The sequence below is a fragment of the Paenibacillus apii genome, assembly GCF_011043685.1.
Taxonomy (GTDB): domain Bacteria; phylum Bacillota; class Bacilli; order Paenibacillales; family Paenibacillaceae; genus Paenibacillus_AQ; species Paenibacillus_AQ sabinae.
On sequence record NZ_JAAKGU010000006.1, the window covers coordinates 230,031 to 287,701 of the forward strand.

Here is a 57,671-nt window from a genome sequence, read left to right on the forward strand (position 1 = left end):
CGCGCGTTGCTGCCGCGCGGCTCCCCGTGACGCCCGTCGCCGGCGTCACGGCCCTGCCCGCGCCCGGCCGCGCCGCCCGCTTCCGGCGCGGCGTGCGGGCGAATGCCGGCGGTCCGCACCGCCGGCTGGCCGCTGCGCGGCTTGTCGCGGCGCGGGCCTGCGCCGCCGCGCATTTCTTCCGGCGGCAGAATTTGGCCGCCGTACAGCGCGCGTTCGCTTAGCGGGATGCCGAGCTCCCGTGCGAACTTGCGCATAATGAACGTCTGCTGCGGCGTGACGATCGACAGCGACAGGCCGCTGCGGCCCATCCGTCCCGTCCGTCCCGACCGGTGCACGTAGTGCTCCGCGTCGAACGCGGGATCGAAGCTGACGACAAGCGGCAGATTCTCGATGTCCAGCCCGCGCGCCGCCACGTCGCTCGCCACGAGCACGCGGAATTTCGCCTCCCGGAAGCGGCCCAGCACCGTGCTGCGCGTCACTTTGTCGGCGTCGCCGTAGAGCGCCGCCGCCGTCAGTCCGAGGTGATTCAGCTTCGCCTCCACCTCCGCAATCGTCTCGGGCGTATTGGCGAAGACGATCGCCCGGTCCGGGTTATAATAGCGCAGCACCCGCCGCAGCGTATCGACCTTGTCCCGCTCCTCCACGGCGATATACAGATGCTCCAGCCCGCGCGCCGCCTTGGTATCGGGATCGATGCCTACCTCGGCCGGATCGTTCATGGCCTTCGAAGCCAAGGCCCGCGTCTCCGGCCCGATGGTCGCCGACAGCATGACGAGCTGACGGCTGCGCAGCGCGCTCGCGATGATCTTCTCCAGCTCGCCCGCGCCCCCAAGCTGGAACATTTGGTCCGCCTCGTCAATGACGATGGTGGCGATCTCGTGCATCTTCAGCTTGCGCACTGCGATCAGCTCGCGTACGCGTCCCGGGGTGCCGACCACGAGCTGCGGATGCTCGCGCAGCTTCTCGATCTGGCGCCCGACCGCCGCTCCGCCGATCAGTCCGAGCGTGCGGATGCCGCGCCCCTCGCCGTAGCGCTCCGCTTCGCGTACAATCTGCATCGCAAGCTCCTGGGTCGGGGCCAGCACCAGCTTCTGAACCGCCCTGCGCTGCGGATCGATTCCTTGTAGAAGGGGCAGCAGGTAGGCCAGCGTTTTGCCTGTCCCGGTCTGGGAAGCGGCGATCACGTCCCGTCCTTCCAGCAGCAGCGGAATGGTCTCCGCCTGAACCGGAGAAGGGGAGGTTATGCCGAATTCCGACAATCGGGCTTCAAGATCTTCCTGGATGCCGATAGCCGCAAAAGAAGCTTTAGTCATAGGGAAATTCATCCTTTTCGCTTTATTGTATTCCTTCATTATATGCCAAAAAGGCCTATCCACCAAATGGAAGGCCCCTCTGCTTCTCACTATATTATTTCCGGTTGAGCATTTTGTATGTCAGCTTGTCCGCCAGCCGGGGGAACAGCCCGTACAAGCGAATGCCGGCAGCTGCCAGCCGCGGCAAATCCAGCTCTTCCTTGTCCTTCTCGATAAGCTTCACGATTCGTTCGGCGACATACTGGGGAGTCATCATGAAGCCGCCCACATTCTTGATGTAATCTCCGGAGGGATCGGCCAGCTTGAAAAATTCAGTCTCAATCGGCCCCGGATTGACCGCAGACACGGTGATGCCGCTGTAGCGCAGCTCCTGCCGCAAGGCGTTGGTGAAGCCGAGGACGGCATGCTTCGAGGCGGTATAGGCCGCCGACCTTGCGGTGCCGATCTTGCCGGCCATCGAGGCCACATTGACGATCTGCCCGCTTCCCCGCTCCAGCATATGCGGCAGAGCCGCCTTGGTGCAGCGGACAACGCCCATATAATTGACATTCATCATTTCGCCGAATTCCTCGACCGGCATTTCCGTGAAGTCCGCGAATCGGCCGAAGCCTGCATTATTGAGCAGAATATCGATTCTGCCGTATGCCGCTATAATCTTGGCGAACGTCTCTTCCACTTCGCCGGAATGGCTAACATCGCAGCGGTACAGTCCGTACTCGCCCGTTATACCTTCCGCCGCAGCCCTTAGTTTGTCCTCCGACCTGGCAAGCAGCACCGGAATGGCTCCGTGCTGTCCAAGCAGATGCGCCGTAAGGGCGCCGATGCCGCTGGAAGCGCCGGTGATGACCGCGATTTTACCCTTAAGTTCCATCGCCCGATCCTCAGCTCCTATCTTGCCTGATGGCAAATTCTCTCTTATAATTCTAAGAGATCATCACCTGAATATCCAGCTCGCCGATTCCGTCCATAACAAGCGGAATGCTCAGCGCTTTGCGGGGCAGGAAGGCTGTCAGATTTTCCGATTTCATAACCTGGGGAGGCGTGATGTCCACCACAACACCCTGGTTGGACAGAATCGTGCTCGCGTTGCCGCTGATCATATTGCCGAGCTCCGAAATGGCGCTTTGTCCCATTTCATCCATCTCCGCAATGGGATAGCCTCCCATCATGGCCGACACCATCCGCAGCGCCACATGCTCCGCAATCCCAAAGACGATATCACCGCTCATCTGTCCCGTCATCCCGACTTTGATCCATATATGGTTATCGATCAACTCAATATCTTTGATTCCAAGATTTCCGGTCGACGGCGACACTTGAATCACCTGTTCAATTACGACGCGCGCAGATTCTAAAAACGGATTAATCACTTCTGCCTTCATAATAGTGCTGTGTCCCCCTTTACCGGACTTAAGTCATATTCCGAAAGTCCCAACGATCTTGGTATAGTATATCTCATATATCGGCACAATTCACCAAAAATTAATGCTTTGCGCAAGGAAATAACTGCAGGGTGAGCGGTGTCATTGCCCTGCCCGGCAGAATCTCCTATAATTTAATTAAATGCCAACATTCGGCGTAAACTATGTACATAACCGATGAGTCAACAAATAGTTGGCAGGGGAGGTATTCCATGAACATCAGCCAACTGGAGACGCTTATCATGATCTCCAAAACGATGAGCTTCCGCAAGGCGGGAGAGCTGCTCAATCTGACCCAGCCGGCAGTTTCCGCACAGATCAAGAGCCTTGAGGAAGAGTTCAAAACCCAGCTGGTGGACCGGAACCAGCCCGTTACGCTGACGGACAAGGGACAGGTATTTCTAACGCATGCGGAGCAGATCGTCAATATCGTCGACGATTTGAAGCTGAGGCTTGCCGACCTGGATGAAACGCCGCAGGGCCATATCATACTGGGTACAACGACCTCCATCGCGATCCAGATTCTGCCGCGCATTCTATCGTATTTTCAGGACCAATTTCCTCATATCAAAACATCCATCCAATCCATGTCCTCCACGCAGATCTATCAGCATGTCGAGAACGGTCAGGTCGATGTCGGCATCGGTTACCTGATCGGAGACAGTCCCGGCATGACCACCTCGGTTCTCTATTATGACACTTTCGAACTCGTCGTGTCTCCGAGGCATCCGCTGGCTTCGAATCCCGGCAGCGCCCGCGTCGAAGTGCTTGGCCAAACACCGCTTATTCTGCTCTCGCCCGATACGGTTGGAAGGATGTTCGCGGAAGAGGTTTTTGCCAAGCATGGCATTCAGACCCATGTCATTATGGAGCTGACCAGCAGCGAAGAAGTAAAACGGATGGTGGAGCTGGATCTGGGAGCGGGCATCATTTCCAAGCAGTCGGTGGCGGAGGAGGTCCGCGCGGGGACCCTCAAGATCATTCCGATCATGGAGCTGGAGGTCACCCACCCCGTCGGGGTCATTACCAAATCGGGCAAATACGTCAACTCCGCGATGCGGCAGTTCCTCAGCGATCTGAAAGGGATGCCGGAGACGCAGTTCATCGGTTCGGAGTAGAACGTCATTATTTATCACACAAACTGGCCAAGGAGATGTTCTTTCAATGAAATTCGACCTGCATACCCATCATTTCCGCTGCGGCCACGCTGACGGAAACATCCGGAACTACATAGAGGCCGGCATCAAGGCCGGGCTGGAAGTTATAGGGATTTCGGATCACACCCCCTATTTCGGAGATCCGAGCGACCGTGCTTTTCCCCATATCGCCATGGCCAAATCGGAGTTCGCCAATTATGTGGAAGAAGTCCTCTCTCTGAAAAAAGAGTATGAAGGCGTCATCGACGTCCTGCTCGGCATCGAGTCCGACTATTTCCCGGAGCATGCGGAGACGTACCGAAAAATTCTGGACGCTTACCCTTTCGACTATGTAATCGGCTCCGTGCACAGCACGGGAGGCGTCAGCATTTTTAACAAAGGACGCTGGAAGGGCCTCGGAGACAAGGAGAAGATCGCAATCAAGACCGAGTATTATCGCCTGATCGCCGAGTCCGCCCGCAGCGGCATGTTCCAGATCCTCGGCCATATCGACGCCATGAAGGGCAACTATCCCGATTTCTCGAATATTCCCGCCCCAGGGCCGCTTGACGAGTGCCTGAAGATTATTGGCGAAAGCGGTGTGGCGATCGAGATCAACACCTCCGGGAAGACCAAGCTGAGCGGCGGGTGGTATCCTTCAGACGACATCCTGGAACGGGCGCTGCGCTATGGTGTGCCTGTAACGTTCGGCTCGGATGCGCACAAACCGTCAAGGGTGGGCGACGAGCATGAGGCGGTAGCGGCCCGGCTGAAGGAAATCGGCTTCACCTCCTGGGTCTATTACAAGCAGAAGCAGAAAATAGAGGTCCCGTTGTAATGGGACAGATTATCCGCAAGGACCGGCTTTAACAAGAAAACAGCGGCAGTTCGGGAAACTTTTACAGGTCCCGCGGCCGCTGTTTTTATTTCAACCCTGCGCCTTGTCCGCAAATTGCAATCCTTTGTCCATCATTGCCTGCCTCAGCTGCTCTATCGCTTTCGGACCCATTCCATGCAGCTTCAGAAGCTCCGCTTCACTGGCCTCCGCAAGCTGCTCCAGAGTCGAATAGCCTGCCCCTTGAAGCGCTCGTCTTGCAGGTTGGCTCAGTTTATCCGGGAAATCGCTCGTCCGACCGGCGATATCGTTCTCCTTCATCAGATCCCTCCTTCCCTGTATATCCATTATACCTATAATGAACGCGGGAGACACCGCTCGGTCCGGTCATTGGCAAGAGGTTCCGCCCAAGCCATGGACTCAAAGACAGTTTCGGACAAATCGCATTGACATGCCGGCAAAATCGACATAAAATTGGTAACAACTAAATGGTTATACCAATTTATCCGCCCTTTTATTAAACAAAAATTTGTCTACAACTCGATCAGGAGGGAGCGATCGCGCAATGCATTCGGAATCGGTCTGCCCCGGTTCTTGCCGGGAGAGGGGGGGCGCCTTGTGATTTCGCCAAAGCTCCGCAATACCGCTCTGCTTGTCGCCGGTTGTTATTTCATGGAGAACCTGGACAGCACCATTGTCACTACGGCGGTGCCTGCCATGAGCCGGGCGCTCCAAGTCTCTTCGGCGCAAATGGGACTTATTGTTACCGCATACATGGTCACGTTGGCCGTGTTCATTCCGATCAGCGGCTGGCTGGCCGAGAAGTTCGGAACCCGGCTTATCTTTCTGTCGGCCATTGCCATTTTCACACTTGCTTCGCTTGCCTGCGCCCTGTCGCCAAATCTCGGGACGCTGGTCGCGGCAAGGGTGCTGCAAGGATTCGGAGGCGCAATGATGGTTCCGGTCGGCCGGGTGGTCGTTATCAAGCATACGGAGAAGCGGGATCTGCTGAAAATCATGTCTTATCTCGTCTGGCCCGGGCTGATCTCGCCCGCTATCGCTCCGCTTGCCGGAGGACTTATCATCACCTACGCCTCGTGGGAATATCTGTTTCTGATCAACCTTCCGCTCGGCATCGCCGGATTTATCGCCGCCTGGAAGCTGATCGAAGACGAGACCGAACCGGCGCCTTCCAGACTGGACGTAACCGGAGTAGCGCTTACGGGCATCGGGGTAGGCGGTTTGACTTACGCGGCCCATGTGCTTGCGGACACCGGAGTTTCCTGGAGCAAGGGCTTGCTTCTGACAGCGGTCTTCCTGGCCGTCTCTATTTTCGCCGTCAGACATCTGCTGACGGTCTCAAACCCTATTGTCGAGCTGCGGATTTTAAGCATCCCGACCTTTCGCTCCTCCCAGCTCGGCAGCTCGCTGTACTGGATGATGGTCGGTTCGGCACCGTTCATGCTGACGCTGCTGTTTCAAAACGTCTTCGGCTGGAGCCCGACGCTTGCGGGCGGCATTGTGCTGTTTATTTTTATCGGCAACATCGGCATTAAGCCCGCCACCACCTTCCTGATCAACCGGTTTGGCTTCCGCCGCGTTCTGATTGTTTCCACGGCAATTGGCGCTCTAACCATGATTCTGAACGGACTGATTACGCCGGCTGTTCCGATCGTTCTGATCGCCCTGCTCACGCTGATCAGCGGTATTGTCCGCTCCACGGCGCTTACTGCGTATACCACGATTGCATACAGCGACATTTCGCCGGAGAACACGCGTCATGCCAATGCGCTTGCCTCGACCATGCAGAACCTTGCCGCCGCCTTCGGCATCGCCTCGGCAACGGTGGCGCTGCGCGCGGGAGAGCCGATCGCGAGATGGGCAACCGGATCTTCCGGCGGCTCGGGAGCTTATACGGTCTCCTTTTTCATTCTGGGCATCATCGCTTCACTCGCAACGCTGGAGGCGGTGCGGCTGGACCCGGCGGCCGGCAGCGTCCTGCGGCGGAAGCAGCCCGGCAAAAGTCTCAATAGCGCCAATTAAAACGGCTCAGTCCCGGCACCAAAAAAATGGACCCGATTTCTCGGGTCCCAACAAAATATATATTTTCAAAAGGGGGTCATGTATACAGTTTACCCCGGCACTGTTAGAGTTTGATAACGGTATTATTTCATTTGTGTAACAAGTTCTGACCGGCTGTGGCCGCTATCCTTCCGTCCGTCGGAGAGTGAACACCGTCAGCTCCGGCCGGCACATAAAGCGGAACGGCATGTACGTCTCGCCGAAGCCCCGATTGACGTACAGCTTCCTGTTCGGCTCCCCTACCGTGTAGAGGCCGCTGATATATTTGGTCGACCCGTCCGGCAGGAAAGGGGCCCCCACAAACGGGATGCGAATCTGTCCGCCGTGGCTGTGCCCGGACAGCTGAAGCTGAATGGAATAGTCCTGCACAAAATCCGCATAATCCGGCTCATGCATGAGCAGCACCGTGAACATGCCCGGCGGAATGCCGCCCATCGCCTTCTTCGGATCGGGGCCGGGGCTGTTGATCAGATAATCCTCCATTCCCGCGACGGCAATGGCCGCCCCCCCCTTTCGGATAAGGACGTGGTCATTTCGCAGCACCTTGAAACCAGCGGCCTCCAGCAGACCTACGAGCTGCTCGGCATGCTTGTAATCATGATTTCCGAGCACCGCGAATTTGCCCATCGGTGCAGTCAGACCGGCAAACAGAGGAACGGACTCCGTCAAATCCTCCGGGTAGCTGTCGACGATATCGCCGCTGAAGCAGATCAGGTCCGGCTCCGCCTCCCGGATATGGCGCACCAGCCGTTTGACATCGTCGGCATCCTTGTTGAAGCCCAGATGCACATCGCTGAAATGGACAAGCTTCATACCCGAGAACGCGGCAGGAAGATCCTTCCAGGACAGCGTCATGCGGGTAATATCGAGCCAGCGCGTCTCTCCCTGCCAGCTGTACCCGCCCGTCAGCAGACCCGCGCCGATTAACGTTGCCGCTCCGCGGGCCAGAAACTGCCGGCGCGTTATTTTTTTGCCGCCCGTTCCGGTTGAAGAAGAATCGGCCAAGTTGCCGGATCCGCCGATTGGGGCGGGAGCTGAAGACTTGTTATGCGCCGGTTCGTTCATTGGCCTTTCCTCCTTTCGTACCTTGTCTCTCTATCCCGCCGGATTAGGCTGCCGGACTTCCCATATGTCTTCCGCCATTCTATAAGAGCGGTTTAATTGCCGGGTTTTTAACGGGTTTCGCCGCCTTTCTCCGCTCTGTCTCCCGCGCCGGATTTCACTTCCTTCTTAACCTCTTCCTTCAATTCATCCCGGGCCCCGTATTCGATGTCCACTTCAATCTCCGCCTCAATTTCTTCCTCCGGCTCGTTCCCGAGTATTTTGCGGAAGAGTCCGAGCATCGCCAGCGCGTAGTACACGGTAATGAAACTGAAACCGATCTCCATAATGACCACAAGCCTTGAAGTGTTGTCGATCGGGGCGATGTCCCCGTAACCCACAGTCGTAAAGGTCGCGACGCTGAAATACAGGAACGAGACCAATTGCGTGATCAAATCATTCCCGATTCCTTCTCCCCGAAAGGAGGATTGGCCGAACAGCTTGTAAATCGAAGTGTACACGATGGTGAAAAACAGGATGCAGGTCATCGTCGCAATACTGATCCGAGCAAGTGTGGAGCGGATTTTGACTTCCCTGCGGTTCGATTCCTTTATTTCCTGGAAAATAAAAATCAGAAAAAAAATGACCGATACCAAACAGAACAGTACAATCAGGCTTCTCAGCCCGCCGGCCCCCGTTACCAGAACATTCATGCTGATCAAGTTCAGCAAATCCTCCACGGAGAACAGCACGTAGATGAGGAGCGGCACGGCTAACACGCCCTTGCTCACCCATTTGGTCTTTGCCCGATAGAAACAAAAAGCCATAAGAAGCACCACAGCCGTGTTGAGGGCCCACATCCATCTATTCATTAGTTGTTCGCTCCTGTTGAACTCTCCCCCACTTAGCTTTACGCCTGAAGTGGGGGCTTCTGTTGGCATCGATACAGGGTTGCACACGCTTGTGAGCTTCATGTTTGAAGACTCAATGCCTGTTGCGCCCTAATGAGGGAAGCCAACGTCCAATACGTTCGTTTTGCCAATGAAGGGTCTTTGGCCTCCAAGGACAACCACGTCTTTTCAGATGTGGATTTTTGTATATTACGTAGCAAGTATCGTCCGCAGATGTTATATGAGGCATTAAGGTCCGCGTGATACGTTTTTCCTGTTGCGAATACAGCAACATCCCGCTTTGTGTTGCGTTGTACAAATCCACTGCCGTCAAAAGCAAGCGCACTGGTATTCGCCGGGTTGACCATGGAAACCCGCATCCCTAGAAAATGCGCCATTTCGGTCACTTTCGTTTGGATGCGCCGTTTGGCCCAAAACTGGAGTTTGGCACGAAGCCGCTTGGCTCCCCACGTTCCTTTAGGCAGACGCATCTTGCCTAAATACTCCATGACAATGATATCAGCGTGGTACTTTTGGGCAAAGGCGAGGATTTGATGCGCGGTATCGTGGACGATATGCGTCTGTAAGCCGTTCATCCGCCGCGAGAAATTCGGTTTTGCGCCTAGACCGGATTGTCGCTGGGCTTGTTTCAGTTTTCCTGTGATTTGGCGCATTCGGTCTTTTTCTTTGGCTTGGTTAATAAAGGTCCTCGCCAAGACAGTGCCGCTTGCGTCCAGCACGGAACAGACTGCGGAATTCGTTAACCCCAAATCTACGGCGCACACCCGCTGCTTAGAATATTCCGCTGAAGTCAACTTCACATCCCCTTCATAGGCGATATGAAGGGCATAGCGTTTTCCTTTCCGAACCAATGTGGGGCTGCATTCTTTCATGCTCCACACGTTACGTTTAAATAGGTCTTGCCCCTTAAAGGTAATGGCGAGCCATACCCAATCACCTTTATGAAATATCTTGATGTTGGCTGTCGTATCAGAGGTTCGAATGAACATGTTGCCTTTGTACAAGCAAGGGAACGCCTGATGCTCAGCTTGGAGTATCGGCGGTTTCTTCGAAAAGCGTTTCCCTTCTTGCTGGGCGTGTTGCCGCTCGGCTTGCCAAAGCTCAAAACGGGAATGATGACTTTTTACAATGCCAAACGCTTCGGCAATGGCACTTCTGCGGAAGTACGAAGGAAACTTATAAAAGCGTTGATCAAACTCGGCGTAGAGCGGATTCGGATTGTGCCTGGTACGATGAGTCAGCCGTTCTACAGCCGTCACCACCGCTTGGGTGGATAACGATGCAAAGGCTATAAACTGCTCTTGAATGACAGTAATCAAGAAGGACAGCGCCTCTTGGTATACATGGAGAGTCGCATCCAGCATGCGGTGGTGAGATATAATAGGATGTTTAAGTGTTTTAACCACCTTCATGAGATACGCCTCCATCGCATGTTTGATGAATCCAGCATAGCACAAGAACATATGTTTGGCAAAGCGGACGTGTCTAACCCCACCTTCACTGTTGGCTTAGAGGTCGGGGACTGCGACACTAAATCCGTTCAAGGTAGGTCCTCCGGGCAGCCGAAAAAATGGATTGCATGCCGCTTAAGGTCTGTGTCTTGCTGACTTACGGCTTTCGGAACATGTCGCATCCGGGGCTGTTTTGCCCTACGGGATGCTCTTCGGAACTCTCCCTGCATCCGGCACGGCTTGAGGCTCTTATGGCCGCTTCAGTTCCCCTTCGGCGATAGTCACGCTTACCGGTGTCTCCGGCGTACAGCTGTACGCCGCCGCCAGCCCGCGGGAGGCTGCCTCACTTCGGGGCACCCGGCGCACCGGCAGCGTCACTTCAAACGATTCGGTGAACGGGTAAGGATCGAGCAGCAGCGTCGTTCCCCGCCATTCAGCCGTGATGACCCGTCCGCCGGTAAAATCGAATTCCCCGGTGCGGGAGAATCCCTCCTTGAACCAGGGATGGATATCCTTCGTCTGCGTTCCGGGCTCGTGCAACCCGATAAACAGCGACAGATCGTCGCAGAACTGCAGCAGCCGGCTGTCGTAATACAGCTCCGCCTCACCGATGGCCGCTCCGTTCTTCTCCAGCTCCCGGTGAATCCGGGACCGGCGCTGCTCCTCTTCCTGGAGATAGACGGTCAGCTCGGGGGCGTTCTCGCCGGACACTTCGATCAGGCGCTCATAATGCAGGCTGCACAGCAGCGCGCCGTACGGAGTAACCGTCTCAATCTCGTCCAGCCCCCGCCGGTAAAAGGTCAGCTTCGGCACGACGGGAAAATCGATAAAGCTGTATGGCACCTTGGCCGTATCGTTCCAGAAAGGCGTCTCGTCCAGGTCAACCCAGCCCCGGTCATGGTTGGCTATGGCATACAGCACTTCATCCGTGTGGCGCTTCCGGGGCACCTCTTCCCTGCGGAACCGCGACGCAAATTCCCCGGCCAGCAGCCCGTGGTCATGCTGCTTGATCATGACAAACTTCTCATCCTAATCCCGACAAATCACCGCTATACCTCCCAGCAGATCCCATTTCCACACATTAATACGGAGATTATAACATATTTGCCTGGGCGATTTGGAATCGGCGGCAGCGGAAGAATCGGCTTCAAAAAAGAATAGCCAGCCGGGTACGCGTCGCCCTAGATTGAGCTACAGACTTCACATTTGCCCCTTCCGCTCACACCGGCTCCACGCCTGCCATGAAATAATCCAGACCCTGAAGCAGATCTTTAGGCAGCTCATCCAACTGCAATAAGGCCTTCATTTCCCGGATCACCTGTTCCCGGTTATGGCCGAACCGTTCCACGGTCAGGGCCAGCATCTCCCAACCCGCCAGATCGCTGCGGAACTCTTCCCCGCTCATCGGAACGCCATGCGATTCCACGTACCAGTCCGCGTTATATCCGTATGCCGTAGACAGCAGCTTTAAAAAAGCGGCACTGGTATACTTTCGCGGCCCCCCGTACACGGAAGGTCCCAGCGCATCGCCCAGAAACAGCACCCGGTCCTCCCGGACATGCAAAATACAGCTGTCGGCGGAATGGTCTCCTCCCACATGTACCAATTCGCAGACAACGCCGCCGAGATCAAGCTCGATCCGGTCCTGAAACAGAATATCCGGCTCGGTGATGCGGATATCACGATGGCTGCCGAACTCCTTACGAATATCGGCGGCGCTCTCTTCGCTGATGATTCCATCTGAAATCAAGTTCAGGAGGCCGCCGTCCGACCAGTCCAGCCCCCGGAGCGAAGACAGCGCCCGGGCGGTTTCCTTATGGGCCGCTGCCGGAAGCCTCCAGGCCTGCATGCCGAAGGTATGATCCCAGTGCCAGTGGGTCAGCGCCATTATTTCCGGAAGGCGGACCCCTCGCCGCTCAAGCTCACTGCGGAACAGCTCCGCATGCACCGGCGAATTGCCGGCGTCCATGAGCAGCGTCCGCCGCTCTCCTGCAATGGCCGCAAGGATGGGACGGTCGGTTTCATGCTCGGCATGCATGATGATGACATGCGGGCTTAACTGTTGATAATGGTGCGTCATGTTCATCTCCCCTTTTTAGCGTCAAGTGTATCCGTTGACAAATACAGAATTGGCGCACAGTGATCAATCCAAATTTAGGCGCGCTAATCGGGCTTTGGATGGATGGACCGGAAATTCTCCCGCTTATTTTTCAAATAAAGGGCTTGATTAGGATCCAGACTGGAAAATCTCCATCTTAATCCGGCAATTTGGTCGAATATGCAGAAAACGCGGACAATAAGGCGGAGGTTTTCCCGTCCAACGTCTTAATTATCGTTTTTTTCGAAAATAAGATGGAGGTTTTCCCGTTCATCCCAGTGCCTGAACAAAATGGAGTGCTGTATCATCCAAATTCCAGTTATTAAGCGCATATTATCTCCATGTTGTATTAAATCCGTCACTTATTCAAGGCAAAAGAACAGGCCGCCGCCGGATCGTAATCCGGGGCAGCCCGCTGTGGTGGGTCCGGCATCTGCTATTTGACTGCTTGCTATTGGATACTTGCTATAGATGCTAGACGCCCAGCCACCGCTTGAACATATGCTTGGTCGTCTGCTTGTTGATTTCTGCGATGGAGGTCGTCAGCGGGATGCCTTTCGGGCAGGCGCGGACGCAGTTCTGCGAGTTGCCGCAGCCCTCAATGCCGCCATCCGTCATCAGCGCCTCCAGCCGTTCGTCGGCGTTCATCTCGCCCGTCGGATGGGCGTTGAACAGGCGGACCTGCGAAATGGCCGCCGGACCGATAAAGTCGGTCTTGCTGTTGACGTTCGGGCAAGCCTCCAGGCAGACGCCGCAGGTCATACACTTGGACAGCTCGTAAGCCCACTGGCGCTTTTTCTCGGCCATGCGCGGGCCCGGACCGAGATCGTACGTTCCGTCGATCGGAATCCAGGCTTTCACCTTTTTCAGCGCGTTAAACATTCGGGTCCGGTCGATGACGAGGTCACGCACGACGGGGAAGGTGCTCATCGGTTCGACGCGGATCGGCTGCTCCAGATTATCGATCAGGGCGGCGCAGGCCTGACGCGGCTTGCCGTTGATGACCATGGAGCATGCGCCGCACACCTCCTCCAGACAGTTCGATTCCCAGCAGACGGGAACCGTGGTGTCGCCCTTGGCGTTGACCGGATTGCGCTGAATTTCCATCAGGGCGCTGATGACGTTCATCCCCGGACGGTAGGGAAGATCGAATTCCTCCGTGTAGGGTGCGCTCTGCGGATCGTCCTGGCGGGTGATGATAAATTTGACGTTTTTGGGAGCTGCCGCTGGTTCCGCCATAGTTACCCCTCCTAAAAGTTTTGATAGCATACGCTACTACAGAATCACTTCGCAAAACTGGCTTCGAAAGCGTGGACTTAGTTTGGATAGCATAAGCTTCTATGAATCACTTCGCAAAACTGGCTTCGGAAGCGTGGACTTAGTTTTGGTAGCATAAGCTTCTATGGATCACTTCGCAAAAATTGGCTTAGGAAGCGTAGACTTCGTTTGGATCGCACCGACGCGAGCCGGTTATTTGTCCTTAGAGTAGTCGCGGACCCGCGGAGGAATCAGCGATACATCCACGTCTTCATACGAGATGGACGGGCCGTCCGGCGTCCAGGACGCCTTCGTCGTCTTTAGGAACTCCTCGTCGTTGCGCTTAGGAAACTCCGGCTTGTAATGCGCGCCCCGGCTTTCGTTGCGGAGCAGCGCGCCGAGCGTCATCGCCTCTGCCAGCTCCAGCATGTTCCACAGCTGCCGGGTAAACGCCACGCCCTGATTGTTCCAGCGCGAGGTATCGCTCATGTTGATGCCCCGGTAGCGCTCCTTCAGTTCCTTGATTTTGCCTATGGTCGCCTCAAGCTTCACGTTATGACGGACCACCGTCATGTTGGCGGTCATCCACTCGCCAAGCTCTTTATGGAGGACATACGCGTTCTCCGTTCCGCTCATGCCGAGCAGCGATTCGTATTTGTCCTGCTGCACGCGCCGGTAGCTGTCGAATACGGAAGCGGGGACGTCCTGCACCGATTTTTTCAGCCCCTTGATATATTCTACGGCCTTTGGCCCCGACACCATGCCGCCGAAGATGGCCGACACGAGCGAGTTCGCGCCGAGCCGGTTCGCGCCGTGATACTGGTATTCGCATTCGCCCGCCGCAAACAGGCCGGGAATATTCGTCATCTGATTGTAATCGACCCACATGCCGCCCATGGAGTAATGGACCGCAGGGAAAATTTTCATCGGGATTTTGCGCGGATCGTCGCCCATGAATTTCTCATAAATCTCGATGATGCCGCCGAGCTTGACGTCCAGCTCCTTCGGATCTTTATGCGAAAGGTCCAGATAGACCATATTTTCGCCGTTAATGCCAAGCCCCTGATCTACACAGACGTTGAAAATCTCGCGGGTGGCAATATCGCGCGGCACCAGGTTGCCGTAGGCCGGATATTTTTCCTCAAGGAAGTACCATGGCTTGCCGTCCTTATAGGTCCAGATGCGTCCGCCTTCGCCGCGCGCCGATTCACTCATTAGCCGCAGCTTGTCGTCGCCCGGAATAGCCGTCGGATGAATTTGGATGAACTCCCCGTTCGCGTAATGTACGCCCTGCTGGTACACGGCGCTTGCGGCTGTGCCTGTGTTGATGACCGAGTTGGTCGTCTTGCCGAAAATAATGCCGGGACCGCCGCTCGCCAGAATGACCGCATCCGCCGGGAACGTCTCGATCGACATCGAGCGCAAATCCTGGGCCGCGATGCCGCGGCAGATGCCTTCATCGTCGATCACGGCGGAGAGGAACTCCCAGTTCTCATGCTTCGTCACGAAGCCTTCGACCTCCCAGCGCCGCACCTGCTCATCGAGCGCGTACAAAAGCTGCTGCCCGGTCGTCGCGCCCGCAAAAGCCGTCCGGTGATGCTTCGTTCCGCCGAACCGGCGGAAGTCGAGCAGCCCTTCCGGCGTGCGGTTGAACATGACGCCCATCCGGTCCATGAGGTGGATGATGCCCGGAGCCGCCTCGCACATCGCCTTGACCGGAGGCTGATTGGCGAGAAAATCCCCGCCGTATACGGTATCGTCAAAATGCACCCAAGGCGAGTCGCCCTCGCCCTTCGTGTTGACGGCACCGTTGATGCCACCTTGCGCGCAGACTGAGTGCGATCTTTTGACGGGAACAAGTGAGAACAGATGCACATGAACGCCGGCTTCCGCCGCCTTGATGGTAGCCATCAGGCCGGCCAGACCGCCGCCTACGATAATGATATCGGCTGTTGCCATGACAGGTTCACTCCCTTATTGGATGACAGTATTTGCAGTTTGGACAATAGCCTCAGCTGTTTTGAAATCGCTGTCACGGAACGTGACCAGCGACAGCAGGAACATGAACGTCACCAGAACGAACAAGCCCATGCACAAATAGGACGATACCCGCTGCGAACGGGGACCCACTGTGATGCCCCAGCTGACGAGGAAGGACCACAGCCCGTTGGCGAAATGAAAGCAGGCCGCGACAATGCCGACGATATAAAAAGCAAGCCACCAAGGCTGGGTAACGATATCATGCATCACGCCGCCAAGCTCTTCATGCGTAACGTTGCCAAGCGCCACCTGCACCCGGGTTTCGTACAAATGCCAGATGACAAAAATAAAGGTGACGATGCCGGTGATCCGCTGAAGCGTATAGCGCCAGTTGCGTTCCAGATTGTAGCGGTTCAGGTTTGGCTTGGACTGGTAGGCGATATACAGCCCGTAGACGCCATGGTACAGCAGGGGAAGCCAAATGAACAATAATTCCAGGAAGAAGACAAGCGGCAGGCTGTTCAGCCACAGCACACTGTCTTTAAAACCCTCAGAGCCCCCCTCCACCGCCGAGAAATTCGTCAGCATGTGCTCGATGAAGAAGAATGCCAGCGGGATAACACCGAGCAAGGAATGAATTTTTCTGGAATAAAAGCCTCTCATAATGCGGGGTCCCCTTTCCGAATAAAACAGCGTTTTCATTAATGAGCATACACCTGCTGGACCGCAGTTGAAACAGGGAATCAAAGGGTCTCCTCTGCCGAAGAACCTGTCCATTTCCCCCTCTTCCGCGCCTGGCAAGGCCTTGCTTCATTTTTCACAAATTGTGAATATCTTGTGTCACTTTGTATGTTACTCTTTTTTATCTTATAAGGGAATTGCAATCTAATTATTATTCGTTATAAATTATACGCATAAGACTGCCTGTAAAATGACTGGAATTTCAAATGGCGGCAGCGGTCGAGTACCCTTGGACGCTCGCAGAAAATCCGGAGCAGCCGGAAGGAGTGACGTTATGTTTGATGACCTTGATATTTTTGCGGCGGTTGTAGAACAATCAAGCCTGAACCGGGCATCCCGTCAGCTAAATTTGTCACAGCCCGCCCTGTCACGCAAAATCTCCAAGCTGGAGGAACGGCTGGGCGTCACGCTGTTCAACCGCCATGGCAAAAGGCTTGAGCTGACCGAGGTCGGACGGCTCACTTACACCTATGCCCTGGAGCAGCGGCAGCAGCGCGCCAAATTCCTGGAGGCGATCGCAAGGTTCAAACAGGGCGAGCCGCTGTCTGTCGCCCTTGGCGCAAGCTTGACCACGCTGCAGACGACGCTGCCGCCGCTCGTCAACGCATACATGGAAAAATATCCGGCCGCCGAGCTGAAGCTCATTACGGGCAAGACGCATGAGATCGTCACTTCCGTCCGCGAAGGACGGTCCGAGGTCGGCATCATCGCTTCCGCCACCGACGAGCCCGGCCTGCGCTGCGTCCCGCTGTTCGAGGATCAGCTGCGGCTCGTTGTCGCCGGACATCATCCGATCGCCGGGCTGTCCCGGCTGGAGATGGAGCATTTGAACGGGCTGCCGATGATCCTGTTCTCCAAGGGAACCTGGTACCGCCGCATGACGGACGACCTGTTCCAGCGCAGCGGCGTGCAGCCCGATATCCGCATGGAGATCGACTCTTTTGAGGCCATTATCCGGCTGCTCCCGACGATCAAGGCGGCGGCGCTGCTCCCCAACTCCTATCTTCGACCGGAGCTGCTGTCGGGAGGAGGGCTGGCTTCCCTGCACATCAAGGAGCTGGAGCTGACCCAGCGGACCACCTGTCTGATCTACCGCGACACCGGCGACTTGAGCGCTGCGGCGCGCAGTCTGGTGCAGGTGACGGAAGAGGTGTTCCGGGCGGGGCGACCCGCTGCTCTTTAAATTGGCGCTTGACTTGATCTTAGAACGTGAGGTAATGTAATATCCATCCAATTCAACATCCCCATCAGGCAATGACCAAAGACATGATTTCCTTCACGGGCCGTCCAGAGAGAGAAGCTCAGGCTGAAAGCTTCTTCGGCAACCGGGTGCGAAATTACCCCTTTGCAGCCGTGGCGCTGAACCCATGGAACGAATGCTTAAGTTTCACGGCAGTATGCGGCACCGCCTTATCCCCGTTACCGGATACCAATGAGGACTTGCAGCGGCAGTGTCCGGCAGCAGCCGGAGCATTACTCGCCGCAGGTCGAATCAGGGTGGAACCACGAGCTTAAACGCACTCGTCCCTTTTGTGGATGAGATGCGTTTTTTTTTGTTTTCCCAAAATAATCAGGAAATGGAGGCTGGACAGATGGAAATCAAAGTAACTTTACCGGATGGCGCAATTAGGAGGTATCAGCAAGGCACGACAATTGAACAAGTGGCGGAGTCCATCAGTACGGGACTGAAAAAACAGGCCGTAGCAGGATTGCTCAACGGGAAGCTCGCGGATCTGAGTGAACCGATCGATCAGGACAGCCTCCTGCGGCTGGTTATGGCGGACAGTACAGAAGGACTGGAAATCTACAGACACAGCGCGGCGCATATTATGGCCCAGGCCATCAAACGTATTTACGGCGCCCAGGCGGTCAAGCTCGGCATCGGGCCGGTGATCGAAGACGGATTCTATTACGACGTTGATATAGAGAAGCCGCTGACTGACAGCGATCTTGCCGCAATCGAGCAAGAGATGGAGAATGTGATCAAAGAGGATCTCCCCATCGTCCGCCGGGTTGTCAGCCGAGGCGAAGCCGTTCGCATCTTCGAGGAGCTGGAAGAGCCGCTCAAGCTGGAGCTGATCGCGGATCTGCCCCAGGATGCCGTTATCAGTATCTACGATCAGGGTGAATTCTCCGATCTGTGCCGCGGTCCCCATCTTCCGTCGACAGGCCGTATCAAAGCATTCAAGCTGTTAAGTGTCGCCGGGGCTTACTGGCGGGGAGATTCCAGCAATAAAATGCTGCAGCGGATTTACGGGACCGCGTTTTCGAAAAAGTCGCAGCTTGATGAGCATCTGCAGTTCCTTGAGGAAGCCAAAAAACGCGACCATCGCAAGCTCGGCAAAGAGCTTGAACTGTTCATGTTCTCCGAGGAAGCGCCGGGAATGCCCTTTTACCTTCCGAACGGGATGACGATCCGTAACGAGCTGGAGAATTTTGCGCGGGAACTGCAGAGGCAGCGGGAATATTACGAAGTACGCACGCCGCTGATGATGAATAACCGGCTGTGGGAACAGTCCGGGCATTGGGATCACTACAAGGACAATATGTATTTTACCGATGTAGATGAAATAAAGTATGCTCTTAAACCGATGAACTGCCCGGGCCATATGCTTGTCTACAAGAATAATCTGCATTCCTATCGGGAACTGCCCATCCGGCTGGCGGAATTCGGACAGGTACACCGCCACGAGCTGTCCGGAGCGCTGGGCGGGATGATGCGGGTCCGCACCTTCTGCCAGGATGACGCGCACCTGTTCGTGCTGCCGGAGCAGATCGAGGAGGAGATTGGCCGCGTCATAGAAATGATCGACCATATTTACCAGGTCTTCGGCTTCCAGTACACTGTCGAGCTGTCGACGCGGCCGGAAGATTCCATGGGCTCCGAAGAGCTGTGGAACGAAGCGGAACAGGCTTTGCGACAGTGTCTGGAGGCCAGCGGCATTCCATACCGCCTGAATGAAGGAGACGGAGCGTTCTACGGTCCGAAGATCGATTTTCATATCCTCGACGCTCTGAAACGAAGCTGGCAGTGCGGGACCATCCAGCTGGATTTCCAGATGCCGGAGAAATTCGACCTCTCCTATATCGGTGAAGATAGCCAGAAACATCGTCCGGTCGTCATCCACCGCGCCGTGTACGGTTCACTTGACCGGTTCATCGGAATTATCACCGAGCATTACGCAGGTGCTTTCCCGGTCTGGCTTGCGCCGGTTCAGGCCAAGATTCTGCCCGTTTCGGAGAAGTTTAACGGATACGCCGTCGAGGTGAAAAAATCGCTGGAAGGCGCCGGTATCCGCGCCGGCATGGACCTTAGAGACGAGAAGCTGGGCTACAAAATCCGCGAAGCCCAGCTGCAAAGAACGCCGTATATGCTCATTCTGGGCGAGAACGAGCAGTCCTCCGGCAATGTGTCCGTGAGAAAACGGGGTGAAGGCGATCTTGGTTCCCGAAGCCTGGCGGAATTGATCGAACAGATGACCGAAGAAATCCACGCCAAACGATAAAGCGCGGACCTTCGGCTCCGCCCCGGCGCTAATATGAAAGAAGAAACGGCTTCGCCGTCTTCTCAGGAGAAGGGCATCCGTTTCTCGTAAAAATATAAGTCCATCTATAAGCGTAAAACTTATAGATGGACTTATATTTCGAAATAAGACTCTCTTTCGGCCCGTCACGGCCTTGGAGAGTCTTTCTCATTGCTTTAACTGCTGCTACGCGGGTATGCGAATATCCGGAAAAGGTAAGGAGCGAGCTTCCCCCTTAGTTATCCAGCAATGCCCACCAGCCGTGCTTTTGTCAGCCGCTAAATGGACTATCAGGCCTCGGCTTCCTCACGGTTCACCGCTTCCTCCTCAAATTGGTCGATGCTCTCGTTGGAGCCGATGACCACCATGATGTCGCCCGCATACAGGTAATCATGCGCCGTCGGAGCGACGATAATCCCGCCTTCGCGGTTCAATGCGATAATACTGCAGCCGTATTTCGCCCGGGTGTTGATCTCGGCGAGGCTCTTGCCGTCCATGCAGGACGGAACGGTCAGCTCGACGATTTTGTAATCCTTGGACAGCTCGATGTAATCGAGCAGATGCGGCGTCACCAGCTGATGCGCCACGCGTATCCCCATATCCCGCTCCGGAAAAATAACCCTGTCCACCCCCAGCTTCTCCAAAGCGCGGCCGTGAAGGATGGAAATCGCCTTGGCCACGACCATTTTGACGCCCAGTTCCTTCAAAAGTATAGCGGTAAGGATACTCCGCTCCATATTGTCACCAATCGCGACGATGCCGCAGTCCAGGTTCCGGACGCCAAGCGACCGCATCACACTCTCATCCGTAGCGTCCGCCATGACTGCATGCGTCAGCTTATCGGTCATCTCCTCCACCCGTTCCTCGTTGTGGTCGATGCCGAGCACCTCAAATCCCTTCTCCATCAGCTCAAGCGCGAGACTCGCGCCGAAGCGGCCCAGGCCGATCACGACAAACTGCTGTGCTTTCATTTCCGTATCCCCTTATCCGATAATCATTTTGCCTTCCGGGTAGCGATATAATTCCTTACCCTTCTTCGGCCCAAGTGCATAAGCCAGCGTCAATACGCCCAGCCTGCCGGCGAACATGGTAAGACAGATGAGGATTTTACCCGCCGCGGACAGATCCGGCGTCAGTCCGAGACTGAGCCCCACCGTGGCAAAAGCGGATGTCGTCTCAAACAGCACTTTCAAAAAAGACGTATCTTCCGTGGTGGAGAGCACCATGGAGACGGCGACGATCAGCAGCAGAGCCAGCAGCGTAATGGTCAGCGCCTTGAACACCCGTTCTTGAGCCAGGCGGCAGCGGAACAGCACGATATCTTCCCGTCCGCGCAGCATCGCGATAACCGCTCCAATCATGATGGTAAAGGTCGTAGTCTTGATGCCGCCCCCGGTGGAACCCGGAGAAGCCCCGATAAACATCAGGATCACGATAAAAAACTGCGAGGCCTGCCTGAGGCCCGTCATATCCAGCGTGTTGGCGCCTGCCGTGCGCGGAGTAACGGATTGAAAGAAGGACGACCATATTTTTCCGCCCCAGCCCAGAGAACCCAGAGTCCGCGAATTCGTAAACTCGAAGATAAAAAGAACAACGGCGCCGATCACGATCAGTGCGGCCGTCATCGACAGCACAACCTTGCTGTGCAGTGAGAGCTTGCGTTTGCGCCGGTAATCTATAACATCCGACATCACAATAAAGCCGATGCCGCCGGAGACGATCAGAAACATTACCACGATATTGACAACCGGATCGCCCGCGTAGCCGGTCAGGCTGCGGTACCCGCCGAACAGATCGAATCCGGCATTGTTAAACATCGAAACAGCATGGAATATCCCGAAAAAAACAGCCCGTCCCAGAGGCATATCAAAGGCCCAGCGGATCGTAAGTAAGAGCGCGCCGCAGGCTTCAATAACCAGCGAATAGATCAGGACGCTGCGAATCAGCCGAACGATGCCTTCCATGGAGCTCTGATTCATCGCTTCCTGAAGCACGAGCCGCTCCCGCAGCGAAATACGGCGCCGGAACACCAGGGCGAACAAGGTTGCCATCGACATGAATCCAAGACCGCCGACCTGGATCAGCAGCATGATGACGATCTGGCCAAAGGTCGTGAAGAACGTACCGGTGTCTTTTACAACGAGCCCCGTCACGCAGGTGGCCGATGTGGCCGTAAACAGCGCGTCCAAAAAACCTAATGGCTGCCCGGAGACATGCGACACCGGCAGCATCAGCAGCAGAGCTCCGATTAAAATGATGACGGCAAAGCCAATCACCAGAATTTGGGGCGGCGACAGCTTCAGCCAGCGAAATTCCGAAACCTTTGATAGTTGTAAGGCCATATCCATCCCCCGTCCATAAAATCCGATTTATCTTCATATGCTATCTTAGGCGATATTACCAAATTCGGATGGCGATTTCACTTGTTTTTTCCGTGTTTTTCGCCCCTTTCCCCTCCAAATAATGGATTTGCGTATCACTGCTGTGCTATTTTAAGATAGTCAGACCCATTTTTAGTCAGATTGTTCTATAGAAATCTTTTATCCAAGGAGGCGTTTCATGAATCCCGTAGGCCAACCTTTACAACAGCGGCCCATCTCCCGAACACTCATGATCTCAGGCCTGATCGGTCTGATTTTGTTTGTCTTGTTCCAGATTGTTCCATCCCTTACCCAGGAAGACTTCGCCGGCGAACCGGTGATCAGCAAATCGGAGGCCCGTGAGAATGCGGCGCTTTTTGCAGCACAGAATCTAGGATACATACCGGAGACCGGCGACCGCTGGATCGTTACTTATAAGTCAGATTCCGCTTTTTACGGCTACATGTCGCGGGAAAGTCTGCTGGACGATTACAGCAAAAGAAAGCTGGACCGCAAATACCCATACGATACCTTTCATGCTTCCCTCGATTCCCAGGATGACAAGTGGGCAGATCTGGCGGTCGATCTCAATATGTATACCGGCGAGCCGGCCGGCTTCACCCGCATACCCGCCGGAGCCGGAGAGAAGGGAAACGGAACCGAAGCCGCATTGACCGGCAAAGATGAGACCGAGGACGTCATCAGCGACACCTCGCTGTCGCCGGTACAGCAGGAGCGACTGGCCCAGCCTTGGCTGAAGCTCTGGGGGGCCGACCCTTCCCGGCTAAAAAAAGCTTTCGCTTCGGGCGGCTTCGGCCTTATCTATACCGACAGCTCGGTGAAGATCGGGGAAGCTCCGCTGCGCTATGCCTTCAAGTTCACTGCAGGCGAAGTGTCCGTCTTCAGGCCCGGATTCTCCGCTCCGGAGTGGCATACGGCCTATGTGAAATCGCAGACTTCAGCGGCGACCCGGTACACGCTGTTCGGCTACGGGCTGCCTACCTTCGCCCTCGGCGTTCTGGCGCTCATCTACAGTATTCTGCGCCGGCAGCATACATCATTTGCACGCGGCGCCTTTTTGAGCGCAGCCCACTTTGCCATTATGATGATCAGCACGTACAATATGCTCCCCGAAACGGCCGGAACCGGCGCGGAGGACCGGATTACGTCCGTCGTCATGTTCGTCATTTATACGCTGTACAGTCTGCTGATGTCGGCGCTGCTCTACTTCTCTCTGGTCGGCGGAAACGGCCTTTGGAGAAAAGAGGAAGGGCTGAACCCCTGGCCGCGGGCGAAGGAGCCGGGCTACGGCAAATACGTCATGGACAGCGTCTACGCCGGGTATATTTGGGCATTCGTGCTGCTCGGCGTGCAGACGATAATGTTCATTATTTTGCAGTACACGCTGCATAACTGGTCGACGACGGACCCCACCCAGTCGCCCTACAATATGCGCTATGCCTGGCTGCTGCCGATCGTCGCCTGGCTGGCCGGACTTTCCGAAGAAGCGGTTTATCGGCTGTTCGGCATCCGGATGCTCAAAAAAATCGTGCGCAGCACCCTGCTCGCCAGCCTCATTACGACCATCATCTGGGCGTTCGGGCATACGCTTTACCCGATCTATCCGATCAGTTCCCGGCCGATTGAGCTGACGGTGATCGGGCTGCTGTTCAGTTATATTTTTCTGCGCTTCGGCTTCATCGCCGTCATGTTCAGCCATGTCGTCTTCGACAGCATTCTGATGGGCGCCACCTTGATCTTCATGCAGGAGCCGGTCAATGTCGCCGCGGGATTCATTACGATTGCGATGCCGTTTGTCGTCGGCTACATCGTCTATCGCTTCAACCCGCCGGGACGGGAGCGCAAGCCTCAGTCTCTGGATCTCGGGCCAGGACCCGGGCCGGGTTCGGGGCCTGAGCCGGGTCCTATCACGTAAACGCCGGGCGGTTCCTCTATTGCAGGAGCCCCATGTGGAACAAATCGCGGAGCGAATCCTGAATTACGTTCCCGAGGTTAAAGAGGTTAATCTATGACAAATTCAAGTACGTCTTCATCCCTGCAGCCTAAGACGGATGAGCAGGCGGTTCCGGCGCTCACGCTGCTGGAACTGCCCCTCTCCTATATCCGGTTTCTGATGGGGATGTTCATTTCCAGATTGGGAGATTCCCTGTTTACTTTCTCCATTCCCTGGATCTCCTACAAATTAACCCAATCCAGCATTGTAATGGGGTCCATGTACGCGGTGAGCGTTCTGCCGATCGTCTTGTTCGGGCCGGTTGTGGGCAGTATGGTCGACAGATGGGAACGAAAAAAGCTGATGATCATTACCGATAGCTTTAGAGCGCTGCTCGTCGCGCTGATCCCCCTGTTGCACTTTGCTGGAGTTCTGCAGCTGTGGCATCTTTACGCGATTTCCTTCGTGCTCACCATACTCTCGCTGATGTTCGACGTTTCCATCGTTGCCATTATTCCTTCGCTGGCGCCCAAACAATTGACGCGGGCTAACGCCTCCTATCAGTTGACCAATCAAATCGCGGAGCTGGCGGGACCGCTGCTTGCCGGCGTGATTATCGTAGCCATCGGAGGATTCAATACGCTTTGGCTCGATGCCGTATCATTCGCGGGAACGCTTGTCGTTTTGATGCTTATGCCAAGCTTCGGCAAGCCCAAGTTGATGGCCAGCCTGTCGCAGATTTTCAAAGACATCGGCGAAGGGTTCAAATGGCTCATCCGTTCCAAAATCAATCTCTCCTTCTCCTTCCAGGCGATGATTGGCAACTTCGGCTACAGCGCGGCTTTCGGCGTGTTGATGTTCTACCTGCTGAACACTCTCCATCTGAATACCCAGCAGAGCAGCATCAACTATACCCTGCTAGGATTTGGAGGCATCATCGGAAGCATTCTGGCCGTTCCGCTGGAGAAGAGGTTCCGCAGGGGCATATTGATCCCCGTTCTGCTTGGGATCGGAACGGTCGGTTTCCTTTTTGCTTCGTTCAGTCATTTCTGGCTTGCTCCCGGGATCGCCTTTTTCGCGGTCACGGTCTGCAATGTCGCTTGGAATACGATTGTCACCTCCGTACGCCAAGAGACCATTCCATCCGATATGATCGGACGCGTACTTGGCTTCTCCAGAGTGCTGACCCGTTTGGCCATGCCCTTGGGAGCGATGTCCGGAGCCGCCCTGTCGGGATGGACCGATCCAAGAGCGGTATTCGCTGTAGCGGCAGGCGCCAAAATCCTGGAGGTAGTCATCGCGCTGGTGACGCCGATCCGAAAACTTTGAGCACATCTGGATCATTTCAAATCGGATGCTCTGCATACAAGCGTTGAAAACATTCGGACTCAGTCTGAAAACAGCCCGGGAGCGCATTAGCGGCTCCCGGGCTGTTGCTGTAAAATATGGACTTTATAAATGGCTGGGCATTCTCGCCTTATTATACCGTCTCTTCATCTCTCAGCGCGTCCAGAATCTGCCGGGCGAGTTTGTCGCCGATGGACAATGGACGGAAATCTTCGACCGTTGCTTCTTTGATTTTTTTGAGCGAGCCGAAATGCTTGAGCAGCAGCTTCCGCCGCTTCTCGCCGATGCCCGGAATCGCGTCAAGCCGCGAAGTGACCATCGACTTGCCGCGCTGCTCGCGGTGGAACGTGATCGCAAAGCGGTGCACCTCATCTTGAATGCGCTGGAGCAGATAAAACTCCTCGCTGTCCCGGGCCAAATGAACCGGCTCCGGCGGATCGCCGACCAGCAACTGCGCGGTCTTGTGCTTCACGTCCTTGACTAGCCCGCAGACCGGAATGAACAGGCCCAGCTCGTTCTCCAGAATATCGACCGCCGCGGATATTTGGCCTCTGCCGCCGTCCACGACGATCAGGTCGGGCTGCGGCAAATTCTCCTTAAGTACCCGCTCGTAGCGGCGGCGGATGACCTCGCGCATCGTTTCGTAGTCATCCGGCCCCTGAACGGTGCGCACCTTGTATTTGCGGTACTCCTTCTTCGCGGGCTTGCCGTCGATGAACACGACCATCGCCGATACGGGATTCGCCCCCTGGATGTTCGAGTTGTCGAACGCCTCGATCCGGCTGAGGCTCTCAAGTCCCAGGCTCTGCCCGAGCCCTTGCGCCGCGCCGGAGGTGCGCTCCTCGTCCCGCTCGATCAGGCGGAACTTCTCCTCGAGCGCCACGCGTCCGTTCTCACAGGCCATGCGGACCATCTTCTTCTTCAGGCCGCGCCGCGGCACCAGCACCTTGACGCCCAGCCATTCCTGGAGCGCGGCGGCCCCGCCGGCGGCATCCACCACGCCGGCCGCGGCAGCTTCCACAGCGGCGGCAGCGCGGTGCGCCGTCTCCGCTTCCGTCTCCGGCGCGTCCTCATCGGCGGCGGAGGCGTCTTCGGCAGAGGGGGCGATCAGCGACGGCTCGCCGTCACCGGCAGCGTGGCCGGCGGAAGTATCGCCGGCCGTTTCCGCTGCCGGGGCGTGTGCCGGCGCCGCTGTTCCGGCGCCAGCCGCTCTTTCCGCCGCGCCGCTTTCCTCAGCGGCCGGACCATCCGGCGGAAGCACGGACGCCGCGTCCTGCACGAGCAGCGCTTCAGGCAGCAAAATCTCCTGCGGCAGCGCTGGATTTTCGCTATAATACTGCGTCACATACGACATGAAGTCGCTGAAGGCTTCACCGTAGAACGGGAAGCTGGACGAGTGGCGCTGGATCATTTTTCCCTGTCTCATATAGAGAATCTGCACGCACATCCAGCCTTTGTCCACGGCGTAGCCGAATACGTCACGGTCCTTCGTGTCTGCTGTGTTGATGTTCTGCTTCTCCATCAAGGCTTCGATATAGTTAATTTGGTCTCTCAATTCCTTGGCCCGTTCAAAATACAGCTCCTCCGCGGCCTCCTGCATTTTTTGCTGAAGATCCTTCTTGACCGCTTCATGGCCTCCGCCGAGGAACGTTGAAATGCTCTGGGTGATCTCGTCATACGCCGACTTCGGCACTTCCTTCTCGCACGGCGCCAGGCATTGGCCCATATGGTAATACAGGCATACCTCCTTCGGCATCGCTCCGCATTTCCGCAGGGGATACATCCGGTCAAGCAGCTTCTTCGTCTGCTGAGCCGCGTAGGCATTCGGGTACGGTCCAAAATACTTTGCTTTATCTTTAAGCACCCGGCGCGTCACTTCGAGGCGCGGATGCCGTTCATTCGTAATTTTGATGTAGGGAAAGGTCTTGTCGTCCTTGAGCTGCACGTTGTAGCGCGGCATATGTTTTTTGATCAGGTTGCACTCGAGAATGAGCGCTTCCATGTTACTGGCTGTGACGATATATTCGAAATCGCGGATATCCGCGACCAGCCGCTGGGTTTTGCCGTTATGGCTGCCCGTAAAATAAGAGCGGACCCGATTCTTCAGCACCTTCGCCTTCCCTACATAGATGATGGTGCCTTCTTCGTTCTTCATCAGGTAACATCCGGGCAGGTCCGGCAGCAGCGCCAGCTTGCCCCTGATATTGTCCATGTAATCCATGTGGTGTATTCCCCTCCTAAATCCTCCCCAATGGGGAGGACCCCAAGGGCTGCGCCCTCTGGACACCCGGAAATGGGCAAATGAGCGGCGCTTAAGCCTGGGGTGGTGACCTGGTTTGAATCAAGCGGTCCCTTCTCGGTCCCCGCCCTGACGGACGGCGGCCTCGGGACCTTTCATGCGGCGCGTCCCCGGCGCTTGCCCATCATATGTGCGGACGCCCGCTCTCCCTTCGGGATTCGCTTTACTGCGCAATACGGCGCATAACTCTCCATTCGTGCAGGGACCCGCTCTCCCTACGGGATTCGCTTATCATAGCGCACAAAGCGCCTCCGGTTTAAACCGAAGGCGCTGGGCAGGGCCAATGACCCGGGAGCTAACGGAAATAAATTATTGATGCTTTGCTACGATATTTTTCAGCGATTCTTTGGAGTTCAGACCGACTACTTTATCGACAGGCTGGCCGTCTTTAAAGAAGATCAGCGTCGGGATGCTCATTACGCCGAAACGGGAAGCCGTTTCCGGATTTTCATCGACGTTCAATTTCGCGATTTTTACGCCGTCTCCAAGCTCGGTGGACAGTTCATCCAGAATTGGAGCAAGCATTTTGCAAGGACCGCACCAAGGAGCCCAGAAGTCTACTACAACAGTACCCTGACCTTGAATCTCGGTGTTAAAAGATTGGTCAGACACATTAACGATTGCCATGATATATTCCTCCTAAAAAGTTTTGTGGCGACAGGCTTCCGTACAGACGCATCAGCGATGCCGGCTGCGAAGAAGGATGTCAAAGGGTTTTGCGAAGCGAAGTCCGCTTCGTAATATTTAATCGTCTGTGAAGCGGTGCGGCGTTCGGTATAGCCCGCTTCGTATGCTCTGCGTTAATAAATGTTTTCATGTAGTATGATAACCAGATTACAATTTATCGACACGTTCTCAGTATAACATATTTTACCCGAATATGTGAAATGTCACATTACTCGATTATTTCTAAAGATTCTTTACAACCTGCTGAGGAGTTGGATATACTTAAAGAAAGCGCATTATCTGTCAATGACAATCTTCATACTCCTGCATTCCCAGCGAACGGCCATTTTTGGCGAGGAGGTCAAACTATGGATACCAATGTGCGGACGCCCGATCCCCGGGAGCATGTAAACGAAGAGCCCCGGAATGACCTGGGCGATTTAATGACCGGTTTTTTTGGAATGACCACATTTATGTTCGTTGTCTTTTTCGGCATGGTCATCATCAAGTTCCTGATGTCGGAGTGAACAAACGGCAGGTCCGATCACCGGACCTGCCGTTTCTATTTATTGCGCATCCGCAGGGACAGCGGGCTCACGCTCGCTTGAAGCACAATCCGCCCTTCACGCGCTAACGTAAAGCGAATCTCGCAAGGACAGCGGCCGCTCAATCTCTAGATGCGCAATGCGCCCTTCACGAGCGCTAACGTAAAGCGCATCCCGTAGGGACAGCGGCTGCTCGCTCGCTTGATACACAATCCGCTCTTCACGAGCGCTAACGTAGAGCGCATCCCGCAGGGACAGCGGGCCACGCTCGCTTGATGCGCAATCCGCCGCCCCCTCGCATGAAAGGTCCTTCGGCCTCCGCCCATCAGGGCGGAGGCCGAATAGGGACCGCTCCATGCTCCACAGCAACTCCCTACCGCCAAAGCCGCTCCTTCGCAAATTTCCGGGTGTCCAGAGGGCGTAGCCCTTGGGGTCCTCCCCATTGGGGAGGATTTAGGAGGGGCCCCCCCGTTGATTCTCCCCAACCAGCTGCACCACATCCACATAAGGCGAAATGCGGTTCATCAGGCGCTGGCCCTTATAAACCTCCTCGCCGTCCTTGCTGGTGAAGCTGAGATGCTTCTCCAGTCCCTCCAGCGGATAGTTCGACGTATAGAACGTCGGCTTGCGGTTCATCCGGTAGTTGAGAATCGGCCCCAGCACATGATCCCGCGCCCAGGGGTTCAGATTCTCCGCTCCGATATCGTCAAAGATCAGCAGATCACAGTTCTTCATCGTATCGACGGTTTCTTTGAGCTTTTGGCCGTCTGTCATGATCGCCTTCAGCTCCTCGACAAAATCGGGCATGTACACAATAACGCCGCTGAATCCGGCGATCGCCAGCTCATGCAGCAGGTAGCACATCAGGAACGTCTTGCCGGTGCCGAAGGAGCCGTACAGGTACAGGCCGCGTTCGGACAGCCCGGATTCTTTCGTGTTCTTGATGTACTGGAACAGCCGGCCCACCGCCGGAGCGCGGCGCGGGTCCTTGCCCATAATTTCTATCTCGTCATAGCCTTCGTTCAGCACACGTTCGTCTACATAGAAGCTGCGGATTCGTCTGCGAATGCGTTCCTGGTTGTCTTTGGCCACTTGCAGCTCGCATGCAGTCTTGCGCTCGTACAAATCCGGGAACCCGCCGACGCTCTCCACCGTGAGCTTGCTGTAATGGCCCTGAAAATCGTTGGGGCACCGCTCCAGACCGGGACAATTCGCACAGTTGCGAGCTTCCTCCACATATTGATACAGGCGGCTTAAATGAAGCCTGAGCCTGGATTCTTCCAATTCGGGATGTTCGCTGCGAAGCCGAAGCACGAGCGGATGGTTCAGCAATTCATGCTCCAAATCCCTCGAGCGCAGGCGCAGAGCGGGATTATTCATCGAACGAAGCACTTCGCCCATCGACTCCACCTTAACCCCTCACTTTCCTTACGGCGACTTCGCCGCTCCTTTTTTCTTGCTGGCCTTGATATCGGCCGCCATCTGCATCATTGCCGCAAATTCTTCATCGCTCACGGCTCCCGACTGTCCGTCATCCAGCGCAATCTGGATTTCGGGCTTGCCGGACCGGCCTGCGCCCTTCCCATAGGAACGCGAACGCGCTCCCGGCGCGCCGGAGGCCGCTTTTCCTTTGACCTTGGATTGATCGCGTATGTAGCGTACCGCCTTCTCATAGCTGTTGACCTGCTTGACCAGCATATTGGAGGCAATGGCCTCGACAAAATTGCGGTTGATCCGCTGTTCTCCCCCCGAGGCGACCATGGCCATCAGGTAGTGAATGAGAATGTTGATGACTTCGCCCGGCAGCTTGTAATTGAGATCGATCTTCTCGAAAATATCCAACAGCTGACCCGGTACCGCCCCCGGAAAAAAAGTCTGAAGCAGCCGGGTATACGGCTCGTTGCGCAGCATCATATTATATTGGTGAATATCGCATTTGGAGAGGAACTGCGGAGGAACCTCCACATAATATTCCATTTCGACCGGCTGCTCATCGGGCACGATCGGTTCTTCGGCCTGCTCGGCCGCCCGGATGGACACGACCTTCGCGGCGGCGGCTTCACGCTGCTCCTGCCGCTTCATATTTTGCCGGAAATGCTGGCTCGCCCGGTGCTGAAGCTCATCCAGCAGCACATCGCCGTCCGGACCAAAAATACCGTCCTCGTCAAGCAGCCGGCATATATCCTGCGCGCTGAGCTTATATTTGTGGGCCACATAGTTGATGACGCCCATCTGCTCATAATCGAAGCGCAGCTTCTCGACATGCGCCCGGTTCACCGACTCCCGCGGAAACCGCAAAATGATGTCGCTGTAGCCGATCTCAAGCTTCCCTTCCCCATTCTTAACGGGCTGCCGGACGGCGGCTACCTCGGTCAGCGCCTGCTCCAGCTCGTAGTCGATGACATGCGTGTTCAGCTCGAAAATATCGTAGAACGGCCGCGAGATATTTTCCTTGCCAACGGCGCCCCGGCTCCATTCCTCCGGCTCCCGGCCCCAAAACTGCTCTCTTAAGGACAATACGGCGAATTTGCCGACCTTGTCGCGCAGCAGCAGCGTCAAATGCTGGGTGGCGAAAAAATCCGACGGCGACAGCGGAGACAGCAGCTCGTACTCGTACATATAATCTTCGGATTCCGGTATGAAGACCCGGCTCGTTTGAAGCAGACCGACCGCTTCCAGCTTGGATGCCTGTTCGATCATCGTTCTTCGGCCCTTCTCGTTCGGTTCAACACCAAGCGTCAGAAACAGACGCCGCTGCGGCTCCGCAGCTGAATACCCGATCGCTTCCGCCGGAACATGAGAATACAGCAGACGGTACAAACTTATAGCTAAAGCGCCGACCATAGGCTGGTAGATGGAGCTCAGCATACGTTCGTCGACGGGACTGAGACCGAATTCGCGGGAAACGCAGTACCGATGATGTTCGGTGAAATGATGTAAATGACTGATATGCATCTTCGGATACCTCCAATTCACGAATTCTTAGGACTTTTCTATTCAAAGTAGAGTTCTATTCTATCATAAATCGACTGTCAATAAATGTGGAAAAAAGCCCAAATCGGGCGCTTTCTCCCGCTCGCTCGCATCCGGTCCGCCTTATCCTGATCTATGCTGATTTTTTAGAAAATATGATGAAACAAATTAAAACGGCCGCATCCTCAAGTGATTCTTACCCGGGAAGCGGCCGTCTGGTTGCGCCTTATGTCTAATATAGGGTTATTCGTAAATCAATCTTCATATAACAAGGATGCGCCGGATTCAATCACGGTCTGCATAAATGTTGAAACCTCGACATGCTTGGGATGCGTAAGGTAAGCCTGATAATCCTCCATGGACCCGTACCGTGTAATCAGCATCAGGTCAAAGGGCGATTGTCCGGTCCGTACATCCTCCCTGACCTCAATCCCGGCAAGACTTTCAATATGTCCCCTCATGCCGAGTAGCGTCTCCCGGACCCGATCCCTTATTTCCGGGCTGTTATCCTTGAGTTTGATCAGCAAATTATTTATAAGCATCTCAACAGCTCCTTTTCTTATACGTAATAGAAACTGTGTACCTTCCCGGTTACACGGCCGGAAGTGTCCCGCCGTCGATCACATACTCGCTGCCGGTGATGGAGGCAGCACGATCGGATGCCAGAAAAGCCACCAGCTCCGCCACTTCCTCTGGAAGGCCGGGACGGCCAAGCGGTATGCCACCGAGCGAATCCATCAGGGCGCTCAGCGCCGATTCCCGGCTTCCTGTTTCGACTGATAGCCGGTCCAACAGCGCATCGGCGGCCTTGGTCTGAATGAAGCCCGGAGCAACCGTGTTGATTCGAACGCCCAAAGGTGCGAACTGCTTGGACAACCCTTTGCTGTATGTGGTAAGCGCTGCTTTGGCCGCCGCATAAGCGAGAGTCGCTTCGTACAGGGGAAGCCTGCGCTGAATGGAGGAAATATGGATGATCACCCCACTTCTACGCTCCGCCATACCGGGCAGCAGGCCGCGGTCCAGCCTTATGGACGCGAACAAATTGGCGTTAATCGTCTCCTGCCAGTCCTGGTCGCTTAAGACGAGCGCTCCTCCGGAAGGGGCAGATGAGCCACCGACATTGTTTACCAGAATGTCCACTCCACCCAGGCGGTTCAAAGCCTCCTGTACCACCTTTTCGGCTCCTTCCGGTGTGCTGACATCCGCCTCAACAAAAAGGCCTTGAAAGGTTCTCGGTTCAGGGGCCGAGCGGGCTGTAATCATGACTGTGGCGCCGGAATCAGCCAGCCTTCCTGCAATCGCCGCGCCCATTCCCTTGGTCCCGCCTGTCACCAGCACCCGCTTCCCGGCAAATTCCTTCTCTGTGCCTCTATAAAAAGCTATAACCTCATCTCCTTTGTTTCATGTGCTTCCGATCGGACAGCTACATCTTACAATGGACTTTTCAATTAATCTATTTTATTATTTTCATCAAATCAATGAATATTTTTAATGAAAGAATGGAGGCTCCATGGAACTGACTCAGCTCGAATATTTTCTGACGGCTGCCCGGCATCAGCATTTGACCAGAGCGGCAGAGGAGCTGCGGGTAACCCAGTCGGCCTTAAGCCACGCCATATCCAAGCTGGAGAGCGAACTGGGCGTTCCCCTGTTCGATCGGACAGGGCGCAATATCCGGGTCAATGCGTTTGGTCTCATGTTCGCCAAGCGGGTGGAGCGAGGACTCCTGGAACTGAAGTCAGGCATCCATGAAATCGAAGCCAATACCAACCCCGACACCGGAATCGTGAACCTCTCTTATCTCAATATTCTAGGCGCCGAGCAGGTACCCCGACTTATTAAAGATTATCAGCGGCTGAAACCGGGCGTAAGATTCGAATTGACGCAGGGCAACTACGATGATATCAACGCCCATCTGGAAGCCGGTCACTCGGATTTAATGATTACATCCAAGGAGACGGCTGACGATAAGCATGAATGGGCGTCCATCAGCACCGTTCCGCTGTACCTTGCCGTACCGAAAGAACATCCCTTTGCGGCTCGAGCCTCTATCAGCCTTCGGAAGATTACGGGGGAGCCTTTTATCGGCATGAACAAGAACTGCGGGCTGAAAAAGACTCTGACGACCCGGTTCATGAATACCGGCTTTGAGCTGAACGTCATATATGACGCCGAGGATTTAATGACAGTCGCAGGATTTATCTCCGCAGGGCTCGGGTTGTCCGTACTGCCCAGAATGACGGGGCTTCAATTGGAAGGCATCTCCTGGCTGCCGATCGAAGAACGGGACTGGACATGGGAGATCGGCCTTAAATGGCGGACGGACCGGTATCTGTCTCCTGCCGCTCGCGGGTTTCTGGATTTTGTTCTCAGCCACTATCCGGAACATGAACAGGCCGTCCCCCTGACGTAGCCGGGGAACAGCCTGCTTGGTATGCCTTATCTTCGTCTAGAACACTTGTCTTCGTTTAGAACATTTTATAGCCGCCGAGCCGCAGGCGCCGGATGGTCCAGCCGCTGAGCACCGCTCCAGCCAGCCCCGCAATACCGGTCAGGTAATCCACCGGGTGAAACGAGGACAGATGCTCCCATAGCGTCACGGAAGAACGGTCCCAGATCGAATACACCACCACCGGCAAAATGACGAGCACGAACAAATAAGCCGGAAACCAGGTGGTCTTCATTAACATATTGAGGATAAAGCCGATGCCGAACATCATCACAAAGAACAGAACGGTGAGCACAAACACAGGAATAAATCCCATCGTTACCCTTCCCCTCTCTCGATTAAGAAGCGCGAATAAAGCATCAACCCGTAGTCAGTTTACTAGAAAAAAAGGGGCGAAGCAACGAAATTCATAGGGCGCGCCTCGCCCCCGTTTGCTCTTCACCGTACGCTTGCGCTACAATGCTTAGAAGGACAACCATTTGAGGAGTGATCGCATGAGTGAAGCCGCTTTGACGCTGGAAGGATGGTATGCGCTCCATGACTTCCGCTCTCTGGATTGGACCGCCTGGACGGCGGCCGATGACGAGGAACGCGCTGTGGCTCTGGATGAACTGAATGCATTTATAGAGGAATGGTCCGGTGTAGAGGAAGCGAAGCTGGGCAGTTCCGCCTGGTATTCGATCGTCGGACAGAAAGCCGATTTAGTGATGGTGCATTTGCGCGAAAGCCTGGAAGAGCTGAACAAGCTTGAGGTCGCTTTCAACAAGACGGCATTTGCCCCTTTTACAACCAAAGCTTACTCCTATGTCAGCATTGTGGAGCTAAGCAATTATAATCCGAGCGGAGAGAGCGGAGAAGACCCGATGCAGAATCCGCATATCGCCGCCCGCCTGAAGCCGGCCCTCCCGAAATCCAGGCATATCTGCTTCTACCCGATGAACAAAAAGCGCGATCTGGCCGACAACTGGTACATGCTTGATATGGCCAAGCGCAAGGAGCTGATGTATTCGCACGGGCTGATCGGCCGCGGATACGCAGGCAAGGTGAAACAGATCATTACCGGCTCCGTCGGTCTGGACGATTGGGAATGGGGCGTAACGCTCTTCGCTGACGATGCGCTGCAGTTCAAGAAGCTGGTCTATGAGATGCGGTTTGACGAAGTCAGCGCCCGCTACGGCGAATTCGGATCGTTCTATGTTGGCAACCTGCTGACTTTTGAATCCTTTGACGAGATGTTAAAAGTATAGCAAGCGGCAAAAAGGGTGTGCCTTTCGCGTCAACACGCGAAGGGCACACCCTTTCTTTCACTGTTCTTCCGAAGACGCTTCATCGTCTCCGTCTTCATGCAAGCTCTTCAAATAATCGGCGGTCTGCCGGTCCCGGACCCGGCTCTTCTCTTTCAGCCGCTCGATCGCGGGCATGATGAGCAGGTCGATTTCTTTCTGGACTGTATAGGCCAGATCATGCCTTCCCTGGTCCTCCAGATAGGAGCCAACCTCGATCAGGCCATTGTAACGGTCAAGTTCGTCCCGGGTCAAAAGCCCCCGCACCTGTACGCTGCAGTGACGCATCCTACAGGAATCTGCCTTTCTTCAGCACCAGCGGAATGCCGCCGATGATAAAGAGGTAGCGCAGATCGACGACTTTTTTGAGCTGGGCCGCAAAAAAGCCCTTGTACTTCTTGTCGCCGACCACGGCGATTCCTTCGCCCTTGCCGAGCGAAGCCACCGTTCCTTTATTGCTGAACGCGAATTTCTTCGGCTGCTGACTACGGATCGCGGCCACCAGGTTGTTGGCGCAGCACTCGCCCTGCTGCATAGCGATCTGCGCTGTCGGAGGGTAAGGACGGCCTTCCGGCGAGATCATGAGCGAACCGTCGCCGATGATGAAGATGTTGTCGTGTCCCGGAGCGCGCAGGAATTCGTCCACTTTCACGCGGCCGCGCATCGCCTCGAAGCCCGCCGCTTCAATCAGACGGTTCCCGCGGATGCCGCCCGTCCAGACGATCGTCGACGCCTTGATTTCTTCGCCCGTTGCAAGCAGGACGCTGCCTGGAGTGCATTCCTTGATCGCTACGCCGATCTTGAAGGTTACGCCTCGCTTCGTCAGTACCTTCATGGCATGCTCCACAAGCTCCGGCGCAAAGCCCGGCAGCGCAGTTGGAGCCGCCTCTACGTTGTAGATGTTAACCAGACTCGGATCAACGTCGTACTCCTTGCAGAGTTCGGGAATCCGGTCCGCAAGCTCGGCCACAAATTCGATGCCGCTGAAGCCCGCGCCACCGACGACGAAATTGATATGCTCCTGCGGGTTGTTCTCGTTCTTGTATTTGGCGAATTGGTATTCGATATGCTGGCGGATGAGACGGACCGAGTTGATGCTGCGGATCGTCAGGGCATACTTGTCCAGTCCCGGAATGCCGAAGGTCTCCGGCTCGCCGCCAAGCGCGATAACGAGATAGTCGTAGGACAGCGTGCCGTCCTCCAAAATGACTTTTTTCTGCTGGGTGCGGATTTCCTGCACCGACGACTTCACCAGATCGATCTTGAATTCATCGATAAGCTTGGAAATGGCAACGCGAGAGTCCTCGATCGAATCCGTTCCCGCCGCAGGCATATGAAGATGGGTCGTAAAGTAATGGTACTCGTGGCGATTAACAAGAGTGACATCCGCCTCATTGTAGTTTAAGGCCTTTTGCAGACGCTGTGCGGTTAATATACCTCCGTATCCCGCACCTAGAATTACGATTTTGGGAATACTATTCATTTTCCGGCTCCTTCCAACAGGCGAATCTGATTTAACTGTTTCATTTTAAGATTATTGTGAAATTATACACATAAAGTTGGAATAAATTCCAATAAAACTTAAAGCAATTCGAAAATAATCATATACATTGTAAACCTTACTTTGCCATTAATCAAATGGAATTCATTCACAACAATTGGCGAATGCTCCAGTTAATTCTGTAAATCTGACCTTTGCAGGTAAGTCACGCAAAGTTTATAATGGGTAGTATGGCAATTTGAATATATCAACTTGGAGGTGTAGAATCCTGTGACTTCCCAGCAATCCGATTCTCCCATTAACGACCTGCTGATTATCGGCGGCGGCCCGGCAGGCATGTTTGCCGCGTTCTACGGCGGGATGCGTCAGGCGTCTGTAACCCTTATTGAGAGTATGCCCCAATTGGGCGGGCAGCTTGCCGCTCTCTATCCCGAAAAATATATTTACGACGTAGCGGGGTTCCCTAAAGTTACCGCGCAAGAGCTGGTAGACAATCTTTCCCGGCAAATGAGCCTGTTCCAGACCGATATCCGTCTGGAGGAAAAGGTCCTTTCCGTGGAAAAACGGGAAGAACGCCATTTTGTCGTAACGACCGACAAAGCGGAATATCATGCCAAGGCCGTCATCATCACGGCAGGCGTAGGCGCCTTTGAACCCCGCCGTCTGGATCTGCCCGAAGCGGGGCGCTTTGAAAAAGCGAATTTGCACTATTTTGTAAGTGATTTGAATGCTTTTAAAGATAAAAAGGTACTGATCAGCGGTGGCGGCGACTCCGCGGTCGACTGGGCGCTGATGCTCGAGCCGGTCGCCGCTGAGGTTACTCTGATCCACCGCCGCGACAAGTTCCGCGCTCACGAGCACAGCGTCGAGAACCTGATGAATTCCAAAGTCAAGGTTATCACTCCTTCCGAGATTACCGCGCTGCACGGCGAAGAGTTCATAGAGAAAGTGACCCTTTCCAATGTCAAGACCAAAGAAACCCAGGAGCTTGAAGTGGACAGCGTTATTGTCAACTTCGGCTTCGTCTCCTCGCTCGGTCCGATCACCGAATGGGGTCTGCAGATTGAAGGCAACTCCATTGTCGTCGACTCCCGGATGGAGACGAATATCCCGGGCCTGTTCGCCGCGGGCGATATTACCACTTATCCCGGCAAGCTGAAGCTGATCGCCGTCGGATTCGGCGAAGCGCCGACCGCCGTGAACAACGCCAAGGTCTACATCGACCCTGAGGCGAAGCTGTCTCCCGGCCACAGCAGCAATCTTAAGCTGTAAAACCGGTTGGCATAAGCAATCGTCTGCGGGGACCCCGCTGAAGCGCCTAAAAAGAATTTTTCTTAGACAAAGCTGCACTTTATGAGGGGTTATTTAATATAAAAAGGGTATCCTGACGGGTTGAGATAAACTGCAGCTCGAAAGGATACCCTATTTAAATTCTGGTAGCGGTATAGTTTTATGTAGTGCTTCATGGATAATCCAGAAGTCTGTTATTGGAGTACCGCATGGTGTGGAGAGTGTAAGTTCCGTTTGAGAATTTCAACGAGCAGAAGCGCGATAAAATCATGCTCCAGCTGAAGTTCAATGGCCTTATGGTAAGAGTCCAACAGCATCTCGTCCGATAATTCAACCACAACGTTCACCTACCTTTCCTTTTTTTGGTTCCTCTCTATCATAGCAAACTATCAATTTTCGAACAAGTGTTCTTATTATCCACAGCTAGATGTGGAAATCCTGTGCATAATGTGTGAGTAAGGGCGATTAGTGCAGTGTATATGCGGTGGACTATGGGGATAACAGTTATACACAGGATTCGCCTTTGGTAGTATAATAAAAAAATTTCTGCTTTGCTATAATTATTTTAAAAAATCGGTCTCTTTTCCCCTGTTAAATGAACTAATATCGGAACTAAGGATACACATCTGGCGCAAAAATGTAAAACTCTTTTTATACATTTGCCTATTTTTTTGTTCATACTGGTTCATTCGTGGTTATTGCGGTCTGGTGTTTACTTCGAGAATCCAGATTCTTCCCGAACGGTCCACGGCATAGTCAAACCCCAGCTCGCCGATCCCCGGAAAATGACGCTCCATCACCTGGATGCATGTCAGGGTCAAATTGCGCATTTCCTTTCTTTTAGCCGAAGAATTGATCCGCGGGAGCGATCTTCGGAGTCCTTCCCTGCAGGTCAGCATGGTGCCTCCCTTGCATAAATTGGTCACGAACAGTCCGGGTCTCGCCAGACGGCCGACCATGGAGCGGAATTCCCAATGCTCTCCGTTCTTCACTACCTTAACTCTGTAATCTATCGGACGTCCGGCGATTCTCGCAAGCGATATGCCCTGCTGGATCAAATAGCCGCGCTTCACCCTGACTTTCTTAAGCGCTTCCGTCATGCCGGCAAAGTCCCGGTACATCCGCGTTTTGGCCATATACGTAAAGCCGTAGCCCCTGCCGTCGCGGAATACTTTAATAACGCCGTAACCCCCTCCGCCGACAATTGGTTTGATCACGACATTTCCGAATCGGCCAAGCATGGAATGCAGTGCGGAATTGCTGTAATGCACCGTTCTTGGAATATAACCGGCGATCCGGCCGTCGCTGAGCAAAGCTTTGGTCTTCAGCCATTTGCTGGCCAGTTGTCTCCCCGCCATTGCCCCTCTCTCCTTTCTGAAAGCCTGCTATACTGTACTCAATCTCCATTCGGCCCTCTTGTATGATTGTCCTTGATAGAAGGCGTTCGTATAAAAAGGGGCTGCTATGCCGCGGCTTATATCCCGCCCCAAGTTCCGCTACTGTGGGAATATTCCGCGCTTATCCGACAGTATCCACGCCGGCGCCATCCGGAGAGAGAAAATGAAGGAAATTGTCGCATCGTCTGCACGAACCAGCCGACAAATTTCCTCCAGTGAATGACCGCGGTCCCGGAAAAGGCAAGCAGCGCGCCGTGCAGAGACGTCGGGTCTAATAATGTAACCCTTTTCATACAGTGTCGTATCGCTTATAGTTAAAGTAATCCCATCTTTCGTTTATCCTGGAGGAGGCGCTGCGATGGCTCAATTGTTTGAGATTCTATACTGGCTCGCCATGATCGGCTCGTCCGTCGTATTGGCTGCAACTACGCTGCTGGTCTGTGCGCTGGGCTTCAAATTCTTCATTAAAGACCGGCGCAGGGCGCTGGGCGCGGGCTGCATCGCCTTCTCGCTCGTATCCGCGACCCTGATCGTATTGATGATTAATTACAAGTTTATTTTGGCGGCTTGAGAGAGGGGAAATTTCCTGCGTTCAGGCAATAAGAAAAACTCCTATCGGAGCTAAAAAAAGATGCCCCGCGTGATTGGCGAGGCATCTTTCTTTGTTTTAAAAGGGTGCCGGATTTTAGTCGTTTCCGGCATTCCCAATATTCGCGATTGCCTGGGCCGCTTCCGCGCGGGTCGTCGTCCCCTGCGGGACGAACGCCGAAGCGCTCCGGCCTTTCATCAGGCCGAGTCCCGCCGCTGTACTGACGGCATCGCGCGCCCAAATGCTGACTGCGGCCTGGTCCTTAAAGACCGGGGATGCCGCAGCATCCGGTTTGGTCTGCGGGTGGAGGATGCTCCAGGCTCTGACGAGCATGGCCGCCATCTCCTCGCGGCTGATGGTCTGCTCCGGCCTGAAGGTATCCGTGCCGGTTCCCTTGATGATTCCGGCCTGATAAGCCGCGGCCACTTCATCCGCATACCACTTGGCTGCGGGAACATCCGTGAAGGCCGCGCTGCCTCCGCCAAGGCCCAGCGCCCGGACAAGCAGCGCCGCGAATTCCGCGCGTGTCACTTGGCGGCCGGGAGCGAACTCCCTCTGGCTGATTCCTTCCACGATATGCTTTGCCGCCATTTCCGTAACGGCGTCATAGGCCCAGCTTCCGGCGGGAACATCCGAGAAGGTTTTGCGGTATTCCAGCACCGCGTATTTGCTGAAATGATCCGTCTGGCCGCTTGCAACATTCCCTGCGGACAGGCTGCCAATGTACTCAAGCTCCCCCGTATCGGAAATATAGTAGAGACCTGCCAGCTTGGCGGCGGCAAGCCCGCTTGCCTTGAGCTGAAGCGTCACCGGATGCGCGAATGCGGTTACGGGCGTTTCCGCTCCGCCAGCTGAGATCAGCTTCGCTTTAAATTCGTAGATATCGCTTGCAAGCTTCAAATCGGCGAATTCGCGCTGCTTCGCAAGCGCAAGCAGGGATTCGCTGTCGGCAGGCGGCACCTTCACGACGCTTATAACCGCTTCGCCGCTGGACTTGGATGCCGCGGCAAGCAGTTCGCCGAGCGTCCGGGCGCTCAGTTTAAGCGTAAAATCGGCCCCCGCCAAATTCAGCCCGCTGCCGCCCTGCGCCAGCTTATCCAGCAGCGCGGCCGGAATGCGCGCCTCCGTGCTTGTTCCCAGCGTGAACGTCGCCTCTTTCAGGGCGTCGTTCATAGCGAGCTTATCCTCCGTCACCCGTACGACGGCCGGAGAGGGAGTAGGCGCCGGGGATGCCGGTGGGCCCGAACCAGAGCCCGTACCTGGTGATGGCGTAGGGGTTGGAGTGGCGCTCGGAGCCACGCTCGGCTTGGCACTAGGCGTTGCTGAAGGCGGCGCCGATGCAGGTTGCCCATAGCTGAAACTGGTCTTGTAAGGAGTGTCGCTGTTCTCCACGCCAAGCTGAACCTCATACTTGCCTTCGGCTGAAATATTCCATGTAAACGTGAACGCGCCGCCGTCTCCGCTTGTTATACTATCCAGAAAAAGCTGGCCGCCGGGCTCCGCCACCTTCAGCGTCACCAGTTGTCCCGCTCCGGACGCCACTTTTCCCGTTACCGTTGCCTGCTTGGTTGATATATCGGCGCTTGCAGTAACATTTGTGAACCAGACAGTTTCGGAAGCAGTCGCCAATGCTTGCCAGAACGTAGACAGGAGCAGAATCAGGATTAGCGCAGGTATGCTCTTCTTCATTGTTTGCCTCCTTTTTGCAAAGAAACCCCGGCGGGGAAATCCCGCCGGATTGTTCATCTAATTCAAGGGGTCAACTCTACTACGTCAGCCAGAGGCATCATGGTCGTATTCATCAGATCCTCACCTTCCCAAACCATCAGCTTGACCTTGAATCCCGCCACACTTGCAGGAAGCTGGAAGCCTGCGTTCAGCTGCAGGGTCTGGCCCGCTTTGACCAGGGAGGAGCTGTAAGCGTGGTTAACCATCTTCAGTCCGCCGTTCCCGTCATAAAGCGCGGCGATAATCAGCACTTGCTTGTCTTCGGACAAAGCGTTCGTAACTTTGACCTTGGCATCCAGATATTTGCCGGCTTCAAGCTTATTCATGTTGAACGAAGGCTCCATCTTGAAGCTGTCTTCCATTCTCTTCAGCACCGTGTAATCCAGCGTATACGATACGTTCCCCGCCTCGACCCGGATCTGGTACGGACCCGCTGGCAGCGTGGCCGGAAGGGACAGCGTCAGGTTCGCTGTACCGCCTGCAATAGAGCCGGATGCCGCCGGAACTCCCGCATAGGACAGGGCGTTTTTCAGCAGTACGGCTTTGACAGCCGTCCCGTCAGTGACATTAGCCGTATGGACGGCAATCTGCACATCCTTGACGCTGCCGGCGCGGTGCATTGCCGCGTCCAGCGTCACGTCCTTGATGCTGGGTGCGCCTTTACCGGTAAGCGCGGCTGTAATCTGCTGCGCCTCGGAGGTCGCTGCCTCGGCCGTCCGGAAATACAGCTTATGGGCGGCCGCATCATAGAACCAGACGTCATGGCCTGCTTGAACGGCCTCTTTCGAACCAACTTCTTTCAGTTCTTTGCCGTTCCGTTTGACCGAGTAAACATCCTTATCTTCGGCTCCGATCTTCACTTCGGAAGCCCATACGCGGCTTTCGACCTTGCCGGTGTAGCTGCCGTTCATTGCCGCGATATTCAGCGACACTTTGTCACCCTGAGCACTTGCCTTGATCTCGGTTGCCGCGGATTGGCCTTTCTCGTAATCATACGTGCTGCCGTCATCCTCATACAGCGTGAAGCTGGAAGTTTCTCCGCTGGTTAACGGATATACTTTGAGCGTCAATTCGCTAGCCGGCGTCTGCTCCGTGAAGTCCTGAACCGCCCGGGTCGGAATGATGGCGCCTTCCTTCACCAGCATCGGAACGGTGTTCAGATCGGCATTGTACGTAATTTCCTGTCCTCCATTAAATTTCTGCTCGGAGTTCCAGTCATACCAGGTTCCGCTTGGCAGATACACCGTTCTTTGAGATGCGCCTTCCTTATTAACCGGCGCAGCCATAATGGAGCCGCCGAACATCCATTGATCCTGAATGTTATATACATTGCTGTCGTTCGCATAATCCATAACGAGCGGCTTCATCAGCGAAGCTTCGCCGTCCGCCGTCTGCTTGGCGGTGGAATAAATGTACGGCAGCAGCTGATAGCGCTGATTGATCGCTTTTGTCACCGAAGCTTCCGCGTTGGCTCCGAACGCCCACGGTTCCCGGATATTGGTCGGGTCCGAAGGATTGTCGCCGAGAGCCACATGCGACCGGAAGATCGGCATTAAGGAAGCCGCCTGCATCCAGCGGGTGTACAGCTCCGGCGAAGGCTTGCCGTTAAATCCGCCGGTGTCGTTCGTGAAGTAGGAAATGCCCGATGCCGCCGCGCTGAGACCCAGCTGCAGCTGATGCGAGAAGGAAACCCAGCTGGCGTCGATATCACCGCTCCAGACGGTAGTGCCGTACTGCTGGATGCCGGTAAATCCGGATCTTGCCAGCGTCCAGACCCGGTCGCCGGTATAGCTGCGCTGACCGTCATAGAACGCCTTGGCCTCATTCAATGCGTACACGTTCGTTATTTCCGCCGCGCTGCCCGCCGCGAACTGGTCTCTTAACGAGTCGGTTGGCTGTTCCGGTTCGTTAAGGTCGATCCAGTAGCCCTTCACGCCGGCATCATGCAGCTTTTTCACCTGGGAGCTGTACCACTTGGCCGCTTCGGGATTCGTGAAGTCGATCAGTCCCGCTTTACCGTACCAGGCCGGGTAAATGACTGTTTTGCCGGAAGCGTCCTTGACGAAATAGCCTTTGCTGTCGCCTTCTTTAAAGTTGGAAGCTGTTACCTGGATATAAGGATCGACGATGGTTACGATGTTCACGCCTTTTTCCTGCAGCTCAGCCATATTGGCCTTTGGACTCGAAAAATCCTGTGCCGGATCGTCATTCCAGGTCATATCGAAATAATGATTTTTCTTCGCCCAGTATACATCCAGCACCATGGAGTCGAGTGGAATATCCTTGCTGCGGAAGGTATCCACGATGCCGTCCACTTCGTTCCAGCTTCTGTAGCCGAATCTGGACTGCATATAGCCCAGCGCCCACATTGGCGGAATCGGAGCGGTGCCGGTCAGGCTGGAGAAGCTCTTCATGATGCTGTTCAGGGAACCGCCGGTGTCGCCGGCTATGAAATAGTAGAGCATTTCCCCGTTCGGCGCGCTGAAGCTGTATTTTCCGGCATCTGCAGCACCCATGTCGAAGGTCACATTTTCGTACGTATTGTCAAAATAAAGCCCATAGCCCTTCGTGCTCGTAAAGAACGTGCTGGAAACGTCGGAGGTATTGCCGCCATAGCCTCCAGTCATTGCATTGTTCATAACCACCTTCTTGCCCAGACGGTCGAACGACTGCGCGTCGCGGTCCATGCCGAGCCCGAAGAAATGCTCATCCTCGGCCAGAGCCATCTCGTTGTATACGCCGGTGTCTCCGTCATACCCGAAGCCTGCGCCGCCAACTTGCTCCGAGAGCAGCTTCGTGTTCGAAGCGTCATAGTAGGCCAGGCGGAACGGCGACTTGTAGGCGCGGATGCTCAAAGCGTCCGTCTGAATCAAAATATAGCCTTCATCACCCATATCTTTAACGGATGGGATTACGGAGCCCTGCTCGCTGTCCACCACAAAGGTATCCTTTTTGGCAAACGTGCCGGTCGGCTCCATCCATACCTTGGCCGTATCGGCTTTCACGAATTCAAGCTTCACCTTCGCGCTGCCCTGCGAATTCAGCACAACCGCCCGTCCGCCTGCGGATACCTGGTACGGATCGGTTTCCGACAAGCTGTTAACGAAGGTAACATCCTTATACTGCTGGTCATTATCCTTCTGCAGCAAGAAGTCGTCGATGCTTAAGCTGCTTCCCGCTTTGCCTTCGGAGATTACGCCGACCTTGACCACTTCATTCATGGCGAGTTGAATATTCGGCAGCTTCAGCTCCGTAAATTCCGCCCCGGCCGGAATATCAAGCGTCTTGGTACCGCCGGAATACGTTACGTAGACCTGGGCTTTGCCGAGCTCACCGGTCTTGCGGGTCTTCAGCGTCAGCTGATACACGCCGTCTGCCGGCGCATTGCCGAACTGCCAAATATCGGAGGAATAGTCGCTTGCGCCGCCGATTTGCGCAAAAGCGTTATCCCCGTCCCGCGCAATCGCCTGATGCGTCATGTTCGTGCGGCTCCATCCGGCGAAGCCTTCGTCAAAGCCCGGATTGTACAAGGCTACGGACAAAGTTTCGGCCGCAGATTCCTCGGAGGTGAATTTCACATTGTCGATCTGCATGGAAGTATCCGGCTTGGGAGCTTCCAGGATGAATTTTACCGTCGCTTCCTGCTCGGTAATATCCGCTTCGACTTTGAATTCCTTGTACTGAAAATCGCCCGCATCCCATTTCGCCTTACCTGTGGATGGGACTCCATCCTTCAGGCTGGGCGTAATATTCACCGTCACATCGTCTTTGCCCGGCTGGGAAATAACCAGTTTCGCTTTTCCGCCCGCAAATGTCGGGTCGGTGTGCGGCATCAGCTTCACCATGGCCGACAATGTGTAATGCCCGTTCTTCAGGCTGGTAATTCTCTGCTGGGAGACCGCTTTTCCGCCCGCATCCGGGGAGTACAGGTATTGCTTGTGGCCGGCATAGGCATCATTGGTATCCACGCCGTGCCAGATGGTGGTACCTTGCGTATCTACGGTCCAGCCGGTCTCGTTGCCCGTTTCGAAATCACCGTTGATCAGTTGGCCGGTTCCGGAGCTGAAGGAAATCGAGTCGATATGAACCGAACCCGCACTATCCTCCGTTTGTGCAAGCGTGATCAGATTCGTTCCTTTTTTCAGTGAAATCGTCTTCTCCGCGCTGCTCCACTTATCCCAAGTAGATTTGCCCAGCGATTTAAAGGTCACCGTGTCCGAATCGACCGGGCTGCCGGCAATATCCTCCACAGTCACCGCCAAAGAACCGTCCGCTTCATTTCCGTTGGCATAGCGGACATTGAGCGGATAATTCCCGTCCTGCGGAACACTGACGGCAAAGGTCAGCTTGGCGCCTTTTTGATTCAGCCCGGCGATATAGCCAAAGCCCTGGTAGCCCGCCGCGTCATTGCCAAAGATCGCTCCGCCCTGATACGAAGCCACTTCCGCCTGATACGACTTGGAGGCCGTCTTCGGAATCAGCTTGAGCACGACCGCGTCATGCGGCTCCAGTGTCTTGGAGAAGATCGTCTTGTATCCAAGGTCTTTGTGCTCCCAAATATCGCGGACATAAGCTCCGTCATTAAGTCCCAGCTCTTTGACAAAATTCATCGAGAGCGCCTTGGACTCGTCGCTGCGGTTGAACAGGGCGACGGCCCATGTGCCGTCCGGCAGCTGCCCGGCCCACCGCTCGCTGTCGCGGCTGGCGTTATTCTTGTAATGCTCACCGGAATAATAGATCGGCTTGCCCACCAAGCCCGATTTGTTCAGCTCGATCAGTTCCGGGTTCTGATAGAATTTGGCATTGTCCCTGATGGTATCGTACTGGTCTGCGATCGTAATCGGCGAGCCCGCCATTGTGAACAGCGACAGGGCCGTCTTCCGCTCGTTGTCGGCGAATTGGCCATTGTAGGTGTTCAGGCGCAGGAAGTCGCCGTCGTTAATCATCGATCCGCGGCCCGAAATATCGGAGAATCCCGTGAAGCCCTGGAAGGAGTTGGCCCACTGCGACCAGCTGGCCGTCCAGTTCTGGCGGCGTCCGCTCGTATGATCCCACCCTCCGGCGAAGACGTCCTCGTCGATGCGGATCATGTCGCCGAACTGCTGCTCATACTTGGCATGGCCCTTCAGGTCCGGCATGACCAGGCTGAGGAACATATGGTTCTCGGCGGAGGCTTCATCCATCCACTGAAGCGCTTTGGCGTATTCCGTATCCGAATCGTGGCCTGTTCCGATCTGGCCGAGGCCCTGATCGTAGCCCGATTCATACCAGGAGAGAAAATCGACGCGCAGGAAGGAAGCGCCCTGCTCGGCCAGGAACCTGATATAACCTTGAAGGTATTCTTTGGCGCCCTTTTTGTTGACGTCCAGCCAGTACAGCGCCTGGTCAGCGCCCTGTCCGCCGTCGAAGCGGTCGCCGTTCAGCTGCTTGCCGTTGCCGAGGTTGTACGGCTCCGTCTTGATCAGACTTGCGACCGGAATCTGCTCGGTGCTGCCATCGTCATTCTTAACCGTGACATGATATTTATCCGGATGCTTCAATACTTCCGGGCTGACCCACAGCGGATCGTAGTAGATCCCAAGCTTCATGCCTTTGCTGTGGATGTAGTCGGCCCAGTACTTCCAGGTGTGGCCGTCCGGATAGACTTCGGAAGGATAGCCCTGCCAGTCATTCGGCCCGGCCCATTTGACCTCCACATCGTCCAGATCAATTCCCGCGAAGCCGGCTTTGCCTTTAGGGTCTACGACAAATGCGAGGTCCAGCTTGCCGCTCGTCACATCCACCGTCATGGAGTAGTCGGTCCAGCTCTCGCTGGACACCGTTTTGGCCAGAGCCGCTTCCGGCACTTCGGTGTTGTATCCGTCCACTTGGAATACTGCGGTCGCTCCATTTTTGATCATATCGTTCTTGGTCTTGGCTTTGGCTTTTACCGTGTACAGACCGTTCGGCAAATGAATGCTTTGCGAGACCGTTTGGACCTCATCGGCTCCCGGATTCCAGGTGTACAGGGATTTGTCCCCCGGTCCGTCGTCATTGGTGCCCGATCCGCCGCCGCCTGTGCCGGTAATATTCCAGCCGTCCGTATTTCCTTGATTGAAATCGCCGTTGACGACATGGTTGGAAGTATCGACCTCATCCGTTTCCTTCTCAAGCTTCACATCGTCGAGGTCCAGCCCGGCGCTGAATTTATTTTTGGACAAAGAGTCATAGGAGAATTCCAGATATACACTTGGATTGGTCACATTCAGTAGGGCGCTGTAATCCGTCCAATCTTCATAAGTAATCGCCGTTACGGTTTCAGCTTCCGGATCGGCGGCATCATAGCCCTTGATCTTCATGTAGGCCGGTACGCCGTCCGCGAACATGCCGTTCTTGGTCTTGGCTCTGGCGCTTAAACGGTACAGGCCCGTATCCTTCAGATACACATTCTGGCTGACCGTTTCCTGATGGGGTTCATTCTTATATATCCATAACGACTTATTGCCGTTATCGTCGTTCCGCCCGTGACCGGCCGGTCCGGTAAAGGTCCAGCCTTTGGTCTCTTCATCGTTGAAGTTCCCGTTAACCACGCCGTATACCGGCTCCGTTTCACCGCCCGCCCCCAGCGGATCGGTCATCCACCTATTGTTATGCGAGACGATGTAACCGTTCTCATTTAACAGCGTGGCTCCTTCAATCCATCCGTCCGTGCTGACCATATCGTAGCCGTACGGCTGAAAATTTTCCGCCATCCAGTCGATGTTCGCCTTCCAGCGGTCCTCCGGCATATACGTATTTTGGGTCCATTGATGCTCATACGAAATCCAGTACATCGGCCCCGAGCCATTTCGGGTAAACTCGCTGTTTCTCGCCAAGGCGGAACCCGAGCCGAAAGCCGGAACGACCAGGCTGAACGCCATGATCGAGGCCATCAATCGATGTAATCGCTTTCTATTCTTTGTTTGCATCCCCTAGTGTCCTCCCGTTTCATCTTAGAGTGAATAACCCTGCCTGCAACAGCATCGCACCCGGCTGCGAACTCACCTCCTTAACAAAAATTTTCGGCATGGCTGCAACGGTCAACCGACTGTGTAAAGGTTCCTTCTTACATATTCTCCGCCTTCACCAGCTTCACCCAGGCTTTCGTCAACTCTTCCAGCACCTCATCCTTCGACTTGGCATGGGCTGCATATTCCTGAAGCAGCGCCCCGAGCTGCGTATCGAAACCATCTGGCCAATAGCCTTGAACCCATGGATAAGTCCTGCCCAACTTCATATAGCGGATCGTATCGGCAGCCAGCTGGCCGCTTGGCAGCACTCCGCCCTTCACGACCGGGACCTCGCCGTGCCATCCATATTGCTTGATATAATCGGTAACGATGTAATCAAGAAAATTTTTTGCTTCATTAATATGCTTGGAGGTATCGCTGATGCGGAGCAGCACGGAGGAGTCAACCATCAGCCTTGCCTTCGATGGATCGTCCCCGACCGGTTCCGGGAAGAAGCCGAGCTCCGCAGACGGGTCCGCCTTCAGCATATCCCCCTCCGCCCAGCTCCCGTTGTGGACCATGGCCGCTTTGCCCTGCGCCACCAGAGCTAGTCCCGTACCGTAATCCGTCGCAAGCGGCTGATCGTTACCGTACTTCACCATGAGGTCAATCATGTCGAAGGTCCGGCCAAACAAGGGCAGGTCCTTGAAGGTCTTCTTCCCTTGCGAAATGTCCTGTGCCGTCTCCTCATAATCCCCTTCTTCGGCAGCAAGCGCCTGGGTAGCAATATGCTTGAACACCCACCATTCCTTGAAAGAGTTGGCGAAGGGCGTCACGCCTATGGCCTTGATCCGATTTGCCGCCTGCTCCAGTCCGGTATAGGTCGAGGGCAGGGAGGAAATGCCGGCCGCTTCGAACACTCTTTTGTTGTAAATGAAGCCGTACGACTGGATGCTGACAGGAACCCCGTAGATTTTGCCGTCCCATTCGGCGGATTTCAGAGCACTGTCTTCAATCTGGCCTACAAAAAGCTCCCCGGTAAGCTCCACCACAAGGTCCTTATACGTCCGGTTCGCCCAATAGCCCTGAGTCATGAAAATATCCGGCACATCGCCGGAATTCAGCCTGGTCTTGAGAACCGAATCGTATTCGCTTGATATCAGCTCGGTTTCCACTGTAACTTCCGGGTGCAGAGCATGGTATTTTTCCGCCATATCATGAAGCTGCTCCGATAGGCCTTCCCCGAAGGTGAACATTTTCAGAATTACCGGCCGGGACTGGGTGCGCGCTTCCTTCGTATCCGCAGCAAAATGGCTGCCGCCAACCGAACAGCCTGTGAACGTCGCGGCCATGAGCATCAAGCTTAATGCGAGAACTACCGGTCTCTTCTTCATCCTGAAACTCCCCATTTCAGGCTCCACGTAAACGTTTAAGGTCCCTCACTGCCAGAATAACGCGAAGCCCTCCCGATTGAAATGTACAAAAATGATGGATTTATAGGAATATCCTGAACTCTGATTGCCAGAGACACACTACGAATATGGAAAATGAAACGACGGGCCGTTCACATGCTTTTCTTGGATTGCATCATGCGGTTCCGGTACTCGCTTGGCGACAAGCCGGAGTATTTCTTGAAAGCCTTGCTGAAATAGGCGTTGTCGTTAAAGCCGACTTTGCTTGAAATCTGCTGGATTTGGATGGCCGGATCATCGAGCATTTCCTTGGCCTTGTCCATCCGAACTTTGAGCACATACTCGTAGATGCCGAACCCGAATCTTTCCTTGAACAGTCTGGACAAATACTCCTTGCTCAAAAAATACTGCTCCGAGAACATCGTCAAATGAATGTCAGTAAAAAAATTGTCGTCGATATAGTTTTTGATGCGGATAATGTTGAATGTTTCCGATCCCTTCAGTCCTGCCTGAATTCTGTCGAATACATGCGAGATGACTCGAAAGACAAAGTCGCTAAATTCCTCGAAGGAAGAATAGGACTGGGCGGTTCCAAAGGAGATCTGCTTTCCCTGCAGGTCTTCCGCAACCCCGAGCTGAATCGCAATATTTTCAATTAAAAAGATAAATTCGGCTGCCGCCTTTCTTGCGTCGTCCATACTGAAATAACCGGACTGCTTGATGTGTTCAAAATATCCGGCCACAATCCCCCGGGTGAACTCGATATTCCCGCTTTCGAAGGCGCGGATCAGCAGCTCTTTTTTGTTCAGGATTGACGGCATTCCCGCCCTGCGCCCGGTTTGAATCTCCGTGAATACCCGGTTTCCGTTCTTCAAAATATTGATGCTGGATTTAATCGCATGCGCTTCGCTGTAAGAGGAGCTGAGCTGTTCAAAGGAGGGGGAGAAGCTGCCGACACCGGCGATGGAAGTGAATCCAAACAGGTTCTGGAGTGAAGCAATCACTTCCGTTATTTGGGCCGCGCTGAAAGCTTTGGGCTCCGGGTGAGCGCCAATTTCGAGCACGACAATAATCTCATGATCGGACTTATAGCTTCGGAAGCTGAAGCCCTGGCTCCAGGGGGCGCAGCATTCATCAATCATATTCGTCACGGCAAAATAGCAGGAGAAAGAATCGCCCTTAAACTTAGCAGCGCATACACTATTAAAATTTAGAAGCTGGACAATCGCGCAGCCATAGAGTACGCCCTGCTTCGTCATGGAGGTCAATCGCTTGTAATCCTCAATTATGGGGGGATGAACACTGTCGCCTTCGATGATCATAGTTAGGAGCTTTTCCTTGAATAGCGGGAGGGACAAATTATTCATCATGCACTGGCGCTGCTCCGTCTCACGCTGTTGTCTTTCCTCATCAAGCTGCCGGATGGCCTGACGCAGGGAACGGTTCAGCTCGGCCCGGTCGACCGGCTTCAGCAAATAATCCAGTACCTTGTAATGGAGGGCTTGTCTGGCGTATTCAAACTCGTCGAAGCCGCTGATAATGATATACTTGACTTCCGGATGCTCGGCGCTTGCCCTGCGCAGCATTTCCATCCCGTCCATCACGGGCATCTTGATATCGACCAGCACAATGTCCGGCTTCCACTCCTTCAACAGCTCCAGACCCGTGCGCGCTTCCGGCGCCTCCGCGATTTCGGACACCGCAAGCTGCTCCCATTCGCCCGCCAGCCTGATCGCCGTCCGGACAGGACGTTCATCATCGACAATCAACACCTTATACATGCGTCAGATCCCTCCCGTTCGATTGCTCCCTGTCTATTCTACTGGTCTTCTGCAGGCATGATGATCTCTACCGATACTCCTCCCTCCGGACGGTTCCGGATATCCAGCCTGGCCGCAGTATGGATAAGCAGCTTCAATCTTTCGGATAAATTTTTCAGACCGATGCTCTCCTGCTGCCCGCCTATCCAGTTCTCCTGCCGAAGCAGCTCCTGCAGCTCCTTAAGCCGGTCTTCCGGAATGCCGGGACCATTGTCGCTGACCTCGATGACAGCAAGCCCGTCTTCCCCAAAATACCCCCGAACCCCGATCCGAACCGGGTCCAAGGTCTGCTCCAGAACATGCTTGATCGAATTCTCCACCAGTAGCTGAACGGCCATTTTGGGAACGCGGATTTCGCCTATACTTCCTTCAAGCGCGATGTCGACGGATAGTCTCTCGCCGTACCGGGCCTGCTGCAGCATGACATAGCTTTCGACATTTTTCATTTCCTGGGCCAGATTCACATTGTCGCCGGTCCGAATCGAATACCGCAAAATATATGCCAGCGCCTGCACCATCCGGTCAATATGATCGACCCTGTGAACGAGCGCCTCTGTCGATATCGTCTGCAGGGCATTATATAGAAAATGCGGATTGATCTGCGCCTCAAGCGCCTTCATGCGCGCGGTCTTTTCACCCAGCTTGGCTTTATACTCCTCATTAATCAGCTCGTTGATCTTGGCTACCATAGCATTGAATTTTTTGGAGAGATACGCAATTTCGTCGTTTCCGTTAATATCAATCATCACATCGAAATTCGCTTCCCCCACCTTCTCCATATGCTTCGACAGCCGTTTCAGCGGCCGCGTAATCGTTTTCGTTGCAAAGGTGACAAGCAATGTGCCAATCAGCAAAAAGGCCAACCCGATTAAAAACTCCAGATTTCTCGTATTCTTGGCCCGCTCGTTCAAGGCGCTGGTGGAGATCAGCTTGATCAGCTTCCATCCGTCGCCCGGCGACACGTTATAAGTAACCAGATAAGCCTGCTGTTCGCCGCTCCAATTCAAATAGCCTTCCGGCTTTGTCCAATTAATGGACCGCAGCAATGAGGCCTCATCGCTTAAGCTCTTCTCGCCGCTGTGATAAAAGCTCGTATTATTCTGGTCCAAAATCGCCACAACCTCGGCATCCTGCTCCAGAATATCGCGGATCATTTGATCCCGGTAAGCGGAGCTGATCGTAATGGACACCATTCCCAACGGCCGCTGGCTCGGGATATTGATGAGTGCCCTGTGAAAAGTAAAAAACAGCCGCTGGTTCTCTGCATCATAACCCCCGGCTGACGGTCCCTGCGCCGGCGGCTCAATGCTGCGAAATGCGTTGGCTCTCGTGCTCGCCTCCTTGTACCACCCGTTCGACGTGATGTTCCGGGGATGATCGACCACCAGCTTCGGAGAATCCGTCAGCCTCGATATGGTGTACCGGGCCCCGGTCCGGGGAATATACAGGGAGACAGCAGCGATGTCCCCGCTGGAAGAGTAGAACAGATTCCGCAGCTGGTTCTCCATGTAGAGACGGCTGGAGAAATCCTCTTCATCGCTCATCAGCGCCTCCATAAAGTTATCGTCCCGCCTGAACGACAGCGACAGCGCGTCAATCTGCGCCACAAAGTTATCCAGGCTTTCATTCATATGCTCCAGCTCTTTGGCCGTATTGGAAAGATAGTTGTCTTTAATTATCCAGGTTGTCCGGTAATAAGAGACGGTGGCCAGCACCAGAATCAGCACACAAACGATGAGCGAAAAAGCCAGCCCCAGCTTATTCCCCAGCCTGCGGGTGAAATTTCTGAACCGATTCAATAGAAAAAGCTTCATCCTCTCACCGCCGGTACCCATAGTGATGAATGCGTTTTCAATATTTTATCACACTTTGTTTGGAGGCTCTATTCAAATTTATCGACTCATTGGTCTCTGTGACGTGTCAAACTGGGGCGACTGAATCAGCTATGAGGAGAATCCGGTGGCAACCGGAGAGGAATCAATGTAAAAAGCCCGCCTTTAAAGCGGGCTAAAGTGCTATGCACTGGTGCTGCGGCACTTTTGTCGTTGCTTGCAGATGGTCTATAATTAAGAGCACGTAGAATAGCTGGTTTGCGATTTATGTGCAAGTCCAAAGTAAGCCAGGATAGCCAATAAACTGGTCGACAAGATAATAACTCCCATAGGGACTGCCGTATATTCACCGGCAATGCCAACCAATGGAGAGGTGAATGCTCCTAGCAGGAAAGGCAGTAATCCAAGAAGCGCAGATGCGCTCCCTGCCATATGACTTTGTGACCCCATGGCTAGAGAGAACGAAGCTGTTGAAGTTGTTCCGATAGATGCGACAAAAAAGAAAAGCGGAATAACCAATGCCAGTAATGGGCCGTTTAAAAGAATTACAATTAAGGCCGCAAGGCTGGACGCGCCGGATAACAGCAATCCATAACGCAGGAATCGCCGCTCCGAGATCACATGGGTAAAGCGTCCAACGATTTGAGAACCGAGAATTAAGCTGATCCCATTTGATCCGAATAAAATTGCAAACAGTTGGGGAGAGGCGCCATAAATATTCTGGTAGATAAAAGGAGTCCCTGATACATAAGCAAATACCCCTCCGATCATAATCCCTTGTGCAAGCGCGTATCCGGTAAACTCACGATCTTTAAGCAAGGTTCGAATACCTCTAATCAGCTCGCCAAAGTTGCCTGAAATTCGCTTCTGAGCAGGCAAAGTCTCTTTCAGGTTCAAGGTTGCAAGGATGACTAAAACCAATCCAACCGTACCTAAAACCACAAAAACACCCACCCATGAAGTAAAGGCTATGACGCTGCCTCCAGCCACTGGTGCAATTAAGGGAAATATATTATTTACCAGCATAAGCAATGAAAAAAACTTGGTGAGTTCCGGTCCGCTATAAACATCGCGGATGATCGCCCGAGAAATAACAATTCCTGCGGAAGCGGCAAAGCCTTGAATAAAACGTGCTGCTATGAAATAGACGATATTAGGTGAGACCGCGCAGACAAATGAAGCGATCAAGTAGAGAATAAGTGAGATTATTATGGGCCTCCGTCTTCCATGAACGTCACTCAAAGGACCCATAATGATTTGACCCAGGCCTAATCCTACCAGGCAAGCAGTTAGACTAAGCTGCACCAGAGAAGCACGGGTGCCAAAGTCAGCAGCGATTTCCGGAAATGACGGCAAATACATATCGATTGTAAGAGGGCCCAGTGCCGAAAAAGCGCCTAACAGCAAGACCAGTCTAAGGCGGTTAACATTTTTTGTTGAAGACATCGTTTGATTTTCTCCTGACTTATGCAATCAAGTCCAATTATGAATTAACTTCCTGCAGTCGGTATACTTGCCGGTTGATAGACTCTTCATCCTTCCAGATTTCATAAAACACAAAAACGGCTTTATTTTCTATAGATTGATGGAGGACATACTTTATGCATCCCTCTTCTGACCTGGAAGGTGTTACTGCTTTCACTTTGATTATAATGATTTTCTTAAAATAGTCTCCACATCGTTTTTATTTAAAGGGACATAGCTTCCGAGGGTTTCGGCCACCATTGCTCTTTCAAGCATTGTGCCGATTTCCGTATCATCGATTCCATAATCGGAAAGCTTCTCAGGGGCCCCCAGCGAAGTCCAAAACTCACGTAATTTTTGAATCGTCTCAGCCGCCACGTCAGAGTCATTTTTGTCCTTGGCATCAATTCCAAAAACGCGAATCCCTAGTTGAGCCACTTTTTCCGGTCTCTTGGAAGCGACAAATTCCATCCAATTAGGGAACAAAATTGCTAATCCTCCGCCATGAGGAATGTCATGAACGGCTGAGACCGCATGCTCGATCATATGGGTCGCCCAGTCGGTATGAACACCCATGGATAGAATGCCATTTAAAGCTAATGATGCGTTAAGCATAATGACTTCGCGGTAATCGTAATTATCGAGATCATTAATTAACTTGGGCGCAGCTTCCATTGTTGTCTGCAGGATGGATTCACCGAACCGTTCTTGCAGCGGGGCATTGGATGAAGCATGAAAGTATTGCTCGAAGACATGGGACATAATGTCTACCATGCCGTAAACCGTTTGGTTTTTAGGTACGGAAAAAGTATTTTCCGGATCCAGAACACTGAATTTAGGGAAAGTAAGATCAGAGACAAAAAAACGTTTATCCTTTTCTTCCCAATTCGTAATGACCGAACCGCCGTTCACTTCCGAGCCTGTCGCAGAGATCGTCAAAATAGTGCCGAAAGGAACGGCTTTTTCCGCTGCTGCCTTATTCGTTACAATATCCCATACGTCGCCTTCGTAGTATACGCCTACAGCGATAGCTTTTGCACAATCAATTACACTTCCGCCGCCAACAGCAAGGATAAAATCCAAATTATTGTCTTTGATAAGGTCAATTCCCTTTTTCACCGTTGTTAATCGCGGATTGGGTTCTACTCCGCCCAGTTCCGTAATATAGACATCGGTAATTTCAGACAGGGCTTTAATCACTTGATCGTACAGCCCATTCTTTTTAATACTTCCGCCCCCATATAGAAGCAAAACACGCCGTCCATAGGATGGAATTTCATTTTTAATTTCTTCGACTTGCCCGCGTCCAAAAAGGATTTTCGTAGGATTACTAAATTTAAAGGGGTTCATATGGGTACTCCTCCTTTTCATTTTACATCAGCCGCGTTATTACAAAATGCTGTGGATAATCCCGCCCTCTACTCTTTGAGCCGCACCGTTGATGGCTGATGCTTTATCTGATGAAAGGAACACAATGGTATCCGCTACTTCCTCAACTGTGGCGTAACGCTGAATCAGAGAAGTCGGCTGGTCATACTTAAAGTAATCTTTGACAAAGGTATCCAAATCTTTTCCATTCTCTTTAGCCAGGTCTGTAATGAAAGTGCCGAATCCTTCCGTCCACGTCGGTCCTGGAAGAACCGAGTTAACCGTTACATTTGTTCCTTTGGCCACTTCCGCCAAACCTCTTGAAAGCGTAATGAGCGAAGTTTTAGATATACCATAAGGAATAAGTTCAGGATAGGGTTTAATTCCCGCTTCACTTGCAACGTTAATGATTCGTCCCGCATTGCGTTCAATCATCTTGGGCAGGAATGCTCTGGATAAACGAACAGCGCTCATCACATTAATTTGGTAGTATTCCAGCCATTCCTCATCCGTTACATCAACAAAAGGCTTTACGGTAAAAACACCCGTATTATTAATCAAGACATCCAAATCTCCGATTTCATTCACTTTATTGATGAGTTTCTCGCATTCCGCTTTATCGGCAACGTCTGCGGC

At 54.2% G+C, this 57,671-nt stretch carries 46 protein-coding genes (2 of these 46 cut by a window edge); 12 read left to right on the forward strand and 34 right to left on the reverse strand.

The features are described 5' to 3' along the window. The 3 genes from G5B47_RS15035 to G5B47_RS15045 form a co-directional block, all read right to left on the reverse strand. On the reverse strand, nucleotides 1-1,313 hold the 5' portion of the coding sequence (locus G5B47_RS15035) for a DEAD/DEAH box helicase (protein WP_206107382.1). 160 nt of this gene lie to the left of the window's left edge; 1,313 of the gene's 1,473 nt are visible here — the first part of the coding sequence; its start codon is at nucleotides 1,311-1,313; its stop codon lies off the left edge, out of view. Between the two features lie 94 nt (nucleotides 1,314-1,407). Beyond that, nucleotides 1,408-2,184, reverse strand: a complete 777-nt coding sequence (locus tag G5B47_RS15040) for an SDR family NAD(P)-dependent oxidoreductase (RefSeq protein WP_165099547.1) — start codon at nucleotides 2,182-2,184, stop codon at nucleotides 1,408-1,410. Nucleotides 2,185-2,236: 52 nt separating this feature from the next. Next, nucleotides 2,237-2,695 carry a chemotaxis protein CheX gene (locus G5B47_RS15045; RefSeq protein ID WP_025336215.1) on the reverse strand — a complete coding sequence of 153 codons (459 nt, stop codon included), beginning with the start codon at nucleotides 2,693-2,695 and terminating at the stop codon, nucleotides 2,237-2,239. A 251-nt stretch (nucleotides 2,696-2,946) separates the two neighbouring features. Here G5B47_RS15045 and G5B47_RS15050 point away from each other — a divergent pair, with 251 nt between their 5' ends. After that, nucleotides 2,947-3,852 (forward strand): LysR family transcriptional regulator, encoded by a 906-nt coding sequence (locus G5B47_RS15050; protein ID WP_025336216.1) that lies wholly within the window; start codon nucleotides 2,947-2,949, stop codon nucleotides 3,850-3,852. 46 nt (nucleotides 3,853-3,898) lie between these two features. After that, complete coding sequence (locus G5B47_RS15055) at nucleotides 3,899-4,708, forward strand: histidinol-phosphatase (protein ID WP_165099549.1); 810 nt, start codon at nucleotides 3,899-3,901, stop codon at nucleotides 4,706-4,708. 90 nt (nucleotides 4,709-4,798) lie between these two features. Here the strand turns inward: G5B47_RS15055 and G5B47_RS15060 are convergent, their stop codons facing one another. Next, entirely contained in the window at nucleotides 4,799-5,026 is a 228-nt protein-coding gene (locus G5B47_RS15060; RefSeq protein WP_165099551.1) for a helix-hairpin-helix domain-containing protein, read from the reverse strand. A 297-nt stretch (nucleotides 5,027-5,323) separates the two neighbouring features. Here G5B47_RS15060 and G5B47_RS15065 point away from each other — a divergent pair, with 297 nt between their 5' ends. Continuing rightward, nucleotides 5,324-6,748, forward strand: coding sequence for an MFS transporter (locus tag G5B47_RS15065; protein ID WP_165099553.1), 1,425 nt, complete (start codon nucleotides 5,324-5,326; stop codon nucleotides 6,746-6,748). A 162-nt stretch (nucleotides 6,749-6,910) separates the two neighbouring features. On the opposite strand, the gene G5B47_RS15070 is transcribed toward G5B47_RS15065, so the two are convergent. From G5B47_RS15070 to G5B47_RS15105, 8 genes are all read right to left on the reverse strand, one after another. Further along, on the reverse strand, nucleotides 6,911-7,852 hold the full coding sequence (locus tag G5B47_RS15070) for a metallophosphoesterase (RefSeq protein ID WP_165099555.1): 942 nt from the start codon (nucleotides 7,850-7,852) through the stop codon (nucleotides 6,911-6,913). 107 nt (nucleotides 7,853-7,959) lie between these two features. Continuing rightward, a complete protein-coding gene (locus G5B47_RS15075) occupies nucleotides 7,960-8,700 on the reverse strand; it encodes an ion channel (RefSeq protein WP_165099557.1) in 741 nt (246 codons plus the stop codon). Between the two features lie 98 nt (nucleotides 8,701-8,798). Beyond that, nucleotides 8,799-10,151 carry an RNA-guided endonuclease TnpB family protein gene (locus G5B47_RS15080; protein WP_165099559.1) on the reverse strand — a complete coding sequence of 451 codons (1,353 nt, stop codon included), beginning with the start codon at nucleotides 10,149-10,151 and terminating at the stop codon, nucleotides 8,799-8,801. Nucleotides 10,152-10,439: 288 nt separating this feature from the next. Next, nucleotides 10,440-11,204: a DUF3891 family protein gene (locus tag G5B47_RS15085; RefSeq protein ID WP_165099561.1), complete on the reverse strand. Its 765-nt coding sequence runs from the start codon at nucleotides 11,202-11,204 to the stop codon at nucleotides 10,440-10,442. 205 nt (nucleotides 11,205-11,409) lie between these two features. Further along, the gene (locus G5B47_RS15090) at nucleotides 11,410-12,270 is read right to left on the reverse strand and encodes an MBL fold metallo-hydrolase (RefSeq protein WP_165099563.1); all 861 of its coding nucleotides are present in this window, start codon (nucleotides 12,268-12,270) and stop codon (nucleotides 11,410-11,412) included. A 492-nt stretch (nucleotides 12,271-12,762) separates the two neighbouring features. Then, a complete protein-coding gene (gene sdhB / locus G5B47_RS15095; RefSeq protein ID WP_165099565.1) occupies nucleotides 12,763-13,527 on the reverse strand; it encodes a succinate dehydrogenase iron-sulfur subunit in 765 nt (254 codons plus the stop codon). Nucleotides 13,528-13,758: 231 nt separating this feature from the next. After that, nucleotides 13,759-15,504, reverse strand: a complete 1,746-nt coding sequence (gene sdhA, locus G5B47_RS15100; protein ID WP_165099568.1) for a succinate dehydrogenase flavoprotein subunit — start codon at nucleotides 15,502-15,504, stop codon at nucleotides 13,759-13,761. Between the two features lie 15 nt (nucleotides 15,505-15,519). After that, on the reverse strand, nucleotides 15,520-16,188 hold the full coding sequence (locus G5B47_RS15105) for a succinate dehydrogenase cytochrome b558 subunit (RefSeq protein WP_025336227.1): 669 nt from the start codon (nucleotides 16,186-16,188) through the stop codon (nucleotides 15,520-15,522). Nucleotides 16,189-16,540: 352 nt separating this feature from the next. Between G5B47_RS15105 and G5B47_RS15110 the strand changes: the two genes are divergently transcribed. Together G5B47_RS15110 and thrS are read left to right on the forward strand one after the other, a co-directional pair. Beyond that, nucleotides 16,541-17,449: a LysR family transcriptional regulator gene (locus G5B47_RS15110; RefSeq protein WP_165099571.1), complete on the forward strand. Its 909-nt coding sequence runs from the start codon at nucleotides 16,541-16,543 to the stop codon at nucleotides 17,447-17,449. Between the two features lie 409 nt (nucleotides 17,450-17,858). Further along, on the forward strand, nucleotides 17,859-19,772 hold the full coding sequence (thrS, locus tag G5B47_RS15115) for a threonine--tRNA ligase (protein ID WP_165099573.1): 1,914 nt from the start codon (nucleotides 17,859-17,861) through the stop codon (nucleotides 19,770-19,772). 308 nt (nucleotides 19,773-20,080) lie between these two features. Here the strand turns inward: thrS and G5B47_RS15120 are convergent, their stop codons facing one another. Both G5B47_RS15120 and G5B47_RS15125 read right to left on the reverse strand, forming a co-directional pair. Then, entirely contained in the window at nucleotides 20,081-20,761 is a 681-nt protein-coding gene (locus G5B47_RS15120; protein WP_165099575.1) for a potassium channel family protein, read from the reverse strand. Nucleotides 20,762-20,773: 12 nt separating this feature from the next. Then, a complete protein-coding gene (locus G5B47_RS15125) occupies nucleotides 20,774-22,132 on the reverse strand; it encodes a TrkH family potassium uptake protein (RefSeq protein ID WP_165099577.1) in 1,359 nt (452 codons plus the stop codon). Between the two features lie 217 nt (nucleotides 22,133-22,349). Here G5B47_RS15125 and G5B47_RS15130 point away from each other — a divergent pair, with 217 nt between their 5' ends. Further along, nucleotides 22,350-24,086, forward strand: coding sequence for a CPBP family intramembrane glutamic endopeptidase (locus G5B47_RS15130; protein ID WP_165099580.1), 1,737 nt, complete (start codon nucleotides 22,350-22,352; stop codon nucleotides 24,084-24,086). A gap of 93 nt (nucleotides 24,087-24,179) precedes the next feature. Beyond that, nucleotides 24,180-25,433: an MFS transporter gene (locus tag G5B47_RS15135; protein WP_165099583.1), complete on the forward strand. Its 1,254-nt coding sequence runs from the start codon at nucleotides 24,180-24,182 to the stop codon at nucleotides 25,431-25,433. A 151-nt stretch (nucleotides 25,434-25,584) separates the two neighbouring features. Here G5B47_RS15135 and uvrC read toward each other — a convergent pair whose 3' ends face one another. Then, a complete protein-coding gene (uvrC, locus tag G5B47_RS15140; RefSeq protein ID WP_165099585.1) occupies nucleotides 25,585-27,672 on the reverse strand; it encodes an excinuclease ABC subunit UvrC in 2,088 nt (695 codons plus the stop codon). A gap of 387 nt (nucleotides 27,673-28,059) precedes the next feature. Continuing rightward, nucleotides 28,060-28,377, reverse strand: a complete 318-nt coding sequence (trxA, locus tag G5B47_RS15145; RefSeq protein WP_025336234.1) for a thioredoxin — start codon at nucleotides 28,375-28,377, stop codon at nucleotides 28,060-28,062. Between the two features lie 407 nt (nucleotides 28,378-28,784). Between trxA and G5B47_RS15150 the strand changes: the two genes are divergently transcribed. Beyond that, the gene (locus G5B47_RS15150) at nucleotides 28,785-28,943 is read left to right on the forward strand and encodes a YqzM family protein (RefSeq protein ID WP_165099587.1); all 159 of its coding nucleotides are present in this window, start codon (nucleotides 28,785-28,787) and stop codon (nucleotides 28,941-28,943) included. Nucleotides 28,944-29,414: 471 nt separating this feature from the next. On the opposite strand, the gene dnaI is transcribed toward G5B47_RS15150, so the two are convergent. The 4 genes from dnaI to G5B47_RS15170 all read right to left on the reverse strand — a co-directional run bounded on the left by dnaI (nucleotide 29,415) and on the right by G5B47_RS15170 (nucleotide 33,317). Continuing rightward, nucleotides 29,415-30,371: a primosomal protein DnaI gene (dnaI, locus tag G5B47_RS15155; protein WP_165099590.1), complete on the reverse strand. Its 957-nt coding sequence runs from the start codon at nucleotides 30,369-30,371 to the stop codon at nucleotides 29,415-29,417. An 18-nt stretch (nucleotides 30,372-30,389) separates the two neighbouring features. Next, on the reverse strand, nucleotides 30,390-31,916 hold the full coding sequence (locus G5B47_RS15160; RefSeq protein ID WP_165099593.1) for a replication initiation and membrane attachment family protein: 1,527 nt from the start codon (nucleotides 31,914-31,916) through the stop codon (nucleotides 30,390-30,392). Nucleotides 31,917-32,188: 272 nt separating this feature from the next. Further along, a complete protein-coding gene (locus G5B47_RS15165) occupies nucleotides 32,189-32,476 on the reverse strand; it encodes a Dabb family protein (RefSeq protein ID WP_165099596.1) in 288 nt (95 codons plus the stop codon). Nucleotides 32,477-32,525: 49 nt separating this feature from the next. Beyond that, nucleotides 32,526-33,317 (reverse strand): SDR family oxidoreductase, encoded by a 792-nt coding sequence (locus G5B47_RS15170; protein WP_165099690.1) that lies wholly within the window; start codon nucleotides 33,315-33,317, stop codon nucleotides 32,526-32,528. 127 nt (nucleotides 33,318-33,444) lie between these two features. Between G5B47_RS15170 and G5B47_RS15175 the strand changes: the two genes are divergently transcribed. After that, the gene (locus G5B47_RS15175; RefSeq protein WP_165099599.1) at nucleotides 33,445-34,347 is read left to right on the forward strand and encodes a LysR family transcriptional regulator; all 903 of its coding nucleotides are present in this window, start codon (nucleotides 33,445-33,447) and stop codon (nucleotides 34,345-34,347) included. Nucleotides 34,348-34,402: 55 nt separating this feature from the next. On the opposite strand, the gene G5B47_RS15180 is transcribed toward G5B47_RS15175, so the two are convergent. Continuing rightward, on the reverse strand, nucleotides 34,403-34,699 hold the full coding sequence (locus G5B47_RS15180) for a YuiB family protein (RefSeq protein WP_165099600.1): 297 nt from the start codon (nucleotides 34,697-34,699) through the stop codon (nucleotides 34,403-34,405). A 178-nt stretch (nucleotides 34,700-34,877) separates the two neighbouring features. Between G5B47_RS15180 and hemQ the strand changes: the two genes are divergently transcribed. Then, the gene (hemQ, locus tag G5B47_RS15185; RefSeq protein ID WP_165099603.1) at nucleotides 34,878-35,630 is read left to right on the forward strand and encodes a hydrogen peroxide-dependent heme synthase; all 753 of its coding nucleotides are present in this window, start codon (nucleotides 34,878-34,880) and stop codon (nucleotides 35,628-35,630) included. Between the two features lie 57 nt (nucleotides 35,631-35,687). Here hemQ and G5B47_RS15190 read toward each other — a convergent pair whose 3' ends face one another. Further along, nucleotides 35,688-35,954 (reverse strand): hypothetical protein, encoded by a 267-nt coding sequence (locus G5B47_RS15190; RefSeq protein ID WP_165099606.1) that lies wholly within the window; start codon nucleotides 35,952-35,954, stop codon nucleotides 35,688-35,690. A gap of 1 nt (nucleotide 35,955) precedes the next feature. Continuing rightward, the gene (locus G5B47_RS15195) at nucleotides 35,956-37,149 is read right to left on the reverse strand and encodes an NAD(P)/FAD-dependent oxidoreductase (RefSeq protein ID WP_165099608.1); all 1,194 of its coding nucleotides are present in this window, start codon (nucleotides 37,147-37,149) and stop codon (nucleotides 35,956-35,958) included. A 288-nt stretch (nucleotides 37,150-37,437) separates the two neighbouring features. On the opposite strand from G5B47_RS15195, the gene G5B47_RS15200 reads away from it, so the two are divergent. Then, nucleotides 37,438-38,439 carry an NAD(P)/FAD-dependent oxidoreductase gene (locus tag G5B47_RS15200; RefSeq protein WP_165099610.1) on the forward strand — a complete coding sequence of 334 codons (1,002 nt, stop codon included), beginning with the start codon at nucleotides 37,438-37,440 and terminating at the stop codon, nucleotides 38,437-38,439. 212 nt (nucleotides 38,440-38,651) lie between these two features. On the opposite strand, the gene sda is transcribed toward G5B47_RS15200, so the two are convergent. Continuing rightward, nucleotides 38,652-38,795 carry a sporulation histidine kinase inhibitor Sda gene (gene sda / locus G5B47_RS15205; RefSeq protein ID WP_144240625.1) on the reverse strand — a complete coding sequence of 48 codons (144 nt, stop codon included), beginning with the start codon at nucleotides 38,793-38,795 and terminating at the stop codon, nucleotides 38,652-38,654. A 357-nt stretch (nucleotides 38,796-39,152) separates the two neighbouring features. Beyond that, nucleotides 39,153-39,815, reverse strand: coding sequence for a YheC/YheD family protein (locus G5B47_RS15210; RefSeq protein ID WP_165099612.1), 663 nt, complete (start codon nucleotides 39,813-39,815; stop codon nucleotides 39,153-39,155). A gap of 397 nt (nucleotides 39,816-40,212) precedes the next feature. Between G5B47_RS15210 and G5B47_RS15215 the strand changes: the two genes are divergently transcribed. Further along, entirely contained in the window at nucleotides 40,213-40,425 is a 213-nt protein-coding gene (locus G5B47_RS15215) for a hypothetical protein (RefSeq protein WP_165099614.1), read from the forward strand. Between the two features lie 114 nt (nucleotides 40,426-40,539). Here the strand turns inward: G5B47_RS15215 and G5B47_RS15220 are convergent, their stop codons facing one another. From G5B47_RS15220 to G5B47_RS15260, 9 genes are all read right to left on the reverse strand, one after another. Continuing rightward, nucleotides 40,540-42,132, reverse strand: coding sequence for an S-layer homology domain-containing protein (locus G5B47_RS15220; RefSeq protein WP_165099616.1), 1,593 nt, complete (start codon nucleotides 42,130-42,132; stop codon nucleotides 40,540-40,542). A gap of 62 nt (nucleotides 42,133-42,194) precedes the next feature. Beyond that, nucleotides 42,195-49,118, reverse strand: coding sequence for a TIM-barrel domain-containing protein (locus G5B47_RS15225; RefSeq protein ID WP_165099618.1), 6,924 nt, complete (start codon nucleotides 49,116-49,118; stop codon nucleotides 42,195-42,197). Nucleotides 49,119-49,255: 137 nt separating this feature from the next. Then, a complete protein-coding gene (locus G5B47_RS15230; RefSeq protein WP_165099620.1) occupies nucleotides 49,256-50,533 on the reverse strand; it encodes an ABC transporter substrate-binding protein in 1,278 nt (425 codons plus the stop codon). 170 nt (nucleotides 50,534-50,703) lie between these two features. Next, a complete protein-coding gene (locus tag G5B47_RS15235) occupies nucleotides 50,704-52,332 on the reverse strand; it encodes a response regulator (protein WP_165099622.1) in 1,629 nt (542 codons plus the stop codon). Between the two features lie 38 nt (nucleotides 52,333-52,370). Continuing rightward, on the reverse strand, nucleotides 52,371-54,170 hold the full coding sequence (locus G5B47_RS15240; RefSeq protein WP_165099624.1) for a cache domain-containing sensor histidine kinase: 1,800 nt from the start codon (nucleotides 54,168-54,170) through the stop codon (nucleotides 52,371-52,373). Nucleotides 54,171-54,437: 267 nt separating this feature from the next. Further along, nucleotides 54,438-55,649 carry a multidrug effflux MFS transporter gene (locus G5B47_RS15245; RefSeq protein ID WP_165099626.1) on the reverse strand — a complete coding sequence of 404 codons (1,212 nt, stop codon included), beginning with the start codon at nucleotides 55,647-55,649 and terminating at the stop codon, nucleotides 54,438-54,440. Nucleotides 55,650-55,686: 37 nt separating this feature from the next. Further along, complete coding sequence (locus tag G5B47_RS26185) at nucleotides 55,687-55,845, reverse strand: putative quinol monooxygenase (RefSeq protein WP_165099628.1); 159 nt, start codon at nucleotides 55,843-55,845, stop codon at nucleotides 55,687-55,689. 5 nt (nucleotides 55,846-55,850) lie between these two features. Then, nucleotides 55,851-57,017 carry an iron-containing alcohol dehydrogenase gene (locus G5B47_RS15255; protein ID WP_165099630.1) on the reverse strand — a complete coding sequence of 389 codons (1,167 nt, stop codon included), beginning with the start codon at nucleotides 57,015-57,017 and terminating at the stop codon, nucleotides 55,851-55,853. Between the two features lie 39 nt (nucleotides 57,018-57,056). Further along, nucleotides 57,057-57,671: the 3' portion of an SDR family NAD(P)-dependent oxidoreductase gene (locus tag G5B47_RS15260; RefSeq protein ID WP_165099632.1), read on the reverse strand. 180 nt of this gene lie beyond the right edge of the window; the window shows 615 of its 795 coding nt (coding positions 181-795); its start codon lies off the right edge, out of view; its stop codon occupies nucleotides 57,057-57,059.

Coding starts and splice junctions, on each gene's coding strand:
- G5B47_RS15220 (WP_165099616.1), bottom strand. CDS start 42,132: ATGAAGAAGAGCATACCTGCGCTAATCCTGATTCTGCTCCTGTCTACG.
- G5B47_RS15180 (WP_165099600.1), bottom strand. CDS start 34,699: ATGGGATTTATTCCTGTGTTTGTGCTCACCGTTCTGTTCTTTGTGATG.
- G5B47_RS15255 (WP_165099630.1), bottom strand. CDS start 57,017: ATGAACCCCTTTAAATTTAGTAATCCTACGAAAATCCTTTTTGGACGC.
- G5B47_RS15190 (WP_165099606.1), bottom strand. CDS start 35,954: ATGCGTCACTGCAGCGTACAGGTGCGGGGGCTTTTGACCCGGGACGAA.
- G5B47_RS15105 (WP_025336227.1), bottom strand. CDS start 16,188: ATGAGAGGCTTTTATTCCAGAAAAATTCATTCCTTGCTCGGTGTTATC.
- G5B47_RS15050 (WP_025336216.1), top strand. CDS start 2,947: ATGAACATCAGCCAACTGGAGACGCTTATCATGATCTCCAAAACGATG.
- G5B47_RS15230 (WP_165099620.1), bottom strand. CDS start 50,533: ATGAAGAAGAGACCGGTAGTTCTCGCATTAAGCTTGATGCTCATGGCC.
- G5B47_RS15130 (WP_165099580.1), top strand. CDS start 22,350: ATGAATCCCGTAGGCCAACCTTTACAACAGCGGCCCATCTCCCGAACA.
- G5B47_RS15225 (WP_165099618.1), bottom strand. CDS start 49,118: ATGCAAACAAAGAATAGAAAGCGATTACATCGATTGATGGCCTCGATC.
- G5B47_RS15160 (WP_165099593.1), bottom strand. CDS start 31,916: ATGCATATCAGTCATTTACATCATTTCACCGAACATCATCGGTACTGC.
- uvrC (WP_165099585.1), bottom strand. CDS start 27,672: ATGGATTACATGGACAATATCAGGGGCAAGCTGGCGCTGCTGCCGGAC.
- G5B47_RS15245 (WP_165099626.1), bottom strand. CDS start 55,649: ATGTCTTCAACAAAAAATGTTAACCGCCTTAGACTGGTCTTGCTGTTA.
- G5B47_RS15070 (WP_165099555.1), bottom strand. CDS start 7,852: ATGAACGAACCGGCGCATAACAAGTCTTCAGCTCCCGCCCCAATCGGC.
- G5B47_RS15235 (WP_165099622.1), bottom strand. CDS start 52,332: ATGTATAAGGTGTTGATTGTCGATGATGAACGTCCTGTCCGGACGGCG.
- G5B47_RS15150 (WP_165099587.1), top strand. CDS start 28,785: ATGGATACCAATGTGCGGACGCCCGATCCCCGGGAGCATGTAAACGAA.
- trxA (WP_025336234.1), bottom strand. CDS start 28,377: ATGGCAATCGTTAATGTGTCTGACCAATCTTTTAACACCGAGATTCAA.
- G5B47_RS15175 (WP_165099599.1), top strand. CDS start 33,445: ATGGAACTGACTCAGCTCGAATATTTTCTGACGGCTGCCCGGCATCAG.
- G5B47_RS15040 (WP_165099547.1), bottom strand. CDS start 2,184: ATGGAACTTAAGGGTAAAATCGCGGTCATCACCGGCGCTTCCAGCGGC.
- G5B47_RS15090 (WP_165099563.1), bottom strand. CDS start 12,270: ATGACGCACCATTATCAACAGTTAAGCCCGCATGTCATCATCATGCAT.
- G5B47_RS15110 (WP_165099571.1), top strand. CDS start 16,541: ATGTTTGATGACCTTGATATTTTTGCGGCGGTTGTAGAACAATCAAGC.
- G5B47_RS15135 (WP_165099583.1), top strand. CDS start 24,180: ATGACAAATTCAAGTACGTCTTCATCCCTGCAGCCTAAGACGGATGAG.
- G5B47_RS15120 (WP_165099575.1), bottom strand. CDS start 20,761: ATGAAAGCACAGCAGTTTGTCGTGATCGGCCTGGGCCGCTTCGGCGCG.
- G5B47_RS15055 (WP_165099549.1), top strand. CDS start 3,899: ATGAAATTCGACCTGCATACCCATCATTTCCGCTGCGGCCACGCTGAC.
- G5B47_RS15060 (WP_165099551.1), bottom strand. CDS start 5,026: ATGAAGGAGAACGATATCGCCGGTCGGACGAGCGATTTCCCGGATAAA.
- sdhB (WP_165099565.1), bottom strand. CDS start 13,527: ATGGCGGAACCAGCGGCAGCTCCCAAAAACGTCAAATTTATCATCACC.
- G5B47_RS15215 (WP_165099614.1), top strand. CDS start 40,213: ATGGCTCAATTGTTTGAGATTCTATACTGGCTCGCCATGATCGGCTCG.
- thrS (WP_165099573.1), top strand. CDS start 17,859: ATGGAAATCAAAGTAACTTTACCGGATGGCGCAATTAGGAGGTATCAG.
- G5B47_RS15125 (WP_165099577.1), bottom strand. CDS start 22,132: ATGGCCTTACAACTATCAAAGGTTTCGGAATTTCGCTGGCTGAAGCTG.
- G5B47_RS15165 (WP_165099596.1), bottom strand. CDS start 32,476: ATGCTTATAAATAATTTGCTGATCAAACTCAAGGATAACAGCCCGGAA.
- G5B47_RS15210 (WP_165099612.1), bottom strand. CDS start 39,815: ATGGCGGGGAGACAACTGGCCAGCAAATGGCTGAAGACCAAAGCTTTG.
- G5B47_RS15085 (WP_165099561.1), bottom strand. CDS start 11,204: ATGATCAAGCAGCATGACCACGGGCTGCTGGCCGGGGAATTTGCGTCG.
- G5B47_RS15075 (WP_165099557.1), bottom strand. CDS start 8,700: ATGAATAGATGGATGTGGGCCCTCAACACGGCTGTGGTGCTTCTTATG.
- hemQ (WP_165099603.1), top strand. CDS start 34,878: ATGAGTGAAGCCGCTTTGACGCTGGAAGGATGGTATGCGCTCCATGAC.
- sdhA (WP_165099568.1), bottom strand. CDS start 15,504: ATGGCAACAGCCGATATCATTATCGTAGGCGGCGGTCTGGCCGGCCTG.
- G5B47_RS15080 (WP_165099559.1), bottom strand. CDS start 10,151: ATGAAGGTGGTTAAAACACTTAAACATCCTATTATATCTCACCACCGC.
- G5B47_RS15045 (WP_025336215.1), bottom strand. CDS start 2,695: ATGAAGGCAGAAGTGATTAATCCGTTTTTAGAATCTGCGCGCGTCGTA.
- G5B47_RS15195 (WP_165099608.1), bottom strand. CDS start 37,149: ATGAATAGTATTCCCAAAATCGTAATTCTAGGTGCGGGATACGGAGGT.